The organism is thiotrophic endosymbiont of Bathymodiolus puteoserpentis (Logatchev) (assembly GCF_900127505.1).
Lineage (GTDB): Bacteria > Pseudomonadota > Gammaproteobacteria > PS1 > Pseudothioglobaceae > Thiodubiliella.
The window spans coordinates 54488-97572 of sequence record NZ_UEXF01000027.1; the positions used below are offsets into that span (position 1 = coordinate 54488).

Genomic DNA, 43085 nt, shown 5'->3' on the forward strand with positions numbered 1-43085 from the left:
ATTGCCCTCTGATGGGGAAAATTTTTGAATGGTTGTAAAAATCACACCTCCACCAGAAACTTTTAAAAGTTCCTTTATATGCGCTCTATTATTTGCCTGAACAGGTGTTTGGCGTAATAGTCCAATGCAATTTCCAAATGTGCCAAACAATTGGTCGTCTAAATCATTTCTATCGGTAAGCATTACAATGGTTGGGTTTCCCATTTGTGGGTGGGTGATGATTTGACCACTATAAAAAACCATTGATAACGATTTTCCCGAACCTTGTGTATGCCAAATAACGCCAATCTTGCGGTCGCCCTCTTTTGAATGCGTGGCTCTTATTGTTTGCTCAACGGCTTTTTGTACAGAATAATACTGATGATAAGCGGCAACTTTCTTTATTTTTGTTTGAAAAATTAAGCCTGTTTTTTCGTCTTTCTTTTCTTCTTGCTCAAATACAGTGCAATAACGAATTAACTCTACCAAAGTTTTTTTATTGAGCATATATTCTGTGAGAAGTTGTAATTCTGTTCTAATCTCTCCTTTTATTTCTTTGGGTGCTTTCCAAGATAGATAACGAGTAAAAGGAGCAGAAACACTTGATGTTGTTGCATCTATTCCGTCTGATATAACACAAAGGGCATTGTAATAAAAAATGCTTGGAACAGCTTTTTTATAGTTTTGAATTTGCGTGTAGGCTTTACGCAGTGTTGCCTTTTCATCAGAAGCACTTTTGAGTTCTATAAATACTAAAGGCAAGCCATTGACAAAAATGACGACATCAAAACGTTTCTCATTATTATTGTCTTTAACTACTAATTGGTTGACTACCCAAAAGCTATTATTCTCTGGATTTTTATCATCCAGTAAAGTAACGTTTATACCTTTGGTTCTTCCTTCTTTGGTGTATTCTACCGTTACGCCATTGGTCAATAGAGTATGGAAACGCTCGTTGTTTTCCATTATATCTTCTGTGCCGAGATTAATTACTTTTTGGTAAGCTTCAACTCTTGCAGATTCAGGAAGTGTGGGGTTTAATTTTTTAAGCGAGCTTTTAAAATGCTTTTCTAAAATTACAGATGTAAAATTTTCTCGTTGCGGGTTATCACTAATAGGCGAAATATCTGTGCCGTTAAAATAGGTATAGCCTTGACTAATTAATTGGTCAATGAATGATTGCTCTATACTATTTTCGTTTAAAGTATTCATAGGCTATTATTCAAAATTCTCTTTTAAAAAATCGGCAACATCATTCTCTACAAGTTCACTTTTTGCTTTGTAGAGCGTACCTATGAATTCTTTTACATCTTCATCTTCAATAATCCACTTAATTTGCTCATTTGAAAATGACGCTTCTAAAATTTCAAGAATTTCTTCATCTGAAAAACAATTGATATAAGGTGTTAATTGCTCAATGGAACTATGGGTTGTACCAAAATTACTTGAAAGCACAAGTTCTTTAATATTAGAACTATAAAGTTTGGGTTGCGATGTGTTTATAATTTCGCCTGAATCAACTTCAACAATATATTCTTCATCTTCAACTTTTATTAGCACATTTTGATTATCATCAATGTTATGCCAGTATTCAATGATATGTTCTTTTTTGATTTCTACTTCAACAAGTTCTGCATTTACTTTTTTTATGAAATAATCATCAAAGAATTGTGAAATACTCTTTTGTTTAAATTGTTCGTAATTCTCTACTACAACAATATTGTGATGCTTATTAAATGCTTCTTTTAAGCGTCCATCTTTTACACATACAAAAATATTCTTGTTAGGTATTTCTTGCAAATATTCAAGGACTGAAAAATATATCAAAGCATCTTTAAAGCCTTTATCTGTATTATCCTTCCCTTCAAAAGGTGGTTTTTTATTAAGGGCAAGCTCTTTAATTTGCGGTAATACATCATTATTTTTTAAGTCGATTACTTCAAACGGAATAGTTTCATCTTCAAGTAATTTTTCCAAGTAAGTATCAATATCAAATGATTTAGTATCCGATTCATTTAACCCAAATAGCTTATGAAAAGGATTGGATAAAAATCTATCTTTATTGGAAAATAATTTCTTCCTCTTTTGCATTTTTATTTCTTGGATAACAATTTCAGGTATGACAATATCTGCATCTTGAGTAAAACTCATTAGCATTTCCCTTCCTCCAAAAAAGTTTTTAGTATCTTGATTGGTAATAACGCTGGTATCAAAGATTACTTTTGCTTTCATACTGTATCTTCTTTAAATTCATCTACTCGTAATGCACCACTCATTAGTTTGGGTAATAGGGTGTCTCTTGTCTTTTTTAGGGTTTGGATTTGGGTGGTATTATTTTCAGTTTTTTCTAAAACAGAAGATAAACCTTTTCCTATTTTATTCATGGTCATAATGTCTGGAATCAATATGATTGCTTCATCTAAATGCCTTCTATTAATATGCCCCATAGTTGTTGCTTTATTTGCAGCAACATTTTTAAACTCCTTCAAATGATGTAATGTCCAAAAATAATAGAACCATTTTGGATAATTCTCTGATGAAACTTTAAATAAATGTTGATTTAAAGCACCTCTTCCATATTTCCATATAACAACTTCTAAACTACCAGACCAAGAAAATAATACATCGCCATTATTAATAATATATTTTTCATTTAAAAGTGTATTTGCTTTATCCGTATTACTTGTAATACCTTGCTTTAACTCTCTAATTTTTATAACTGGTAAAGTTTCTTCTCCCGCAATTGGTGGGTATTTTTGTAAAGCCAAACCATTTAAAAAGTCTGCTATCTCAGACAACTTCCCAACTCTCCACCCATCAGGCAATTCATCCCCAATTTGATATTTGCCAAACCATTCTTTAAAAATAGTTTGTGCGGTGGTTTCTAAGGTTTTGTTTTGGGCTTGTAGTAGTTCTATTTTGTCATCAAAGACGGTGAGAATTTTGGCTATGGCGACTTGTTCTGGGAGTGGTGGAAGGTTGATTGGAATATTTAATAAATCATTTTTTGAAATATTTGCTTGACTTGCACTTCCACTTGATTGGTTTCCAATATGAAATTGAGTATTATTCCATTTAAAAAAATAATAAAGTATTTCATTATGAAGCATTGATTTTTCTTTAGAAAAAATTTTAGCAACACGTTGGTTTAATAATGATTTTATAGGCAGTCTGTATTTAGAAACACCTCCTACTACCTGTGTTTTAGCAAATGGATGATTTCCAGTTAGTGCAATAAGCGTATCTCCTTTTTTAATTATGTATTTTTCTAAAGAAAAAGATACTTTATGAAAAACTACATCATTATGATTTGTATTGCCATTAGCCACATTTTTTATTTTTAATACTGGCAATTCATTATTTCCTGATTTAGAAGAAATGAAATTTTTAGACTTAAAANGAAAGCACAAGTTCTTTAATATTAGAACTATAAAGTTTGGGTTGCGATGTGTTTATAATTTCGCCTGAATCAACTTCAACAATATATTCTTCATCTTCAACTTTTATTAGCACATTTTGATTATCATCAATGTTATGCCAGTATTCAATGATATGTTCTTTTTTGATTTCTACTTCAACAAGTTCTGCATTTACTTTTTTTATGAAATAATCATCAAAGAATTGTGAAATACTCTTTTGTTTAAATTGTTCGTAATTCTCTACTACAACAATATTGTGATGCTTATTAAATGCTTCTTTTAAGCGTCCATCTTTTACACATACAAAAATATTCTTGTTAGGTATTTCTTGCAAATATTCAAGGACTGAAAAATATATCAAAGCATCTTTAAAGCCTTTATCTGTATTATCCTTCCCTTCAAAAGGTGGTTTTTTATTAAGGGCAAGCTCTTTAATTTGCGGTAATACATCATTATTTTTTAAGTCGATTACTTCAAACGGAATAGTTTCATCTTCTGCCAACTGTTGAATATAATCTTCTATGCTAAAATCTTTAGTGTCATCTTCATTTACGGCAAGTAATTTATGAAATGGGTTAGATAGAAATTTATCTTTATTGCTAGCTAATTTTTGCTTTTTCTGTCTTTTAATTTCTTGTATTACAGTTTCGGGTATTACAATATCAGCATCCTGTAAAAAACGCTCTAATTCAACTCTACCACCTAAAAAACTATTAGACTCAATATTATGTACAATATTGGTATCAAAGATTACTTTTTCTTTCATACAGCATTCTCTTTAAATTCATCTACTCGCAATTGCCCACTCATTAGTTTTGGTAATAAAGTATCTCTGGTTTGTTTTAAATATTTTAACTCATCTTTGTTTAGAGATATTTTGCTTGTTGTGGCGTTCGCAATCTTTGAGAATTCCTTTACCTTGCCCAAATTAGAAGGTAGAAAAACTTGATATTCAGGAATTGCTTTTTTTGATAAATGTAAAACGGTAGTTCCATTTGAATAACCTACACAATGCCCTTTGAATGCTCTATCTTTCATTAAGTAATAAAGAAATGAAGAAGATATATCTTTATGAATTGAAATCACTTTTACCAAATCCATTGTGATATACATTTTCTTGAAACCACCATTATCAAAAATAAAAGCAGGATTACCCAAAACTTCTGCATCTTGAGTTAAATCTGTATGAGCAACAACCAAATCACCAATTTGAACTTCTTGAGTGTCCTTTGGATTACCCTTGAAAGGTTTAAACCCTCTTGTTTGAAACCCTCCATTTCTATCAAAGCTTTTTAAAGAAACTAAAGCCTCATCACTTTCTTCAACTAAATCTTTTCCCTTATATGAATAGCCGTTTATTGTTTCTACCAACTCATCCATTTGAAACATTCTCCACCCCTCAGGCAACTCATCACCAATTTGGTATTTACCAAACCATTCTTTAAAAATAGTTTGTGCGGTGGTTTCTAAGGTTTTGTTTTGGGCTTGTAGCAGTTCTATTTTGTCATCAAAGACGGTGAGAATTTTGGCTATGGCGACTTGTTCTGGGAGTGGTGGAAGGTTGATTGGAATATTTAATAAATCATTTTTTGAAATATTTGCTTGACTTGCACTTCCACTTGATTGGTTTCCAATATGAAATTGAGTATTATTCCATTTAAAAAAATAATAAAGTATTTCATTATGAAGCATTGATTTTTCTTTAGAAAAAATTTTAGCAACACGTTGGTTTAATAATGATTTTATAGGCAGTCTGTATTTAGAAACACCTCCTACTACCTGTGTTTTAGCAAATGGATGATTTCCAGTTAGTGCAATAAGCGTATCTCCTTTTTTAATTATGTATTTTTCTAAAGAAAAAGATACTTTATGAAAAACTACATCATTATGATTTGTATTGCCATTAGCCACATTTTTTATTTTTAATACTGGCAATTCATTATTTCCTGATTTAGAAGAAATGAAATTTTTAGACTTAAAAGCATAACCATTTAAAACTTCTAAACCCACCTCCCCCAAAGTAGTCTCCACCCAACCCTTCGGTATCTTTTTCTCTCCACTCAAAATAATTTTCCCATATCTGCGAATATGCTCTTTAAGTTCATCGGATTTAATGGTGTTATAGCTAATAACATCAAAAAAATAAGGCAAATAAGTATCATCTTCCAAATGGCTTTTAATTTTAGCAGCAAGCGTAAAATCAGCATTTTTTCCCATTATGGCAATATCTACATCAGAGCCTTTCTTGTAATTTCCCATTGCTCTTGAACCAAACAATACAGCTTTATCAATATCTTTGTATTGCCTTAGCACATCAATAATTTGTTTTAGTTGTTTATCCGAAAGTCCGTTATTCACTTGCTATTTCTTTTTTTAAACCTGAAAAAAGTTGTTCAACAATAGGTGTAAATTTTTCATCTACAAATGTGATTACTTCATAAAAATTATCTTCATTGTAAGTATGAGTTGTTAAATTTCTTTTAGCCAAAGCATTCATCCAATCATCTCCATTATCAATAATATTAAATTGAAATGCTTGCCTTATAACTGCTTTGGGGCTATTTACAAGCGTTCCCTCATTTTCTAAATAATCTTTTAGTGTTTTCCACGACAACTCTATCAAAACTTCAAAGGCTTGAATTAAGGCCATTTGAAATGCTTCTCTTTGACTATCTTCTCTATATTCGATGATCCTTCTTTGAAAAACAATATAGGCTTTTTCAAAATTTTGAAATCGCTGTTGCCATCTAATATTTGTGTACATAATAGTATCCCTTTAAAGCTGAAATCCAATTTTAGTCAATTGTGTAGCAACTTCTTGGTTTAGTTCGGCTTCTTTATCCATTTGTTGTTTTAAAGTGGCTGTCAGTTCTGCCATTTTAGTTTCAAATGATATTCCGTCATCTTCCTCATCAGGTATGCCTACATATCTACCGGGTGTTAATACGTGAGCGTGTTTTTCTATATCTTCAATGCTAGCAGATTTGCAAAAACCCTTTACATTTTCGTAGTTCTCGCCTTTACGCCAGTTATGATAAGTTTCTGCTATCTTTTGAATGTCTCCCCAACCATTTTCGTGAAAGTCGCCTTTATTCTCTTCGTCATCTGAGTCAGATAGGTTTCGATGAACACGGTCTTTCATATAACCCATTTCAGAAGCATCAATAAATAAAACATCTTTGCTATGGCTGTTTTTCTCTCGTCGTAAAAACCAAATACACGCAGGAATACCTGTGTTGTAAAAAAGTTGTTTAGGTAAGGCGACAATACATTCGACTAAATCCGCTTCGACTAAGTTTTTGCGAATATCTCCTTCGCCCGAAGTGTTAGAACTCAACGAACCGTTAGACAAAACAGTTGCCATTACACCTTTTAGAGACAAGTGGTACAACATATGTTGCATCCAACCAAAGTTGGCATTTCCGTTAGGTGGTGTTCCATATTTCCAACGTCCATCTTCTTGTAGAATATCAACGCCCCATTCTTTTTGGTTAAAGGGTGGATTGGCTAAAATGAAATCAGCTTTTAAATCGGGGTGAGCATCTTTTAAGAAAGAACCTTCCGTATTCCAAGCCACAAATTTTGAATTGATGTTACGAATAGCCAAGTTCATTTTAGAAAGTTTCCAAGTGGTTTGGTTGCTTTCTTGTCCGTAAACGGTAATGTCTTTTACGCTTCCGCTGTGTTCGGTGACAAATTTTTCACTCATTACAAACATTCCGCCACTACCACTTGCAGGGTCATAAACTCTGCCCTTGTAGGGCTCTATCATTTCTACCATGAGTTTTACAATGGCTTTTGGCGTATAAAATTGTCCGCCTTTTTTCCCTTCTGCATTAGCAAATTCACCCAAGAAATATTCATAAACTCTTCCAAAAAGGTCTTTTGAGTTTCTATTTTCTACTTGTAACTCGGTGTTGGAGATTAAGTCAATCAATTCACCCAAAGAAGTTTTATCTAAATTGGCTTTACCAAATACTTGCGGTAATACATTTTTGAGTTCCTTGTTTTCTTTTTCTACCGCTTCCATTGCTTCATCAATGGTTTGTCCGATAGTTGGCAATTTTGCTTGTGAATGAATATGACCCCAACGCGCTAATTTTGGAACAAAAAAGACATTTTCGGCAATATATTCATCTCTATCTTCTGGGTCGCTCCATTCGTCAGCTTCTAATTTGTCATAGAGTTCTGTAAATGATTCAGAGATATATTTTAAGAATACTAATCCTAAAACTACATGCTTATACTCAGCAGCATCAATGTTTTTTCTTAATTTATCCGCTGCTTTAAATAATTTTTGCTCAAAACTGCTGTTGTCTTTTTTTGCCATATTTTTAAATATCCTTTATTGGTGCGATTGTTGTACACTAACTTTATCATCTTCTTTCTTAATGTATCTTGACCAGTTTGAATTCTCTTTTGAAATTAATGATTCTATCCTAATAACTAGCATTTCAAATTTATCATCGCCTACATACGGAGTAGAGTTAGTTATGTAGAGATATTTTTCATGCTTAAGTGTTTCTGAGCTTGTACGATACTGAATCCAATTTTCTTGGAATTTATATATTCCACTAGCTGCTGCTGAAATAGCAATAACTACACCAAGAACACCAATAATCCACCCCAAATAATTAATAGAACTTAAAAGGCCTGATAAAAGTGGAATTAAACTAGCACAAATAATTTCAGTCACTCTGAGCCATTTAAACCATTTTTGATTAAACTGGCTTTTCTGATCGTACCAATCTATTTGATCTTGTAGGCGATCTGTCAGATATTGCTCTTCTTTCATCATCCAAACTGCTTATATATAGTGTCTGGATAGCGATAGTTCTTGTTGTCATCATACATTGAATAATTTTCAATCGCATAACTAATAATTTTTTGGGAAAAAGGGATAAAGATAGCACCGATGTCTCTAATTATAGGTGGACATGTGTCTGCATTAACGCTTCTTGAGTTATCCAAGTTAACACCGATGATAGTGCAGCCTTTTTCAATAGCGACCTCTGCTTCCCAACGAACATATTTATATTTGTTTTTGGTATCTTTGCCGATTAGAAGAACATATTTACCTGCCATATTAATCCTTTCTCGACATTTTCTTTTTATATATTCCTCGTTTTCAGAATTAATTTCATTTGATAACTGGCAGTCTGTGAAGTTGAAGTCTATACGATCATTATTCTTCCATGCTTGCATAAGTCGGTAATAACAAATGTCTGTACTGCTAAAACCTACAAATGTTCTGGGTAATCCCATTAGTTTCTCCTTGATATATAATTATTAGCATAAGACATTGTCGCCCTGATACACTGCATTAAAAATAAAATCAGACATATTTGTTTTAAAACCTGATATTTAGCATTATGGCCAATATTTGTTATTTTTTTACATAACTTTAATGCAGATAATTATTATACTGCCTGAATTTAAATTCTAAACGCAACTTTTTGTTGACTAATACCTAATTCAAATGCTATTTTCTTAGGCGGGTGTTATCTAAGCGAACCATTGGCTACTCATTTAACCATCGCTCCTATGATAGGTGCTGCGGGTTGGTAAGGGGAGTTTTGGCTTCTAGTTGTTTTACAATTTTCTGATGACAGGTAAATTCTTTGCTATTGTTAGGCGTTCGTTAGGGCATAAGTGTGTTTGACTGACATTGCCCCCCCTTCATGTACAGCATGAGAAAAAATGACTGAAAATTAGAAGTTAACAATAAGATTAACAGAGGTGCGATTAAATTTAGCATCTGAGCCGTTAATATTGAAACTTCTAAAGGCATCGGCATGGATTTTATGCTTGGCATGCTCCAACTCTAAATTATAATTTTCGTTGAAATTAATACCTACTTTAGCGCTAATATAATGCCCATCAACTTTGGTTTTCCCTTTCGTTCCATAATCAGCCCCGCCAGGAGTGCCACTATAGTAAGATTTATGCCAGTTACCTTTAATTTTGGCATAACCTAATCCAATGTAAGGGGTGGATTTATTAATGGCTGTAAAGTTATACAATCCCCCTAAATAAAGATCAGTAGTTTGCATATATGAGGAAGGAGAAGACACCACAACATCTACTGGACCAGCCGTCGTATTCTTTTTAAAAGCACTGCCATCATCATGAATGAGTGCTGCATCTTGGGTTGGCATTTTAATTTTAGTAAAGTAAAGCCCCAGTTCGTAGCCAAAACCAATTTTTGGCGTGTATCTTAAATTGTAACCAACAGAACGGGCATTGGAAATCTTCCCATCATAGACTGTAGCATTTACTTCAGTAATATCGTTAGGGTTGTTGCCAACAAAAGCACTAAAATCTTGATGTTTTCCAGAAATATCTGCATCAATACTACCGATAGATTGACTTAAATAAACCCCATGTTTAAGCGTCATTTTTGCTTGCACTTGAGAGATAGTGACAATTAGAAAGATAGTTGTTAGTGTTGTTTTTAACATTTTATTACGCCTCTTAAAATTTATAAATTAAACTGCTGATCATTTATTACCAAATCAGATAATAAAATTGGCATTATATCAGTTGACCCTTGGGCTAAATGGAATTTTTTAGTGCTCTTTAAACAAAAAAATCACACAGGTGCTTGCCATACACGACATTGAGGCTAAGGGCGCTCATTTTTGACGGAAATTTTATTTTGTGCTTTAAGGAGACCTTTGCATAAATAGGAACAATCATCAGAAACCCACTTTTCACCCACTTGGCGATTTTTTAAACCCAGCCTTAGCCCTGCTAGAACAAGGTTTAAAAAAATCACCAATTGGGCAAAAATTGGATTTTGCTAATCATCCCTATTTATGCAAAGGTCTCTTAAGATGACAACTCAAAAGAGCAATTGATTTCATCAAATCCAAATCCTCGAGATTGTAAAAACCGTTGTTGTTTGGATTTTTCTTTGTAATTACTTGGGGAGACTTCGCCATATTTTGACACTCTAACTTCTTTTGCTAAGGCGAAAAAATCATACGCAGACAAATCAAAATTATCAATGCCTCGTTGTTTGAGGTCCATGGCTATTTTGATTGAACCTTTGCCTTGATTGAAACGCATTTGAACAAATTCATTGGCAAATCGTTGGTCAGATTGATAATTTTGGCTTTTGAGCTTGTCCAATGCTTGCTCTATGTCATCTGCTTGATACTGCTGCGCAAGTTTGTTAGTGAGCTCCAAATAAGAATGCTCGCGTCTAGCGAGCATTTCTAAAGCACTATTATAAGCTGTTTTACTTAGAGCCTGCATCCTGATTTATATCATCTTCTGGTGTTAGTATTTTTTGCTTGATTTTTTCTTCCAAATCTAGACTCATTTCTGGATGTTCTTTTAAATAATCTCGTGCGTTATCTTTGCCTTGCCCAATTCTTTCGCTACCAACACTATACCATGCACCTGCTTTATCCACCAAACCATGCTTTACACCCAAATCAATAATTTCACTTTCACGAGAAATACCCTCATTGTAAAGAATTTGAAACTCAGCTTGTTTGAATGGTGGCGCCACTTTGTTTTTTAAAACTTTAACACGGGTTTCGTTGCCTAGAATTTCATCGCCTTTCTTAATCGCACCAATGCGACGAATATCCAAACGCACTGAGGCATAAAACTTCAGTGCATTGCCACCTGTCGTGGTTTCAGGGTTGCCAAACATCACGCCAATTTTCATACGCAATTGGTTAATAAAAATCACCATGGTGTTGGTTTTTTTAATATTAGAGGTGAGTTTTCTCAAAGCTTGAGACATTAAACGCGCCTGCAGGCCCATATGTGATGCACCCATTTCACCTTCAATTTCCGCCTTAGGTGTAAGTGCTGCAACAGAGTCAATCACGACAACATCCACACCACCTGAGCGCACTAGCATATCAGTAATTTCTAACGCCTGTTCGCCTGTGTCAGGTTGGGAGATTAATAGCTCATCTGTATTAACGCCTAATTTTTTAGCATATTGTGGATCAAGTGCATGCTCTGCATCGATAAAAGCCGCGGTGCCGCCGAGTTTTTGCATCTCAGCAATTACATGTAGGGTTAAGGTGGTTTTACCTGAGGATTCGGGACCATAAATTTCAATCACACGCCCACGGGGCAAGCCACCAATACCAAGTGCAATGTCTAAACTTAAACTACCTGTAGAAACTGCCTCAATATCAGTATTGGCTTCTGCATCACCCAGAAACATAACTGAACCCTTTCCAAATTGCTTATCGATTTGCGTTAATGCAACTTTTAGAGCTTGCTTTTTCTGTTCATCCACGGTGTTTCTCCTTAGGTAAAATGTGATGTAATTATATACGAAATATTATGACAACTTTTTCAAAAAATGACACGCATTTTATGTCACTAGCACTCCAACTCGCACGCAAAGGTCGATACGGCGTTGCATCTAATCCTATGGTGGGGTGCGTGATCGTCAAAGACAACAAAATTCTCGCTGAAGGCCATCATCAAACTTTTGGTAAGGCGCATGCAGAAATTAACGCACTCACACAAATCAATCACCAAGCTGATGGTGCCACACTGTATGTGACTTTAGAGCCGTGTGCACATCAAGGTAAAACGCCGCCATGCGCTCAAACCATCATTGATGCAAGTGTAAAAGAAGTGGTAATTGCTACGCTTGATCCCAATCCTTTGGTGAGCGGCAAAGGCGTAGCAATATTAGCAGATGCAGGTATTGTTGTTAGAACTGGTTTACTTGAAAACGAGTCCAAAGAACTCAACCGTGGCTTTATCAAACGCATGGAAACAGGCCTGCCTTTTGTCACTTGTAAAATCGCCATGAGCATAGATGGGAAAACTTCTATGGCATCTGGGCAAAGCAAATGGATTACGGGCAAAGAAGCAAGGCAAGATGTGCAAAAATTACGCGCTAAAAATCAAGCCATACTTACTGGCTCTAGTACAATATTGGCAGATAATCCATTAATGACAGTGCGCCTTGATGGTGTTGATAGTACGCCACTTCGTGTTGTTATTGATGGCAAAAACCAAATTACTGATACCACGCTCAAGATATTTTCCAATGATGCTAATACCAAAATTTTCAATAGCGGAAATACTCAACTCAATAAGGCTGGAAAATTAGATTTGCATCATGTCTTAGTGCAATTGGCACAACAAAATATTAATAGCGTCTTGCTAGAAGCGGGCCCTAAATTGATTGGTGCTATGGTAGAAGAAGGGCTGGTGGACGAATTTATCCTCTACACCGCACCAATATTAATGGGCAGTCATGCCACTTCAATGATGGCGCTTGCCATTCAACAAATGGATGAATGTTTGGCACTCAATATTAGAGATATTAGAATGGTGGGTAACGATATTAAAATAACAGCAATACTAAAGTGAGCATGACATCATTAACAAATAAAAATATCATCTTAGGTGTTAGTGGCTCAATTGCCGCTTACAAAGCGCCTGACATTGTTCGTCGCTTGCAAGATTTGGGTGCTGAGGTGCGCGTCATACTCACTCAAGGTGGCTCGCAGTTTATTACTGAGTTATCATTACAGGTGACTTCGAGAAACAAAGTGCATGATAATCTCTGGGACAAGGAAGTTGAGCTCTCCATGGGACATATTGAATTAGCCAAATGGGCTGATGCTATTTTAATTGCACCTACCAGTGCCAACACCATTGCTAATCTGGCCTCAGGAAAGGCTGATGATTTACTGAGTAGTGTCGTCTTGGCGAGTGATTGCCCAATACTTATTGCACCTGCAATGAATCAACAAATGTATGCTTCTGCTAGTGTGCAAGCAAACTTGAAAACATTGACTAAGCACCAAACTTTAATCATTGCGCCTGAGAGTGGTAAGCAGGCTTGTGGCGATATCGGTGAAGGTCGCTTAACCCAACCCATTGATATTGCTAAGCAAGTTGGGAATATTTTTCAAACTACCAAACTCAGTGGCAAAAAAGTCCTAATTACCCTAGGTGCAACCATTGAGGCGATTGACCCTGTTAGATATCTATCCAATCATTCGAGTGGCAAGATGGGTTCAGCACTCTCAGATGCTTGTATTGAAGCTGGGGCACAAGTGACATTAGTACACGGCAATATCAGTGTCATACTCAATCAAAAAGCGCAGATAATATCAGTAATGAGTGCTAGAGAAATGTACCAATCAGTCATGGACAACATTGCTGGGCAAGATATCTTTATTGCTTGCGCTGCGGTGAGTGATTATTCGACAAAAAATATTGAAAAAAATAAAATTAAGAAATCTGAAAAAACACTAATTTTAGAATTAACACCCACCAAAGACATTTTACAAACAGTCTGTAAATTAACACAAAAGCCTCTATGTATTGGCTTTGCCGCAGAGACACAAAATTTAGTTGAAAATGCCCAAAACAAGTTAAAAAATAAGGGTTGTGATGCCATTATTTTAAATGATGTTTCTAGGTGTGATTTAGGCTTTAAAAGTGATGAAAATGAGGTGTTGTTTTTAACCCAAGAAAACAGTATAAAAATTGAAAAAAATAGCAAACAAAAATTGGGTCGAAAAATCATTGAAATACTCAGTGAACAATTTTTATAAGATAAAAAACCTTGTTAAATCAACACTCAATAGAGTTACCCACAAATATGTGGATAACTCTGTTAATATCTCTATAAAAACAAGTAAAAACATTGATATATTGCGCTTTCTTATGGTTTTGAATAAAAAACAATCATTTATTTTTTTTAATTAAAAATCAATAATTTATAAAAAAATGTAAAAAAATAATTTTGATAAATATGTCATTTTTTTACTTTTTTCCCATTATGGGGAAAACTTTTTAAGTTTCACGCATTAAATCAGGTGTTTCACAGAATATTGGCGTATTCTAAACTGATGAGATTGCTAAAAATTATGATGTTATTTTATGTCCACTACTTATGCTAATTTACGCCCTTAGTTTCTTACTTGGGATTGGGTTATTTTCACTCAAAAATACACTGCAAATCAGCCCTATGGAATGGGTGGTAATTTTTGCGATATTTTTAACAATTTTCACGACATTTAAACACCACAAACCGCTAAGTTTAAATTTAGCGATTTTGGTACTTGGTTTTGCTTGGATGGGGGTTGTATCAACACAAATCTTAAGTGCTAAAATTCAAGATAATTACCTCAATAAGCCAATTCTTGTCAGAGGTGAAATTGTTGAATTGCCAGAAAAAACTTCACGCAGTACAAAATTTATTTTTAAAGCAAGCTCTCCTTTTCAAGGACGCTTAAAATTAACTTGGTATAGTCATTATAACAATAAAACCATCCTCGCCAAAGTACCTAACTTACGCACAGGGGAATCTTGGCAATTACTACTAAAATTAAAACACAATAATGGTTATCAAAATCTAAATAGTTTTGATTATGAAAAATGGTTATTCTACAAACGCATTAATGCCACAGGTTATGTGCGTACTTCATCTGATAATCAGCGCATTAATACCGATGATGGTGCATTTTCAATAGATAAAGTTAGACAAGATATTCGCTATTTACTCTCACCACAAATAGAAAAAAAGACATTTGGCGGTGTAATTAATGCATTAATTATCGGCGACCGCTCTTTGATTCCTGATGCACAGTGGTCATTATTCAAATCCACCAATACCACTCACCTTAGCGTGATTTCTGGATTACATATTGGGCTTATCTCTGGTTTTGTATTCTTACTGGTACAATTTTTATGGCGTTATTCCGCACGCTTAAGCATCATGATACCTGCACAGGTTATTGCTGCTTATTTTGGACTTATCTCTGCACTTTTATATGCATTGATTTCGGGATTTTCAATTCCAACAATTCGTGCCTTTATTATGGCAAGCGTGGTGTTTATTTCAATTATTCTTAGGCGTCATCATGATATTTGGCAACTCTATGGTATGGCATTGATATTGGTACTTCTTCATAACCCGTTAAGTGTTTTTAGCGTTGGTTTTTGGTTGTCATTTTATGTGGTGGCAATCATTATCTATGGTGCTGGGCAACATCAAGAAAAATCTTGGCTCTATCGCTTAATCTATATACAACTACTCATTAGTTTTTCCTCGTTGCCGCTTAGTATTTGGTTTTTTTCTGTTACTTCAGCCTTATCACCAATTGCAAATTTAATTGCCATTCCAATATTTAGTTTTATTGCCACTCCACTATCGCTAATCTCCGCCTTGCTGACTTTTAGTGGCCTTACTTATTTATCAGAGATAAGTTTTTCCATTGTTAATCAGTCATTGGTTTACCTGTTCGTCTTGTTAGAGCAATTACAACAATTTGATTTCAATCAATGGCATTACACGCAAACCTCATTGATAGATTTAGCGCTTTTTATCTTACTTGTATGTGTTGCTATTCTCCCTAAAGCATTAAAACTTCGTTGGCTATCTGTACTTGTATTGGGCTTGATGATATTGATACCTAACCCTAAAATGGATGACAACTCGGTACTAATTACGACGCTTGATGTCGCTCAAGGATTAGCCACTGTGGTGCAAACCAAAAACCATGTTTTATTGTTTGATACTGGCGCAAAATATCCTTCTGGTTTTAATCTTGGAGGGAGTGTCATTGCGCCTTATCTTCGTGCAAAGCACATTCAATATTTAGATAAGATTGTTATTTCTCATGGTGATAATGACCATATTGGTGGTCTTGATAATATTTTAGAAAATTTCAAGGTAGGTGAGATACTTAGTTCAGTGCCTGAGAAAATTCAAACAAAAGCTTTGACTTGTCAAAAAGGACAAAGTTGGCAATGGGATGGCATAATGTTCAAGATGCTAAACCCCGAAAAAGAAACCAGCTTTAAAGGTAACAATACCTCTTGTGTGCTTAAAATTTCTAATAAGAAATATAGCGTGCTACTCACTGGTGATATTGAGAGAAAAGCTGAGCACCATCTTGTACAAAACAATAAAGAAGAGCTCAAAAGCACCATTATGCTTGCACCGCATCATGGCAGCAAAACATCTTCAACACAGGCATTCTTAAACGCAGTATCACCATCATTGATTGTGGTATCCAGTGGCTTTAACAATCGCTTTAAACACCCTGCTAAAACCATTATTAAGCGTTATCAATCCAATGGTATCAAAGTATTAAAAACTTCTTGCTCTGGTCAAATTGATGTTTTACTTAGCGATACAATTAACATTAAGGAATATAGAAAAGAGTCTGCGTATTACTATTTGCGCCAATGCGAGGATTAATTATAACTAATATGACTAGATTGAGTACCTAGTAATGCATTAACTTCGTCAATTAATTGCTGGTTTGGAGTAACGAAATATGTGATATCTAGCAGCGCAAAACCTCTAGATTGTTTAACCTGATAATGCAGTCTAACTGGACACTGACCTTGATTTTGTTTGAGTACTGTTGAGAGTTTTTCAAACAGCGATATATGTTGATTATTGAGCAATATCTCAAAGCTTCTGGCATGCTTTTCTTTCACCACATCAATATTTTCAATTTTATCAACGACCAATTGCCAGCCATCTCGATAGTCATCTCTTTCTATTTTCCCAGAAGCCACAACCACTGTATCAATAACCAAAGCGTCACTCACAGAATATTTTTCATCTACCTCTGCGCTTAACACTTTGGAAAAAATAACCCCATTCAATGTAGCTTTACTATCTTCAAGTGTGATTGAGGCCATTAACTTGCCATTTTTGGTATTTCGATAATACACATCAGACAGTAGAGCCAATACTCGCACTTCTTTATTGTTTCTATATGCTAGCTTACCAGGAAAAGTGGCAGAAATATATTGTAAATCACGCTGATATTCATCAGTCGGGTGGTTGTAAAAATAATAGCCCATCACTTTATTTTCAAATTGCAGCGTTTGCCTGAATGAAAAACTTGGCACTGATAAATAATTCGCCTCATACTCATTACACTCTGACGCCTCGGCAAACAAACCACTTTGCCCACTTGAATGGTCGTTTTGTCGTTGCTCTGCTTGCCTCACTGCACTTGGATAAGTATTAATCAAAATCGCTCTATCAATTTTAAACCCGTCTAGAGCGCCACTATAAATTAAAGCCTCTAAAGCACGCTTATTAAGCATTTTCTTTTCTATACGCATACAAAAATCAAACAAGTCTTGATAATTACCATTCTTTTCACGCTCGGCAACCAAAACTTCAACCAAAGACTCGCCAACACCTTTGATAGCACCTAAACCATAAGTCAGCGTTTTATCATCTTGAATGCTAAATTCATACAGTGATTCATTCACGCTCGGCACTTTAACAATAAGCCCCATGGCTTGTGTCTCACCAACAGTAAAACTAATTCTATCAGTATCAGTCATCATCCCTGAAAGCACAGATGCCATGAAAGCAGCGGGATAATGCACCTTAAGCCAAGCGGTTTGATACGACACATAGGCGTATGCTACCGAGTGTGACTTGTTAAATCCATAACCTGAGAATTTATCAATTAAGTCAAAAATTTCATTGGCTTTATCTTCATCAATATCATGTTTTGCCGCACCCTTAACAAATACGCTTCGCTGTGCATCCATCTCTTCAGCAATCTTTTTACCCATCGCCCTACGCAATAAATCTGCGCCACCAAGCGAATAATCTGCCATTACCTGTGCAGACTTCATCACCTGTTCCTGATATAAAAATACGCCATTAGTGGGTTTTAAGATGTCTTCTAGCATTTGGTGCGGGTATTTCACTTCTTGCTTACCATGTTTTACATTGATATAATCATCTACCATGCCTGCATCAAGTGGACCTGGACGATACAAAGCAAGCATTGCCACAATGTCTTCAAATGAGTCTGCTTGTAATTTCTTTAGATAACCACGCATACCTTCCGACTCTAACTGAAAAATACCCGTGGTATCACAACGCTGCAATAAATCATAAACACCCTTATCATCTAATGACAAAGTATCAATATCAATCAGTGCTTCACTCAGACCCTTAGCATAAACAAGCTTAACAGTTTTATCAATGACCGTTAAATTAGACAAACCTAAAAAGTCAAATTTAACCAGTCCAAGCGCCTCAACATCTTTCATGTCAAATTGCGAAACCACACCATCTTCTGCGCTGGCTTTGTAGACTGGACAGAAATCACTAATTTTACTTGGTGCAATTAATACACCACCTGCATGCGTACCCACATTACGCACCAAACCTTCTAACTGCAAAGATAGGTCTATTAGCGTTGTTACACTTTCCTCAGAGTTATATCGATTTGTTAATTCTTCTGAAAACCATTTGTCTTTATTTTCTTGAGATTCATCCTCAGAAAAACGACCTAATGCACGCGATAAATTGATCTTTAAATCATTTGGAATAGATTTAGAAATACGATCACTAAAACCATAAGGATGCCCTAAAACACGCCCCACATCACGCACCACACCCTTAGCCGCCATAGTACCATAAGTGATAATTTGCGATACTTTTTCAGCGCCATATTTTTGCGATACATACTCAATCACTTCATCGCGACGATCAGTACAGAAATCCACATCAAAATCTGGCATAGAAACACGCTCGGGATTTAAAAAACGCTCAAACAATAATTCATGCTTAATCGGGTCAACATTAGTAATACCAAGTGCATACGCCACTAGTGAACCCGCACCAGAACCACGACCAGGTCCTACAGGTATACCATTGTCTTTAGACCAACGAATAAAATCAGCAACGATTAAAAAATAACCAGGAAAATCCATTTGTACAATCACTGAGAGCTCAAACGCTAAGCGCTCATCATAAATCTCACGCTCAATTTCTAACCCTTCTAAGCGTTTATCCAATCCTGATTTTGACTCCTGAGAAAAGAATTTTGCCATGCTAAGCCCTTCAGGTACGGGGAAATCTGGCAAATAATTCTTTTTATATAATTCAAAATGTACATTACAGCGCTTAGCAATTTCAACAGTATTAGTAATCACCTCAGGCAAATCAGAAAACAAGGTATTCATCTCATCGCCAGATTTTAAATATTGCTCTGCACAATAATGTTTTTCTCGCCTTGCATCCTCTAACAAGCCACCTTGAGAAATACAAATACGCGCCTCATGTGCTTCAAATTCATCACTTTCTAAGAATGCCACATCATTAGTTGCCACCAAAGGGATATCAAGCTCCAAACCCAATTCAACACAAAGATGCAGGTGCTGTTCATCTTGCATACGGCTCGTACGCTGCACACCTAAATAAAATCTATCTCCAAATGTGGTTTGCCAAATAGCTACTTTTTCTTTTGCCTTAGGTATTTGATTCTCAATTAGTGCTTGCGCCACATCGCTACGGACGGCTGGTGCAATCAATATCAATCCTTGATTATGCTGAATTAATTGTTCAGCACTAATGCTTGCGCCTTCCATCCCCTCGCCTTTTAGATAAGACAAAGAGATTAATTCAGATAAATTTAAGTAGCCCTGTTGATTTTGACACAAGAGCAATAAAAAAGATTTTTTACCTTCATTTTCAAGTGCAATTTCAGTACCAAAAATCGGTTTAACACCAGAACTTTTTGCCGTCTTATAAAGTTTTACAGCGGCAAATAAATTACCATTGTCCGTCAATGAAATTGCACTCATGCCTAACTTCTTAGCCTGATTGACTAATTTTGGTATACGAATCAAACTGTTATCAACAGAGTATTCACTACGGCATTGAAGGTGGACAAATTCAGTAGGCATTTAAAAGAATCTTAGTGTGTGGATTTTAAAAGTTTTATTTTAATCTTAAAATTAACTCAATCAATGATAAAAATAATTTTAAGATTCAGCCCTCTAATAAGACAAGTTAATATAAAAAGTTTCAAGCCTCTATATGCTTTTAAAAGTAGTAAATTATCATTTCCTACTCTGATATTTTTGTCGTTAAACTCATCTCTTACAGACAAAAAAATACCCCAATAAAGGAGTATTTTTTTTGGATAGTTAGGTGAGTCTAAAAACCCACAGGACCTGCATTAGCTTGGTCTTTAGCCTGCTGCTGAGCATTGAGTGCCTGAGCTTTGGCTTTATTGGCCAATTTCACACATTTCTTACCACCAGCCTTTTTAGCTTGTTTAATGAACTTTTTTGTATCACGCCATTCAAAACCAACTTTTTTAGCCTTTCTATTCTCAGCACTTGCTGCAGAGATTGCACTTTTACATGCAGCAGAAAGCTCAATTCCAGAAGCCTTACCAGAAGGGGAATTCTTCCCATTATGTGCATGGTCCGCTGCAACTAAATCAACTTGGACAGACAAAGCAAATGCAGTTAATGTTATTAATAATAGTTTTCTCATGTTATTCTCCTTTATTGTCTATATTCGGTACCAGAAATCTCCATGCCATTACTCATCACAGTATGGAAATATTCTAGATTATCATATTCTTTCTTATGTCTTTTAAATGGCTTAGCACGAACCTGCTTATTACAACCACCATAACGACGCTGAATAGTACCAAAACCATCACCTTTCTTTTTAGCCCATTTACCACGCCATACAGGGAAGTGTGTAATATGGCCTAACGCTGGTGATAATGTGTCACCACGAATACGCTGACCTGCAAAATCTATATGACAGTTTGCACAAGAAAGATTCAACTGACCACGCTTAGCATAGAAGAATTTTTTACCATCTTTATAAGCCGCCAACGCCTTAGCATCGCCTTCTGGAACAATGACATTAATCGTCTGACCTTCAGCAATAGTGGTTAAATAAGCCGACATCCATGCCAACTTACCTTTACCAGTACTAATTTTCTTCTCGCCATTCTTAACGCGACAATCAACAATGGACTGCTCTAAAGTATCAACCTTACTTTTAGCAGTATTCCATCTTGGAAATTGCGTACGAATAGTTTCATCGCCACCAGAAAAACAGCTGGAATAAGTTTTACCATTCTTAAATGCTGTCTTCCATAGCTTTTCACCTTTCTCAATATAATCTTCAAACGGAGGCATCTCCATCACTGCTTCAAACTGCCCCATTTTATCTTCACTCATTGCATAAGGACCTTTAGAAAAGTCATTTAACGACAAGTGAGAAAACTTCTTCTTGAAGTGACCTTGAAATGCATCAATATCAGCCTGAACAACTGACGACTGCTGTGCCGAAAATACAGTAGTTGAGCTTAATAAAGCCGCTACTGCCATTGTTGTTATAATTTTTTTCATTATTCCCTCCTTAATAAAAAACAGGATTACTTGGACTTTGCAGTCTTAGAGCCTGTTTTACCTTTATTATCCTTATATTTAAGTTCAATTGTGTCACCCTTAACACCCGCAACTTTAAACTTAAAGTACGGGTCTTTAGACATTGAACTACCAATATCTGCATCAACCACTTTATTGCCATTGTGCAATATAACCATGTGGTCAATGTGGTTTGCAGGAACTAATTTACCTTTTTTCTTACGAAGACCAGTTTCCATTGGGTGTTTAATTAACGCTTTAATACTGATAACGCCTTTTCTAGCTTTTGGCTTTAATTTAATCTTTGCCATAATAGTTTCTCCTAATTATAATTAATATATTGAATTAACCGCCGCAGCCGCCAATAGTTACTTTAACTTCTTTCGTTACTTTAGTGGTAGAACCACCTGCAGTAACCAGCGCATCTACTGCTGAAGTTTTACCCATCTTAACACGGGTAGAAATAAAGCCAACTGCACCAAACAAATTAAATGAAGCCACCAATGGCGTGCTATTTTCTTTTACCAAGAAAGAAATATTAGTTACATCACTTATCTTAGAAGCATTTACTTCCATTGGTACCTTTGCACCATTCTCAGCAATCTCAGGGGCTTTGAATTTAAATAAACCTTTACCTGCACTTGCTACATTTGATACTGCTGTATTTGACAAACCTTTGAATTTCGCTGATGCAGCGAAAACTGTTGACGGTGTTAGCAAGCCTGCACCTACTGCTGTTGCAACTGCAGAACCTGCTATTGCACTTTTTAAAAATAATCTTCTTTCCATTTTAACTCTCCTTGTTTATAGTGAATGAATAAAATCTGTAACTGAATCAACTTGCTTTTCAGTTAAAATTTTATGCTTGCCCATTGGTGGCATTAAAGAATTTGGATTCTTAACGGTTGCATCCCAAATTTGTGCTCTCAAAACCGCTCTATTTGGAAACCTTGCTTTCATTGCAACAAGTGGTGGTGCAACATTACCTGGCTGCGTACCACCCTGAATGTTATGACAACCTAAGCAATTACCGTGACTTCTACTAAATGCAGGGGCACAGCCTTCAACATTCGCAGGATATGTTTGTTTACACAATTTTGCCGCCTTCTTTAGTGCTTTCTCTTCCTTCTTACCTGCATAAGAAGGTGTTGCAAGAATTGCGATACTTACTACTGCGGATAATACTAATGTAGAAAAATGTTTGTTTTTAATCATTTTTTCTCCTCTTTATTTAAAAAATAAAAACCTTCAGCTGACTCTATAGGAACAACTGGATAGCCATAATACCTATATTGCAAACGAACGCAAGACTATCATTAAAACATAATATTACGATATATTAAACTTGTTCAGCGGCCTTAATAAGCGCACGCGCCTTATGCATGGTTTCATCCCACTCAGATTGTGGCACTGAATCATGCACAACCCCTGCGCCAGCCTGAACATAGAGTTTTTTATCCTTGATGACTGCGGTACGAATGGCAATTGCCATATCCATGCAACCGTGCCAGGAAAGATAACCAATCGCACCTGAATAAATATTGCGCTTAAGTGGCTCAACCTCATTGATAATTTCCATAGCACGGATCTTAGGTGCACCACTAAGTGTGCCTGCTGGAAAAGTAGCTCTCAATACATCAATCGCACTCATACCATCTTGCAAGCTACATTCAACATTTGACACAATATGCATCACATGTGAATATCGTTCAATTGACATTTTATCGGTTAACTTCACACTGCCTATTTTGGCAATTCGACCCAAATCATTTCTACCTAAATCAATGAGCATTAAATGCTCAGCAATTTCTTTCTCGTCTGCCAATAAATCTTTTTCCAACGCTAAATCTTCTGCTTCATTACTACCACGCTTGCGTGTACCCGCCAAAGGTCTTACTGTGGCTGTGTTGTTAGCATCAAAACGCGTGAGAATTTCAGGTGATGAACCGACAATTGCACTGTCACCTAAATTCAGATAATACATATAAGGTGATGGATTCAAAAAGCGTAATTGGCGATACAACTCCACAGGTGGTGCACTGAATTTGCTACTCAATCGTTGTGATGGTACCACTTGCATCACATCACCTGCAACAATATATTGTTGAATTTTTTCAACCGTAGTTTTATAATTGTCTTCACCGAAACTTGAGACAAAATCTTGCTCTTTTAAATTATCTGATTGATACTGTTCGCGCTTGTATGGCACTTGGATTTTATTTGAAATTTCCTCTAATCGTGCTTGTGCATCTTCATAGTTTTGCGTGTCTGGGTTAATATGAGTAATGATAAATGCTTGATTCAGAACATTATCAAATACCACCAAATCATCAGACACCATTAACAAAATATCAGGCATACCCAATTCGTCTTGTTGGTTAATTTTGGCTAATTTTGGCTCGATATAACGAATGATTTCATAACCAAAATAACCAACCAATCCACCATTAAAATCTGGCAATTCATCTATCTTCGGTACTTTGTACTGACTTAAATATTCTTCAACCCACATCAATGGGTCATCTACCTTATTTGACTCAAGTAACTCACCTTGATACTCAATACGCACATCATAGTCAAAGACTTTAATAACAGTTTGCGCATGCAAACCAATCATTGAATAACGACCCCATTTCTCTCCACCTTCAACCGATTCAAAAAGATAAGAATAAGGATTGTTAGCGAGCTTCAAATACAAATCTAATGCTGTATTTTCATTTGTATCAATCGAAATAGTTTTGTAAACAGGAATATGGTTATATCCATCAGCTACCGTTTTATCAAAATTCGCTTTATTCATGGCGAGACTCCCGTATTAACCCAATATAATTTATAAAATTCATAAAACAACACCTTTCCCACCAAAAACTCGGTAAATAGCTAGCTATTATTCTCATTTTTAGATAAAAATGCGCTATTTTCTGCATTCCCTAAATCACACTGGATTAATACAAGAGCCTCAAGCGTATTTTATATTAAAAGAGACCTTTGCATAAATAGGAATCATCATCAGAAACCCACTTTTCATCCACTTGGCGATTCTTTAAACCCAGCCTTAGCCCTGCTAGAATAAGGTTTAAAAAAAATCACCAAGTGGGCAAAAATTGGCTTTTGCCAATCACCCCTATTTATGCAAAGGCCTCTAAAAATAAAAAAAGCCATGCTAACTTACATTAGCATGGCTTTCTTTATTTAAGTAGTAATAACTGCTACTGTTCAGCGGATGCTTGCGTCTCTGCGTCTGCTTCACTCAATTCAGCTGAAAGTTGCGCCTCTGCTTCTGCAGTTTGCATGGTATTTTCTACACGACGAGCCTTACGCTCCTGATGATGAACAAAGCCTGTGCCTGCTGGAATTAAACGACCAACAATCACATTTTCCTTAAGACCTAGTAAATTATCAACACGACCTGTAGTCGATGCCTCAGTTAATACACGCGTTGTCTCTTGGAACGATGCTGCAGAAATAAATGACTCAGTTGCTAATGACGCTTTAGTAATACCCATTAGCAATCTTTGATAAACCACCAAGTCTTTACCTTGTGCTACTAGCTGTTTATTCATATCTATCACACGAGCATACTCAGCTGTTTCTCCATTCACTAAGTTAGAATCACCTGTGTCAAGCACTTCTACCTTGCGTAACATTTGTTTAACAATCACCTCAATATGCTTATCGGAAATATTTACACCTTGTAGACGGTAAACATTCTGCACCTCTTTAATCACATAACTCGCCAGTGCTTCTACGCCTAATAAACGCAAAATATCATGCGGGTTTGACGGTCCATCAGAGATCACATCACCCTTTTCAACAGTCTCACCATCAAACACATTAATTTGACGCCATTTATGAATCATCATCTCAGTGGCTTCGCCCTCTTGTGAAGTAATTATCAAGCGCTCCTTAGACTTAGTCGGATTACCAAAACTAACAATACCACTTACTTCTGCAAGAATTGAATGGTCTTTCGCTTTGCGCGCTTCAAACAAATCTGCAACACGCGGTAGTCCACCCGTAATATCACTGGTCTTAGATTGGTCTTTAGGGATCTTCGCTAAAACTTCACCTGCTGTAATTACCTGATTGTCTTCTAAATTAATCTTAACTCCTGATGGTAAGTAGTGTGTTGATAATACAACTTCAGAATCTTTTGCTTCAACGACTTTAATCATCGGCTTCAAACCTTTCGCTGCTGCTGAGCGTTCACCTTCATCAATCATTTCGAAGAAAACAAGCCCCGTTAATGGGTCTGTGTTTTTATTGACCGTTATACCTTCCACGAAGTCAACAAAAATCACACGACCTGCTTGCTCAGAAATAATGGGATGCGTATGTGGGTCCCAGTCCGCAATCTTGTCTTTTGCCTTAACTTTACCGCCATCTTTAACATGAGCAATTGCACCATAAGGAATCTTATATCGCTCAACCTCTTGACCTTTGGCATTACGAATGGTAACCTCAGTAGAACGAGAAATAACCACTAAGTCGCCATTCACATTGGTGATTGATTTAAGACTTTCGAAATGTGCGATACCATCATTATCAATATTGATGCTACTCACTGTTGTTGATGCAGATGCTGCACCACCAATGTGGAAAGTACGCATGGTCAACTGTGTGCCTGGCTCACCAATTGACTGCGCTGCAATCACACCAACTGCTTCACCAACACCAATCTTATGACCTCGTGCCATGTCATTACCATAACAAGAAGCACACACGCCGTAACGCGCATCACAAGTAATAGTAGAACGCGCCTTAATAGACTCTACACCCACTTTATTAATCTTGTCTGAATCCTCTAATGTTACTAAGTGACCCTTGGGTAGTAATATTTTCTTTGAATCCGGTACCATAACATCTTCAGCCATTACACGACCTAACACTGCCTTGCCTAATGTCTGCACAATATTACCACCCTCAATGGTTGCTTTCATCATCAAGCCATTTTCTGTACCACAATCTTCTTCATTCACAACTAAATCTTGTGCAACATCAACCAAACGACGCGTCAAGTAACCTGAGTTCGCTGTTTTAAGTGCTGTATCAGCCAAACCTTTACGTGCACCATGTGTTGAAATAAAGTATTGCATATTATTCAAGCCTTCACGGAAGTTTGAAGTAATGGGTGTTTCAATAATTGAACCGTCTGGTTTTGCCATTAGACCACGCATACCCGCTAACTGACGCATCTGTGCAGGTGAACCACGCGCACCAGAGTCAGCCATCATATAAACCGAGTTAAACGATGGCAATTTTTGAATCTTACCATCACTGTCTTCAAAATTCTCAAAGCCGATTTCGTCCATCATTGCTTTCGCAACAGTCTCAGAAGTTCGTGACCAAATATCAATCACCTTGTTATAACGCTCACCATCAGTCACCACGCCTTGTGCGTACTGCTTCTGAACCTCTTTAACTTGTGTATTTGCCTCATCAATCATGCCCGCTTTACTATCAGGAATGGTCATATCGTTTGAACAAAATGAAATACCTGACTTGGTTGAGTATTGAAAGCCCATATACATCATTTGGTCGGCAAAGACTACTGTGTCTTTTAATTCTTGCGTTTGGTAACAAACATGAATTAAGTTTGACACTACTTTCTTGCTAATCGCTTTGTTAATCAAATCAAATGACAATCCAGCTGGCAAAATTCTTGAGAAAATCGCACGACCTACTGTGGTATCAACAATACGCTTGCTGGTTGACTGATATTTACCATCAACTTTTTCATAATCTTGAATGCGTAATTTAACTTTGGCGTGCAAAGAAGTAGCGCCTGATTCATAAGCATTTAATGCTTCAATGGCATTGGCAAAAATTAGTCCTTCGCCTTTTTGATTAATCATATCACGCGTCATATAATAAAGACCCAAGATTACATCCTGTGAAGGCACGATAATTGGCTCACCACTTGCAAGATGTAAAACATTATTAGAAGCCAACATTAGCGTTCTTGCTTCCAATTGTGCCTCTTCAGATAAAGGTACATGTACCGCCATTTGGTCACCATCAAAGTCAGCGTTAAATGCACCACAAACTAGTGGATGCAATTGAATTGCCTTGCCTTCAATCAGTAATGGCTCAAATGCTTGGATACCTAAACGGTGTAAGGTAGGTGCACGGTTTAATAACACTGGATGTTGATGCACAACTTTTTCTAAAATATCCCAAACTTCTGGCGTTTCTGCTTCTACCATTTTCTTCGCAGCTTTAATGGTTGACGCTAAATTTTGTGCTTGCAGACGGTTATAAATAAACGGCTTGAATAATTCTAATGCCATTTTCTTTGGCAATCCACATTGGTGCAATTTAAGATATGGACCACAAACAATCACTGAACGACCTGAATAATCAACACGCTTACCAAGTAAGTTCTGACGGAAACGACCTTGCTTACCCTTAATCATATCGGCAATTGATTTAAGCGGACGACGGTTATTACCCATTACCGCACGGCCACGACGACCATTGTCAATCAGTGAATCCACAGCTTCTTGCAACATACGCTTTTCGTTACGCACAATAATTTCAGGGGCATCTAATTCTAATAAACGCGCTAAACGATTATTACGATTAATAACACGACGGTATAAATCATTCAAATCAGAAGTCGCAAAACGACCGCCATCTAACGGCACTAATGGGCGCAGGTCTGGTGGAAGAATTGGTAACACATTAAGCACCATCCACTCAGGCTTATTACCTGATTGAATCAAAGAATCAACCAACTTCAAACGCTTATTATACTTCTTAAGCTTAGTCTGGCTTTTGGTGTTAAGACTATCTTCACGAAGGTTTGCCGCTTCTTTTTCAAGTTGCATTTCTTTTAGAATGTCTTGGATAGCTTCTGCACCCATTTTTGCCTCAAACTCATCATCGCCATATTCATCAAGTGCATCATAATACATCTCTTCAGTCAACAACTGCTTATATATTAATGGTGTTGAGCCTGGGTCTGTGACTAAGAATGCCTCAAAATATAAAACACGCTCAATATCTTTTAATGTCATATCCATCAATAGTCCAAGACGCGATGGTAACGATTTTAAATACCAAATATGCGCTACTGGTGCCGCTAAGTTGATATGACCCATGCGTTCACGACGCACCTTTGATAGGGTTACTTCAACACCACATTTTTCACAGACAACATTACGGAATTTCATACGCTTGTATTTGCCACATAAACACTCAAAGTCTTTCATTGGACCGAAAACTTTAGCACAAAACAAGCCTTCTCTTTCAGGTTTAAAAGTGCGATAGTTAATGGTTTCAGGTTTTTTTACCTCGCCATACGACCACGAACGAATCTTCTCAGGAGAAGCCAGGCCAACTCTAATGGCATCAAAATCTTGCTCTTTGTTTTGCTGTTTTAAAATTTGTAATAAATCTTTCATATTTACACTCCTAATTAGTGTTGTTCAAGTTCAACATCAATACCTAATGAACGAATTTCTTTAACCAATACATTAAAGGATTCTGGCATGACTGACTCAGTCAAATTCACCCCGTCAACAATGCTCTTATACATCTTCGCACGACCAGTAACATCGTCTGATTTAACGGTTAACATCTCACGCAATGTGTGTGCTGCACCATAAGCCTCTAATGCCCAAACTTCCATCTCACCAAAACGCTGACCACCAAATTGTGCTTTACCACTGAGTGGTTGCTGCGTTACTAATGAATAAGGCCCTGTTGAGCGTGCATGCATCTTGTCGTCAACTAAATGATTAAGCTTCAACATATGCATATAACCAACTGTTATTGGGCGGTCAAATGCTTCACCTGTGCGGCCATCGTAAAGTTGTTCTTGACCAGATTCTGGTAAATCAGCCAACTTTAATAATGATTTAATGTCTTTTTCTTTAATACCATCAAATACTGGTGTTGCCATTGGCACGCCTTCACGAAGGTTGTTTGCCAATTCAATAATTTCTTCATCGTTAAAGCTGTTTAAATCCTCTGTCTTACCGTAAGAATTATAAACCTTATCTAAGAAGGATCTAATTTCCTTGACCATTTCAGTGCGTTTTTCATCCAGCATCGCAGCAATCTTGTAGCCTAAGCCTTTGGCTGCATAACCTAAGTGAACTTCTAGCACCTGCCCAACATTCATTCGAGAGGGTACACCTAGCGGATTAAGCACAACATCAATAGTAGAGCCATCTGCTAAATAAGGCATATCTTCCACTGGAGATACGCGTGAAATAACACCTTTATTACCATGACGACCCGCCATCTTATCACCCACTTGGAGTGTTTTACGCGTCGCCACATAAACTTTAACCATCTTCATGACACCTGGTGGCAGTTCTGCATCTTCGTTAATCTTAGCGCGTTCATTTTTAAAGAAAGCATCAAACTCAACTTGTTTCGCTTTAGCCTGTTTAACCAATACTGCTACTTCTTTATTAACAGCTACATCTTTTACTTTAAGCTTTGCAAACTCTTCATTGGTTAAAGGTTTCATATTTTTAGCACTTAGTTTCTCACCCGCCTTAATACCAGCAACAGCTTTTGTTACTTCATTACCTGAAAGTTTGAGGCGAATACGACGGAAAATATCACCATCAATAATACCAAACTCATCGTCAATATCTTTCCTGATTTTCGCCAATCTGTTTTCATCAATACTTTGTGCTCTTGCGTCCTTTTCAACGCTATCACGGGTAAAGACCTGTACATCAATAACTACACCAGATTTTGATGCACCAATACGCAACGAAGAGTCTTTGACATTGTTGGCTTTTTCACCAAAAATAGCACGCAATAATTTCTCTTCTGGAGAAAGTACAGTTTCACTCTTAGGTGTCACTTTACCCACCAAAATATCGCCACCCTTAACACGAGCACCAACATAAACCACACCAACTTCATCAAGTTTAGCAAGCGCAGATTCACTAACATTCGGAATATCAGCTGTGATTTCCTCAGGACCTAAAGTAGTGTCACGCGCATAAGAAGTCAATTCTTCAATATGAATGGTAGTGTAGCGGTCTTCTTGTATAACACGTTCAGAAATTAAAATTGAATCTTCAAAATTATAGCCATTCCATGGCATAAAAGCGATTTTCATATTTTGACCCAACGCCAATTCACCTAAATCTGTTGAAGGACCGTCAGCCAAAACATCACCTGCTAATATTTTATCGCCAGTTTTAACCAAAGGTTTTTGGTTAATACAAGTATTCTGATTAGAGCGCGCGTATTTTGTAAGGTTGTAAATATCAACACCCAATTCACTAACTTTAGTCTGTTTAGAATCAACACGAATAACGATACGAGAAGCATCAACCGCTTCAACCACACCACTATGTTTAGCAGTCACACAAACACGAGAATCCGTTGCTACAACACGCTCAATACCTGTACCAACTAAAGGCTTCTCAGCACGAAGTGTTGGTACCGCTTGACGCTGCATATTTGAACCCATTAACGCACGGTTCGCGTCATCATGCTCTAAGAACGGAATCAACGATGCTGCCACGGATGCAATTTGCTTAGAGTCAATATCAATTAAAGTGACATCTTCAGAATTTACCAAAACAAATTCATTCTTATGACGACAAGAAATTAAATCATCCATCAGCTTACCTTTTGTATCAACACTGGCATTTGCCTGTGCAATAGTATGTGTGATTTCATCAATCGCAGAAACATAAATAACTTCATCAGTGACCTTACCACTCTTAACCACTTGATACGGCGTCTCTAAAAAGCCGTAATTATTGGTTTTAGCATAAACTGCCAGCGTATTAATCAAACCAATATTTGGACCTTCTGGTGTTTCAATTGGACATAGGCGACCATAGTGTGATGGATGAACATCGCGTACTTCAAAACCAGCACGCTCACGCGTCAAACCACCTGGACCTAAAGCAGAAATACGACGCTTGTGTGTGATACCTGATAATGGATTTACTTGGTCCATAAATTGAGACAACTGAGAAGAACCAAAAAACTCTTTAACCGCAGCTGACACTGGATTAGAATTAATCAAATCTTGTGGTGTTAATTCATCTGTTTCAGCTAAGTTCAGACCTTCTTTAACTGCCTTTTCAACGCGTACTAAACCAATTCTAAATTGGTTCTCAATCATTTCACCGATTGCTCTTACGCGTCTATTCGCAAGCGTATCAACATCATCAACAGAATCCTTACCATCTTTAATGTTAATTAGTAATTTAACAACATTCAAAATATCTTCGTTCATCAACACATGTTCGCCTGTTTCAGCCTCAATGCCTAAACGACGATTAAGCTTCATACGACCTACCTTAGAAAGATCATAGCGTTCATTCTTAAAGAATAGATTGTTAAACAATAAATTAACCGCATCTTCCGTTGCTGGCTCACCTGGGCGCATCACATGATAAATAGACATACGCGCTTCAATTTCAGTTTGCGTCTCATCTAAGCGCAAAGTATCAGAAATATAAGCACCTGTCTCAGATTCATTGATATAAAGGATTTCAAGTTTCTTAATCTTGTTAGCTATGATTAATTCTAATACTTCTTCGCTAATAACTGTATTAGCAGCGATTAGAATTTCACCTGTTTCTTTATCGATAACATCCTGCGAAACAACTTTATCTAATAAATACTCAAATGGTGTATTAATTGATTTTACGCCTTCTTTTTCTAAGATTTTTGTGTGCTTAGTCGTAATACGACGACCTTTTTCAATCACAACATCTTTACCTGACTTAATATCAAATTCAGCAATTGTACCGCGTAATTTGGCAGGAGATAAACCCACATCGCAAGATTTTGCTTTAAGCGTAACATCAAGTTTCTCAAAAAATGTATCAAGAATTACACTTGAATCAAGGCCCATTGCACGCAATAATGTAGTTGCTGGTAATTTACGACGACGGTCAATTCGCACATATAAATGCTCGTGATGGTCAAATTCAAAATCCAACCATGAACCACGGTAAGGAATAATACGAGATGAGAATAAAATCTTACCTGAAGAGTGCGTCTTGCCTTTATCGTGTTCAAAAATAACACCTGGTGACCTATGCAATTGAGATACCACAACACGCTCAGTACCATTAATAACAAAAGTACCTGTGTCAGTCATCAATGGCAATTGACCTAAATAAACATCTTCTTCAATAACTTGCTTAATTTTTCGCTTCTTCTTTAAAGTTGAACCATTTTTATCAAATAAAACTAAATTTAATTTAACACGCAATATTGAAGCAAAAGTAGTGCCGCGTAATTTACACTCTTCAACATTAAATTTCGGCTGTTGTAGTTCATAATCTACATATTCAATTTCTGCATAACCGTTATTCGCTGTAATTGGAAAAACAGATTGAAAAACTGCATGCAAGCCAACATCTTCTTTTTCTTCTTTGCCTGCTTGAATAAAACCGTTAAACGATTCAATCTGGATAGCCAGTAAATCTGGTTCAGTTAAAATTGATTCTCTTGAACCAAAATTATTTCTAATTCGCTTTTTTTCAGTAAATGAATAAGCCATAATACCTCGCATTATTTAATCTTACAATTTAAAAAAGACAATCTATTAAGAAAGTCTCTAAGAGATCAAAAAACCTCTTTTAATAATAGGGTCAATCTATAAACCTTTATAGACTGATAACGCACTCAATAAGAGTACAAAAACACCAAAATCCCCTCACGGGGATTCTGGGTTTTTCGTAGAGCTAATTATTTAAGTTCTACGCTAGCACCAGCTTCTTCAAGCTGCTTCTTGACATCTTCAGATTCTGCTTTAGACGCGCCTTCTTTAATGGCAACAGGTGCTGATTCAACCATATCTTTAGCCTCTTTAAGACCAAGACCAGTGATACCGCGTACTGCTTTAATAACAGCAACTTTCTTCTCACCAAAACTAGTCAACATTACATCAAACTCGTCTTTTTCTTCTACCGCTGCTGCACTAGCATCTGCCGCTGCTGCAACTGGTGCTGCTGCTACAGCAGCAGATACACCAAACTTCTCTTCCATTGCTGAAACCAGTTCAACAACATCCATTACTGACATATCAGCAATTGCATTTAAAATATCTTCATTGGTTAATTTAGCCATGATATTTACTCCTTTTTATTTATATTTATTATTGTTTTTGTTGTGCCACTGCTGAAACCACTCGAGTCACTTGACCAAGAACATCATTTAGACTCCTTGCTAGTTTTTCAACTGGTGCCAACATCAATGCCATCACTAAGCTAATCGCTTGGTCTTTAGTTGGCAAATCTGCAATGCGCTTAAGTTCACTTGCTTCCACAAAGTCACCTGAAACACCCAGACCTCTAACAACTAAATCTTCGTTTTCCTTAACGAAATCTTTGAATACTCGTGCCACCGCACCTGGGTCTTCTTGTGAAAAACCAAGAACTACCGGTCCGCTCAACACAGGCATCACACATTCACACGCTGTATTCTCTAACGCTCTTTTTGCCAAGGTATTTTTTACGACGCGTAAAGAAACATTTGCATCTATTGCGCTAGCACGTAGATTAGTCATTTGCTCAACTGTTAACCCGCGATACTCAGCTACACCAACAGAAATACTACTCTGTGCGAGTGCATTTACTTGCTTAACAACAACTTTTTTTGCTTCAAGATTTAGAGCCATTTTGTCTCTCTCCTAAACAGTTTAAAAAAGAAAGTTATAAAATTTTATAACTTTCACCCTAGAGTATTCTCATACCCTCTACATAGGCTGAGTGTGTTACCACTCACTTAAACAAACACTCCAGGAGGAATATCTGCACCTATGGTCTTTGAGGTCATAGAATAATTCTAAGACCTAAAAGAATTTTTTTTAGTCTAAACTAAATATCTACTGAGGCTAAATCAACACTTAGGCCTGGACCCATCGTTGATGAAACACTTATTTTTTTAAAGTAAATACCCTTAGCCGAACTAGGTTTTGCTTTTTTCAATGCTTCCATTAAAGCAGTAATATTTTCAGCCAATGCATCTGCAGTAAATGAAGCTTTACCAATGCCAGCATGAATAATCGCCGCTTTGTCCGTACGATAGCGCACCTGACCTGCTTTTGCATTATTAACCGCAGTTGCAACATCTGGTGTTACTGTGCCGACTTTAGGATTAGGCATCAAACCACGAGGACCTAATATTTGACCTAAACGACCAACAACACCCATTGCATCTGGAGAAGCAATCACAACATCGTAGTTAAGGTCACCATCCTGCATTGATTTCATTAAGTCCTCCATACCAACAACATCAGCACCCGCTGCTTTTGCTTTTTCTATATTATCACCTTGCGTAAATACCGCAACACGCACTGATTTTCCAGTACCGTTTGGCAAAACTACTGCGCCACGTACATTTTGGTCAGATTTATTTGCATCAACACCAAGATTGACACTCACATCAATAGACTCATCAAATTTTGCTGTTGAACACTCTTTTAATAATGTCAACGCTTCAATCATTGCATAACGCTTATCAGCTTCAATTTTTTCTTCGATATTTTTTTGTTTTTTTGTTAATTTAGCCATTGTCTCAGCCCTCCACTTCAACACCCATTGAACGGGCTGTACCAGCAATAATACTCACTGCTGCATCCATATCATTTGCATTTAAATCTTTCATTTTAATACTTGCAACTTCTTCTAATTGTGCACGAGTAATCTTGCCAACTTTGTCAGTATGTGGCACACCACTGCCTTTTTTAATGCCTGTTACTTTTAAAATTAACAATGCTGCTGGCGGTGTCTTAGTAATAAAGGTAAAACTACGATCACTATAAACTGTGATAACCACTGGCACCTTCATACCTTTATCAATGTCTTGCGTTGAAGCGTTGAACGCTTTACAGAAATCCATAATATTCACACCATGTTGACCTAATGCCGGGCCTACTGGAGGTGATGGATTTGCCTCTTGTGCTGGAATCTGCAGCTTAATATAGGATTCAATTTTCTTAGCCATTTTTCTTTCCTCGAGGGTTTTCCCTCATTTTGGGTGCAAGCGCTGTGTTAAGAGCTCCCCTGTTAAATTAAGTCTTCTGTACTTGAGAAAACTCTAATTCTACTGGTGTAGTGCGTCCAAAAATCAACACCTCTACTTTCAGTAAATTCTTTTCATAATCAACTGATTCAACCGTACCATTAAACTCATTAAATGGACCATCAATAACCAAAATTTCTTCACCTGGTTGATAAGCAACCTTGGGCTTAGGCTTGTCAGCACCTTCTTGCACGCGTGCCATAATCTTATCAACCTCACGCTGTGTAATTGGCGATGGCTTACCCGAAGACCCGCCAATAAATCCAATCACATTGTTGGTATTTTTTACCAATAACCAACTTGGCTCAGTTAATTCCATATTGATTAACATATAACCTGGGAAAAATTTACGCTCAGCTGTTTTCTTCTGTCCATCTTTTAACTCTACCACTTTCTCAGTTGGAATCATGACATCACCAAGTAAGTCTGATAGCCCTTCTCTATCAATTGCCTCTTCAATTGTGGCCTTTACTTTTGCTTCATAACCGCTTCTCGCGTGGAGTACATACCATCTTTTAGACATCTTTAAAAACCTCTTTTTAATTTGTTAATAATTGCACAGCCCAAGTAAAGAATGCATCAACAATCCACAAGAAAATAGCGACGATAATTACCGCTACCATAATCATGCCGGTTGTCTTAATAGTTTCATCCTTCGTCGGCCAAACAACTTTGCGTAATTCAATTTTTGTTTCTTTTAAAAACGCACTAAATTGGATGCCTTGTGGCGATTTGAAAAACACAAATCCTGCTATTACTAAACCCGCCAGTAAAACTAACACCTTATAAAGTGTTACATTTAACTCCAACGGGTCTAAATAGAAAAGCGCAAGAAAACCCACTACAATTAGAAGCGATACAATCACGCCTATTGATGATTCTGATCTAACTTGATTCTCTACATTCTTACTCACATTACATCCTTTAATATGGCAGGCAAGGAGGGACTCGAACCCCCAACCAACGGTTTTGGAGACCGCCACTCTACCAATTGAGCCACTTGCCTAAAATTAAAAAAAATGCCTCTACCAATCCTATGGACTGCTAAAGGTATTTTTTATAAGACTCAAAATTGAGCCACTTACTTTTTCTATTTCTTAATCTGTCATCCGTTATAAATGCTAAAAACCAATGTCTTAGTCAGTTACTTTCGAGACAACGCCCGCACCAACCGTGCGTCCACCTTCTCTAATAGCAAATCTCAAACCATCTTCCATTGCGATTGGCGACAACAACTCTACTTCCATCTTGACATTATCGCCTGGCATTACCATCTCCACATCTTTTGGCAACTGACAAGCACCGGTTACATCCGTTGTTCTGAAGTAGAACTGTGGACGGTAGTTATTAAAGAATGGAGTGTGTCTTCCACCTTCATCCTTACTTAACACATAAATCTCAGCCTCAAACTTTGCATGTGGTTTAATAGAACCAGGCTTAGCCAATACTTGACCACGCTCCACATCTTCTCGTTTAGTGCCGCGAAGTAGAACACCGACATTATCGCCAGCCTCACCAGAATCCAACAACTTACGGAACATCTCAACACCTGTACAGATTGTTGTTTGCGTATCTCTAATACCAACAATCTCAATTTCATCATTAACATTAACAACACCTGCTTCAATACGACCCGTTACAACAGTACCACGACCTGAAATTGAGAACACATCTTCAATTGGCATAATAAAAGTTTTATCTGTATCGCGTTTAGGGGTTGGAATGTACGAATCTAGCGCTTCAACCAACTTAAAGATTGAAGGTACACCAATCTCTGATGTGTCACCCTCTAACGCCTTAAGTGCAGAACCAAAAATAACTGGTGTATCATCACCTGGGAAATCATACTCAGTCAATAATTCACGAATCTCCATCTCAACTAATTCTACTAACTCTTCATCATCAACCATATCGGCTTTGTTCATGTAAACAAGAATATAAGGTACGCCTACCTGCTTAGACAAAAGAATGTGCTCACGCGTTTGAGCCATTGGACCATCCGTTGCAGCAATAACGATAATAGCACCGTCCATCTGCGCAGCACCTGTAATCATATTCTTAACATAATCAGCATGACCCGGGCAATCAACATGAGCGTAATGACGATTCTCTGACTCGTACTCTACATGCGCTGTTGAAATCGTAATACCGCGTTCTCTTTCTTCAGGTGCATTATCAATATCTGCATAGTCGTTGAACTCACCACCGTTAGCCTCAGCCATAACTTTAGTTATCGCTGCTGTTAGCGTTGTTTTACCATGGTCAACATGGCCAATTGTGCCTACATTTACATGGGGTTTGGTTCTTTCGAATTTTTCTTTTGACATATTATTACTCCTGAATACTTTGTGTTATTTGTTTAATTTTTCGATGACATCATCGGCAACATTTTTCGGTGCTGCGGTGTACTTTGAGAATTCCATTGAGTAGCTTGCACGACCTTGAGTTGCAGAACGCAGGTCGTTTGCATAACCAAACATTTCAGCTAAGGGAACATCTGCTTTTAACTGTTTGCCATTAGGAAGGTCTTCCATCGCACCCACTAGACCACGACGCCTGTTTAAATCGCCCATTACATCACCCATATACTCTTCAGGAGTAACAATTTCAACCGCCATCATTGGCTCAAGTAGTTGAGGATTAGCCATTCTAACGCCTTCGCTCAAACACTTAGATGCAGCAATCTTAAACGCCATTTCATTTGAGTCAACATCATGGTAAGAACCATCATAAACAGTCACTTTCATATCAACCAATGGGAAGCCTGCTAGGACACCGTTTTCCATTTGCTCCTGAATACCTTTGTTAACCGCAGGTACATATTCCTTAGGAATAACGCCACCTTTAATTTCGTCAACAAATTCATAACCTGCACCTGGCTCTTGCGGCTCAATGCGTAGATAAACATGTCCGTATTGACCACGACCACCCGATTGTTTAGCAAATTTATGCTGATGTTCAACCATTGTGGTAATCGCCTCTCGGTAGGCAACTTGTGGTGCGCCAACATTACATTCAACATCAAATTCACGACGCATACGGTCAACAATAATATCCAAATGAAGCTCACCCATACCTGCAATAATGGTTTGTCCTGACTCTTCGTCACTTGAAACACGAAATGATGGATCTTCAGCAGCGAGTTTACCTAATGCAATACCCATTTTTTCCTGATCAACTTTGGTTTTAGGCTCAACAGCTAAGGCGATAACTGGCTCAGGGAATTCCATTCTTTCTAGCACGATTTTCTCTTTCATGTCACACAGTGTGTCACCCGTGGTTACATCTTTAAGCCCAATCGCTGCCGCAATATCGCCAGCACGCACTTCTTTAATTTCGTCACGCTCGTTTGAGTGCATTTGCACCATACGACCAATACGCTCTTTCTTGCCCTTGGACGAATTATAGACAAAATCACCTGCCTTTAACACGCCAGAATAGACACGGAAGAATGTCAGTGTGCCCACAAATGGGTCAGTTGCAATCTTAAATGCTAGCGCTGAAAATGGCTCATCATCGTCAGCCTTTCTAGGTGCTTTGGTTTCATCTTTGTCATCCAAAACACCTTCAATTGCGTCCACATCTAACGGCGATGGCATGTACATAATGATTGCATCTAATGCTGCTTGTACACCTTTGTTTTTAAAAGCGGAACCACAAAACATTGGAATAATATGATTACCAATACATTGAGAGCGAATACCTTCTTTAATTTCATCAGCTGACAATTCACCTTCTTCCAAGTATTTTTCCATTAACTCATCATTGGCTTCGGCTGCAGACTCAATCATAAATTCACGCTTCTCATCTGCTAAATCTTGCAACTCTGCTGGAATATCCTTAGTTTCATAAGTGGCGCCTTGGTCTGCTTCATTCCAATAAATGGCTTTCATGGTGATTAAATCAACCACACCTTTAAAGTCTTCTTCAGCACCGATGGCAATTTGCATTGGCACTGGATTTGCACCTAGACGAATTTTAATTTGCTCACAAACACGCAAAAAATCAGCACCCGCTCTGTCCATTTTATTAACAAAACCAATTCTCGGTACATTGTATTTATTGGCTTGGCGCCAAACAGTCTCAGACTGAGGCTCTACACCGCCAACTGCACAAAATAAAGCCAATGCACCATCTAATACTTTAAGAGAACGCTCAACTTCAATGGTAAAGTCAACGTGTCCTGGGGTGTCAATAATATTGATACGGTGCTCTTCAAACTGCTCGTCCATACCTTTCCACATACAAGTAGTTGCTGCAGAAGTAATGGTAATACCACGCTCTTGCTCTTGCTCCATCCAGTCCATGGTTGCACCACCATCATGTACTTCACCAATTTTGTGAGTACGACCTGTGTACAAAAGCACGCGTTCAGTGGTGGTTGTCTTGCCAGCATCAATGTGTGCCATAACACCGACATTACGATAGCGACTTAGGGGGTGATTTCTTGCCATTTTCTTAAATCCTTAAATTTACCAGCGGAAGTGGGCAAACGCTTTGTTTGCTTCTGCCATTCTATGTGTATCTTCTTTTTTCTTAAACGCAGTACCGCGGTTTTGAACTGCGTCCAATACCTCACCTGCTAATCTTAATTTCATACCTTTTTCACCACGCTTGCGTGATGCTTCAATAATCCAACGCATTGCCAAGGCAATTTTACGCTCAGACCTTACTTCAACAGGCACTTGATAGGTTGAACCACCAACACGACGAGATTTAATCTCAACTGCTGGTCCAATATTATCTAAAGCTTGCTTGAAAGTCTCAATTGGCTCGGCATTGCCCTTAGACTCGATTGTGTCTAATGCATCATAAACGATCTTCTCAGCTACAGATTTTTTGCCATCTAACATTAAAATGTTGACAAATTTAGCCAATACTAAATCACCAAACTTCGGGTCTGGTAGGATTTCTCTTTTAGGTGCGGATCTTCTTCTCATAGTTCTATTTCTCTTGTTTTAAATAAGTTTATTTCTTTGGTTTTTTAGTGCCATATTTTGAACGACCTTGCATTCTGCCGTCAACACCAACAGTATCTAATGCACCACGAACGGTATGGTAACGAACACCAGGTAAATCTTTAACACGACCACCACGAATCAAAATCACTGAGTGCTCTTGTAGGTTGTGACCTTCACCACCAATATAAGTCGTTACTTCGGCAGCGTTAGTTAATCTAACACGGGCAACTTTTCTTAGCGCCGAGTTAGGCTTCTTAGGTGTTGTGGTATAGACACGAGTACATACGCCTCGCTTTTGTGGGCAGCTGTCTAATGCCGGCACACCACTTTTTGTTATCTTCTTTTTGCGTGGATTACGCACTAATTGATTAACTGTTGACATAAATATTGTTCTCCAAAAATCTCTAAATAATTTTCATTAATATTAATCACTCTCGGTTTTTTGGAGCAATAAAGAGCGGGATTATACTGTGTTGGATTATTCTAGTCAATAAGTTTTATGTTTTTTTTACCAACTTATCCAATAAAAAACCACTGGCACGATTTAGCATCTCAAATACATCATCAAAACGCCCTTCAAAATATGGATCAGGCACACCTTTACCCTTATTTTGTGGAATGTTGTCAAGCATTAGAGCGAGTTTGTGTTGATGTTCTGATGGGCAAATATCTTGTAAATCCACTAAATTGCTAGCATCCATAGCAAAAATATAATCATAATGATAAAAATCCGACTCATGCACTTGTCTAGCACGCTGACTAGATAAGTCCACATTGTATTTATACGCTGCAACTTGGGAACGAGAATCAGGTTGCTCGCCAATATGATAGGCGTGTGTTCCTGCTGAATCAATCTCAAACAAATCTTGCACGCCGTACTTTTGCATTTGCGAGTGAAAAGCACCTTCGGCAGTTGGTGAGCGACAAATATTACCCATACAAACAAATAAAATTTTAGTTTTTTCCTTACTCATTACAATATAACTTAGATAAAATTCACCATTATATCAATTAAATATGCCCACTTACTCTATGCCAAATGATTTATTAAATTCTGCCAAGTCAGTTATTCTTACCGAAGCACAAGCCCTTACTCAGCTAGCCGAGAAACTTGACCAAAGTTTTGTAGATGCTTGTACACTTATTCAAAACTGCACAGGCAAGGTTATTTTAATTGGTATGGGTAAATCAGGACATATTGGTAATAAGATTGCTGCCACTTTTGCCTCTACTGGTACACCCGCTTTTGCAGTACATCCTGCTGAAGCAGGGCACGGTGATTTGGGTATGATTGAGCAAAATGATATTGCTATTTGCATTTCTTATTCGGGCGAATCTGATGAAATTATGACGCTTGTCCCAGTCATTAAACGCCTCGGTATTACTATTATCAGCATGACAGGCAACAAAGATTCTTCTATTGCAAAGATCAGTAATGTACATTTAGATGTTGGCGTGGAAAAAGAAGCTTGCCCACACAATTTAGCACCAACTTCATCCACCACAGTGGCGTTAGCCATGGGCGATGCTTTGGCAGTCAGTTTACTAAATAACAAAGGCTTTAGCCCAGATGATTTCGCCCGCTCTCACCCTAGTGGCGCACTTGGCAGACGCTTATTAACTTTTGTTAACAGTATTATGAAAACTGGCAATGATATACCCATCGTAAATAGCGATACCAAACTACTCAATGCCTTAATAGTAATGAGCCAAAAAGCCCTAGGTATGGTACTCATTACCGATGACAATACCTTAAAAGGCATCTTCACCGATGGTGACTTACGCCGCGTCCTAGAAACTCACTCCAACATCCAAACTCTAACCATCGGCAAAGTAATGACCAAAAACTACAAATCCATCTCAGCCGATAAACCTGCAATAGCAGCGGTAGCAATGATGGATGAATTTAATCTGAATTCACTGCCTGTGGTTGATGAAAATAATCAGGTAGTTGGTGCTATCAATACCCACACCCTAATGCAAGCAAAAATTATCTAAAAAATACTTAGTCGCCCCTTAAAAACCACTCCAAACAAACCAAAACCACCCATTTTTCCAACCATCTAAATCAACAAAACTGCTTTTTATCCAGCACCACAAAAAACCTTAGGTATTTTACAAAAAATAAGCCCAGTTTTTGCCAAAACAAAAAAATAGTGGCTATCACCAGCCATTTTCTCAAATTCCAAGCACAGGCAGCCATTAAAACATTAATCTCATCACCAACTTGCCCTTTGAGTAGGTTTCTAGAGAGTCTAAAATCTGATTTAAGATGTCCGATAATCGGCTCAATCGCTGCGCGTCTTTTACACAGTTTGCGCTTTTTGTCTTGTTGATAACGATTGTCTCGCTTAAGGGCTTTTTTAGGCAAAATGATGTTTGCACCGAGCACTACCTTTGCACCAACATAGCCTCGGTCGCATACCGCTTGTTTGATGGGTTTGTTTCTGTTGCTATTAGCATGGCTTATGGCAACATTTAAGGTTTTTGAGTCGTGAATATTTTTATCATGACTGGC

At 37.3% G+C, this 43085-nt stretch carries 37 protein-coding genes and 1 tRNA gene; 4 read left to right on the top strand and 34 right to left on the bottom strand.

Features of this window, described 5'->3' with window-relative positions; all coding sequences use genetic code 11:
* The 12 genes from BHECKSOX2_RS04065 to recA all read right to left on the bottom strand — a co-directional run.
* The coding region (locus tag BHECKSOX2_RS04065; RefSeq protein WP_139682598.1) for a type I restriction endonuclease subunit R at positions 1 to 1191 on the bottom strand (1191 nt) is incomplete at its 3' end.
* Between the two features lie 6 nt (positions 1192 to 1197).
* The gene (locus BHECKSOX2_RS04070; protein WP_139682574.1) at positions 1198 to 2211 is read right to left on the bottom strand and encodes a PIN domain-containing protein; all 1014 of its coding nucleotides are present in this window, start codon (positions 2209 to 2211) and stop codon (positions 1198 to 1200) included.
* Entirely contained in the window at positions 2208 to 3389 is a 1182-nt protein-coding gene (locus tag BHECKSOX2_RS04075; RefSeq protein ID WP_280953229.1) for a restriction endonuclease subunit S, read from the bottom strand. The genes BHECKSOX2_RS04070 and BHECKSOX2_RS04075 overlap by 4 nt, the downstream gene beginning before the upstream one ends.
* Positions 3373 to 4164, bottom strand: a complete 792-nt coding sequence (locus BHECKSOX2_RS04080; protein WP_139682576.1) for a PIN domain-containing protein — start codon at positions 4162 to 4164, stop codon at positions 3373 to 3375. The genes BHECKSOX2_RS04075 and BHECKSOX2_RS04080 overlap by 17 nt, the downstream gene beginning before the upstream one ends.
* The gene (locus BHECKSOX2_RS04085) at positions 4161 to 5756 is read right to left on the bottom strand and encodes a restriction endonuclease subunit S (protein ID WP_139682577.1); all 1596 of its coding nucleotides are present in this window, start codon (positions 5754 to 5756) and stop codon (positions 4161 to 4163) included. Before BHECKSOX2_RS04085 ends, BHECKSOX2_RS04080 begins: the two co-directional genes overlap by 4 nt.
* Positions 5749 to 6162 carry an HI0074 family nucleotidyltransferase substrate-binding subunit gene (locus tag BHECKSOX2_RS04090; RefSeq protein WP_139682578.1) on the bottom strand — a complete coding sequence of 138 codons (414 nt, stop codon included), beginning with the start codon at positions 6160 to 6162 and terminating at the stop codon, positions 5749 to 5751. Before BHECKSOX2_RS04090 ends, BHECKSOX2_RS04085 begins: the two co-directional genes overlap by 8 nt.
* A 12-nt stretch (positions 6163 to 6174) precedes the next feature.
* Positions 6175 to 7728, bottom strand: coding sequence for a type I restriction-modification system subunit M (locus tag BHECKSOX2_RS04095; RefSeq protein ID WP_139682579.1), 1554 nt, complete (start codon positions 7726 to 7728; stop codon positions 6175 to 6177).
* Between the two features lie 15 nt (positions 7729 to 7743).
* Positions 7744 to 8196 (bottom strand): DUF4231 domain-containing protein, encoded by a 453-nt coding sequence (locus tag BHECKSOX2_RS04100; RefSeq protein WP_139682580.1) that lies wholly within the window; start codon positions 8194 to 8196, stop codon positions 7744 to 7746.
* On the bottom strand, positions 8193 to 8663 hold the full coding sequence (locus BHECKSOX2_RS04105; RefSeq protein WP_139682581.1) for a TIR domain-containing protein: 471 nt from the start codon (positions 8661 to 8663) through the stop codon (positions 8193 to 8195). The genes BHECKSOX2_RS04100 and BHECKSOX2_RS04105 overlap by 4 nt, the downstream gene beginning before the upstream one ends.
* 446 nt (positions 8664 to 9109) lie before the next feature.
* Positions 9110 to 9859, bottom strand: a complete 750-nt coding sequence (locus BHECKSOX2_RS04110; protein ID WP_139682582.1) for a hypothetical protein — start codon at positions 9857 to 9859, stop codon at positions 9110 to 9112.
* Between the two features lie 370 nt (positions 9860 to 10229).
* Complete coding sequence (locus tag BHECKSOX2_RS04115) at positions 10230 to 10658, bottom strand: regulatory protein RecX (protein WP_139682583.1); 429 nt, start codon at positions 10656 to 10658, stop codon at positions 10230 to 10232.
* Positions 10642 to 11667, bottom strand: a complete 1026-nt coding sequence (gene recA, locus BHECKSOX2_RS04120) for a recombinase RecA (protein ID WP_090717452.1) — start codon at positions 11665 to 11667, stop codon at positions 10642 to 10644. The genes BHECKSOX2_RS04115 and recA overlap by 17 nt, the downstream gene beginning before the upstream one ends.
* Positions 11668 to 11714: 47 nt before the next feature.
* Here recA and ribD point away from each other — a divergent pair, with 47 nt between their 5' ends.
* The 3 genes from ribD to BHECKSOX2_RS04135 all read left to right on the top strand — a co-directional run bounded on the left by ribD (position 11715) and on the right by BHECKSOX2_RS04135 (position 16611).
* The gene (gene ribD / locus BHECKSOX2_RS04125) at positions 11715 to 12761 is read left to right on the top strand and encodes a bifunctional diaminohydroxyphosphoribosylaminopyrimidine deaminase/5-amino-6-(5-phosphoribosylamino)uracil reductase RibD (RefSeq protein ID WP_139682584.1); all 1047 of its coding nucleotides are present in this window, start codon (positions 11715 to 11717) and stop codon (positions 12759 to 12761) included.
* Between the two features lie 2 nt (positions 12762 to 12763).
* On the top strand, positions 12764 to 13957 hold the full coding sequence (gene coaBC, locus BHECKSOX2_RS04130; RefSeq protein WP_139682585.1) for a bifunctional phosphopantothenoylcysteine decarboxylase/phosphopantothenate--cysteine ligase CoaBC: 1194 nt from the start codon (positions 12764 to 12766) through the stop codon (positions 13955 to 13957).
* 416 nt (positions 13958 to 14373) lie between these two features.
* Entirely contained in the window at positions 14374 to 16611 is a 2238-nt protein-coding gene (locus BHECKSOX2_RS04135) for a DNA internalization-related competence protein ComEC/Rec2 (protein WP_245391312.1), read from the top strand.
* Here BHECKSOX2_RS04135 and dnaE read toward each other — a convergent pair.
* The 21 genes from dnaE to BHECKSOX2_RS04240 all read right to left on the bottom strand — a co-directional run bounded on the left by dnaE (position 16608) and on the right by BHECKSOX2_RS04240 (position 41541).
* Positions 16608 to 20087 (bottom strand): DNA polymerase III subunit alpha, encoded by a 3480-nt coding sequence (gene dnaE / locus BHECKSOX2_RS04140; RefSeq protein WP_139682587.1) that lies wholly within the window; start codon positions 20085 to 20087, stop codon positions 16608 to 16610. The two genes, BHECKSOX2_RS04135 and dnaE, sit on opposite strands and share 4 nt — an antisense overlap.
* A 253-nt stretch (positions 20088 to 20340) precedes the next feature.
* A complete protein-coding gene (locus BHECKSOX2_RS04145; RefSeq protein WP_139682588.1) occupies positions 20341 to 20685 on the bottom strand; it encodes a hypothetical protein in 345 nt (114 codons plus the stop codon).
* 11 nt (positions 20686 to 20696) lie between these two features.
* On the bottom strand, positions 20697 to 21560 hold the full coding sequence (gene soxA, locus BHECKSOX2_RS04150) for a sulfur oxidation c-type cytochrome SoxA (protein ID WP_139682589.1): 864 nt from the start codon (positions 21558 to 21560) through the stop codon (positions 20697 to 20699).
* 26 nt (positions 21561 to 21586) lie between these two features.
* Positions 21587 to 21889: a thiosulfate oxidation carrier complex protein SoxZ gene (gene soxZ / locus BHECKSOX2_RS04155; protein WP_090716782.1), complete on the bottom strand. Its 303-nt coding sequence runs from the start codon at positions 21887 to 21889 to the stop codon at positions 21587 to 21589.
* A 34-nt stretch (positions 21890 to 21923) separates the two neighbouring features.
* Positions 21924 to 22367, bottom strand: a complete 444-nt coding sequence (locus BHECKSOX2_RS04160; RefSeq protein WP_139682590.1) for a thiosulfate oxidation carrier protein SoxY — start codon at positions 22365 to 22367, stop codon at positions 21924 to 21926.
* A 15-nt stretch (positions 22368 to 22382) separates the two neighbouring features.
* Positions 22383 to 22793: a sulfur oxidation c-type cytochrome SoxX gene (gene soxX, locus BHECKSOX2_RS04165; protein ID WP_090716778.1), complete on the bottom strand. Its 411-nt coding sequence runs from the start codon at positions 22791 to 22793 to the stop codon at positions 22383 to 22385.
* Between the two features lie 124 nt (positions 22794 to 22917).
* Positions 22918 to 24378 carry an anthranilate synthase component I gene (gene trpE / locus BHECKSOX2_RS04170; protein WP_139682591.1) on the bottom strand — a complete coding sequence of 487 codons (1461 nt, stop codon included), beginning with the start codon at positions 24376 to 24378 and terminating at the stop codon, positions 22918 to 22920.
* Between the two features lie 409 nt (positions 24379 to 24787).
* Positions 24788 to 28984 carry a DNA-directed RNA polymerase subunit beta' gene (gene rpoC, locus BHECKSOX2_RS04175; RefSeq protein WP_139682592.1) on the bottom strand — a complete coding sequence of 1399 codons (4197 nt, stop codon included), beginning with the start codon at positions 28982 to 28984 and terminating at the stop codon, positions 24788 to 24790.
* Positions 28985 to 28998: 14 nt separating this feature from the next.
* A complete protein-coding gene (rpoB, locus tag BHECKSOX2_RS04180; protein WP_139682599.1) occupies positions 28999 to 33081 on the bottom strand; it encodes a DNA-directed RNA polymerase subunit beta in 4083 nt (1360 codons plus the stop codon).
* Positions 33082 to 33269: 188 nt separating this feature from the next.
* Entirely contained in the window at positions 33270 to 33650 is a 381-nt protein-coding gene (rplL, locus tag BHECKSOX2_RS04185; RefSeq protein WP_139682593.1) for a 50S ribosomal protein L7/L12, read from the bottom strand.
* Positions 33651 to 33678: 28 nt separating this feature from the next.
* Entirely contained in the window at positions 33679 to 34200 is a 522-nt protein-coding gene (gene rplJ / locus BHECKSOX2_RS04190) for a 50S ribosomal protein L10 (RefSeq protein WP_090715616.1), read from the bottom strand.
* A 199-nt stretch (positions 34201 to 34399) separates the two neighbouring features.
* Complete coding sequence (gene rplA, locus BHECKSOX2_RS04195; protein WP_139682594.1) at positions 34400 to 35095, bottom strand: 50S ribosomal protein L1; 696 nt, start codon at positions 35093 to 35095, stop codon at positions 34400 to 34402.
* A gap of 4 nt (positions 35096 to 35099) precedes the next feature.
* Positions 35100 to 35528, bottom strand: a complete 429-nt coding sequence (gene rplK / locus BHECKSOX2_RS04200; RefSeq protein WP_090715622.1) for a 50S ribosomal protein L11 — start codon at positions 35526 to 35528, stop codon at positions 35100 to 35102.
* Positions 35529 to 35595: 67 nt separating this feature from the next.
* The gene (nusG, locus tag BHECKSOX2_RS04205; RefSeq protein WP_139682595.1) at positions 35596 to 36129 is read right to left on the bottom strand and encodes a transcription termination/antitermination protein NusG; all 534 of its coding nucleotides are present in this window, start codon (positions 36127 to 36129) and stop codon (positions 35596 to 35598) included.
* Between the two features lie 16 nt (positions 36130 to 36145).
* A complete protein-coding gene (secE, locus tag BHECKSOX2_RS04210; protein WP_090715626.1) occupies positions 36146 to 36520 on the bottom strand; it encodes a preprotein translocase subunit SecE in 375 nt (124 codons plus the stop codon).
* Positions 36521 to 36536: 16 nt separating this feature from the next.
* Positions 36537 to 36612, bottom strand: a tRNA-Trp gene (locus BHECKSOX2_RS04215).
* Positions 36613 to 36742: 130 nt separating this feature from the next.
* Entirely contained in the window at positions 36743 to 37933 is a 1191-nt protein-coding gene (gene tuf, locus BHECKSOX2_RS04220) for an elongation factor Tu (protein ID WP_139682596.1), read from the bottom strand.
* Positions 37934 to 37957: 24 nt separating this feature from the next.
* Entirely contained in the window at positions 37958 to 40060 is a 2103-nt protein-coding gene (gene fusA / locus BHECKSOX2_RS04225) for an elongation factor G (protein ID WP_139682597.1), read from the bottom strand.
* 18 nt (positions 40061 to 40078) lie between these two features.
* Positions 40079 to 40546: a 30S ribosomal protein S7 gene (gene rpsG / locus BHECKSOX2_RS04230; RefSeq protein ID WP_010646273.1), complete on the bottom strand. Its 468-nt coding sequence runs from the start codon at positions 40544 to 40546 to the stop codon at positions 40079 to 40081.
* A 28-nt stretch (positions 40547 to 40574) separates the two neighbouring features.
* A complete protein-coding gene (rpsL, locus tag BHECKSOX2_RS04235) occupies positions 40575 to 40949 on the bottom strand; it encodes a 30S ribosomal protein S12 (protein ID WP_090715656.1) in 375 nt (124 codons plus the stop codon).
* 115 nt (positions 40950 to 41064) lie between these two features.
* Positions 41065 to 41541 (bottom strand): low molecular weight protein-tyrosine-phosphatase, encoded by a 477-nt coding sequence (locus BHECKSOX2_RS04240; protein WP_090715659.1) that lies wholly within the window; start codon positions 41539 to 41541, stop codon positions 41065 to 41067.
* A gap of 43 nt (positions 41542 to 41584) precedes the next feature.
* Between BHECKSOX2_RS04240 and BHECKSOX2_RS04245 the strand changes: the two genes are divergently transcribed.
* Positions 41585 to 42565, top strand: coding sequence for a KpsF/GutQ family sugar-phosphate isomerase (locus tag BHECKSOX2_RS04245; protein ID WP_180323651.1), 981 nt, complete (start codon positions 41585 to 41587; stop codon positions 42563 to 42565).
* Positions 42566 to 42635: 70 nt separating this feature from the next.
* Here the strand turns inward: BHECKSOX2_RS04245 and BHECKSOX2_RS04250 are convergent.
* The coding region (locus BHECKSOX2_RS04250) for a transposase (protein ID WP_139682054.1) at positions 42636 to 43085 on the bottom strand (450 nt) is incomplete at its 5' end.

Excerpts from the sequence above, each read along its gene's own strand:
- nusG (WP_139682595.1), bottom strand. The coding sequence starts at position 36,129 with ATGTCTAAAAGATGGTATGTACTCCACGCGAGAAGCGGTTATGAAGCA.
- rplL (WP_139682593.1), bottom strand. The coding sequence starts at position 33,650 with ATGGCTAAATTAACCAATGAAGATATTTTAAATGCAATTGCTGATATG.
- BHECKSOX2_RS04100 (WP_139682580.1), bottom strand. The coding sequence starts at position 8,196 with ATGATGAAAGAAGAGCAATATCTGACAGATCGCCTACAAGATCAAATA.
- soxA (WP_139682589.1), bottom strand. The coding sequence starts at position 21,560 with ATGAAAAAAATTATAACAACAATGGCAGTAGCGGCTTTATTAAGCTCA.
- BHECKSOX2_RS04145 (WP_139682588.1), bottom strand. The coding sequence starts at position 20,685 with ATGAGAAAACTATTATTAATAACATTAACTGCATTTGCTTTGTCTGTC.
- rpoB (WP_139682599.1), bottom strand. The coding sequence starts at position 33,081 with ATGGCTTATTCATTTACTGAAAAAAAGCGAATTAGAAATAATTTTGGT.
- rpsG (WP_010646273.1), bottom strand. The coding sequence starts at position 40,546 with ATGAGAAGAAGATCCGCACCTAAAAGAGAAATCCTACCAGACCCGAAG.
- ribD (WP_139682584.1), top strand. The coding sequence starts at position 11,715 with ATGACAACTTTTTCAAAAAATGACACGCATTTTATGTCACTAGCACTC.
- BHECKSOX2_RS04115 (WP_139682583.1), bottom strand. The coding sequence starts at position 10,658 with ATGCAGGCTCTAAGTAAAACAGCTTATAATAGTGCTTTAGAAATGCTC.
- BHECKSOX2_RS04070 (WP_139682574.1), bottom strand. The coding sequence starts at position 2,211 with ATGAAAGCAAAAGTAATCTTTGATACCAGCGTTATTACCAATCAAGAT.
- soxX (WP_090716778.1), bottom strand. The coding sequence starts at position 22,793 with ATGATTAAAAACAAACATTTTTCTACATTAGTATTATCCGCAGTAGTA.
- rpsL (WP_090715656.1), bottom strand. The coding sequence starts at position 40,949 with ATGTCAACAGTTAATCAATTAGTGCGTAATCCACGCAAAAAGAAGATA.
- BHECKSOX2_RS04240 (WP_090715659.1), bottom strand. The coding sequence starts at position 41,541 with ATGAGTAAGGAAAAAACTAAAATTTTATTTGTTTGTATGGGTAATATT.
- tuf (WP_139682596.1), bottom strand. The coding sequence starts at position 37,933 with ATGTCAAAAGAAAAATTCGAAAGAACCAAACCCCATGTAAATGTAGGC.
- soxZ (WP_090716782.1), bottom strand. The coding sequence starts at position 21,889 with ATGGCAAAGATTAAATTAAAGCCAAAAGCTAGAAAAGGCGTTATCAGT.
- rplA (WP_139682594.1), bottom strand. The coding sequence starts at position 35,095 with ATGGCTAAATTAACAAAAAAACAAAAAAATATCGAAGAAAAAATTGAA.
- coaBC (WP_139682585.1), top strand. The coding sequence starts at position 12,764 with ATGACATCATTAACAAATAAAAATATCATCTTAGGTGTTAGTGGCTCA.
- BHECKSOX2_RS04135 (WP_245391312.1), top strand. The coding sequence starts at position 14,374 with ATGGAATGGGTGGTAATTTTTGCGATATTTTTAACAATTTTCACGACA.
- dnaE (WP_139682587.1), bottom strand. The coding sequence starts at position 20,087 with ATGCCTACTGAATTTGTCCACCTTCAATGCCGTAGTGAATACTCTGTT.
- rplJ (WP_090715616.1), bottom strand. The coding sequence starts at position 34,200 with ATGGCTCTAAATCTTGAAGCAAAAAAAGTTGTTGTTAAGCAAGTAAAT.
- fusA (WP_139682597.1), bottom strand. The coding sequence starts at position 40,060 with ATGGCAAGAAATCACCCCCTAAGTCGCTATCGTAATGTCGGTGTTATG.
- rpoC (WP_139682592.1), bottom strand. The coding sequence starts at position 28,984 with ATGAAAGATTTATTACAAATTTTAAAACAGCAAAACAAAGAGCAAGAT.
- rplK (WP_090715622.1), bottom strand. The coding sequence starts at position 35,528 with ATGGCTAAGAAAATTGAATCCTATATTAAGCTGCAGATTCCAGCACAA.
- BHECKSOX2_RS04245 (WP_180323651.1), top strand. The coding sequence starts at position 41,585 with ATGCCCACTTACTCTATGCCAAATGATTTATTAAATTCTGCCAAGTCA.
- BHECKSOX2_RS04105 (WP_139682581.1), bottom strand. The coding sequence starts at position 8,663 with ATGGGATTACCCAGAACATTTGTAGGTTTTAGCAGTACAGACATTTGT.
- BHECKSOX2_RS04160 (WP_139682590.1), bottom strand. The coding sequence starts at position 22,367 with ATGGAAAGAAGATTATTTTTAAAAAGTGCAATAGCAGGTTCTGCAGTT.
- BHECKSOX2_RS04090 (WP_139682578.1), bottom strand. The coding sequence starts at position 6,162 with ATGTACACAAATATTAGATGGCAACAGCGATTTCAAAATTTTGAAAAA.
- BHECKSOX2_RS04110 (WP_139682582.1), bottom strand. The coding sequence starts at position 9,859 with ATGTTAAAAACAACACTAACAACTATCTTTCTAATTGTCACTATCTCT.
- trpE (WP_139682591.1), bottom strand. The coding sequence starts at position 24,378 with ATGAATAAAGCGAATTTTGATAAAACGGTAGCTGATGGATATAACCAT.
- BHECKSOX2_RS04095 (WP_139682579.1), bottom strand. The coding sequence starts at position 7,728 with ATGGCAAAAAAAGACAACAGCAGTTTTGAGCAAAAATTATTTAAAGCA.